We start from the raw sequence: 56035 nt of genomic DNA on the forward strand, positions 1-56035 counted from the left end.
GGCAAGTTTATCTTCATCAATTTGAGAACCTGTATTTAATACTTCTAATGCGTAACCGTTTGGCTTTTCATAAAGTTTTATATATACATGCTGATGGTCAATTGTATAATGAATTGCATTTGAAATAATGTTAAAAATAGCAGTTTGCATAAATTTAGGATCAGCTAAAATTTGTGCATCTTGTTTAATGTTAGATTGAACATTTAATTGTTTTACAGATACAAAATAATCTACTTTCTTTATAACGTCCTCAATAATATTAGTTAATGAGATAACTTTTAAATTTGGTTTAAATTGAGGGTTTTGTATTTTGGATAATTCTGACACTTTTTCCGTTAATATGTTAATATCTTGCATCATCTCATATGAACGTTTTAAATATTTATCTCTATCTTTATAAGCGCCAATTCCGTGAATCATGCCATCGAGTTGTCCCATAACGGCTGCGATTGGTGTTTTTAATTCATGGGATATCATAGACATAAATTCTTTACGAGATTGTTCTAACTGTTGTTCCTTCTTGAGTTCATTTCTTAAATCTTGATTGCTTTCATGTAAATTTTTCACAATAGTAGGTACTTGTGAGGCAGCTACTTGCAAATTAAAATCTGTTTGATCTGTATTTTTGTTAAGTAGCTTTTTATCTGAGAAATCAAGATTCATAATATCTTTTAAAGCATCGCTCATATATCGGAAAGGTTTGGCGATTATTTTTGCGTAGATTAAAGATCCAAGCAGAGATAATGCTAGCATTGTCGCCCCAATATGTGGAGCTAACTGCTGCAACACATCTGTTAACTTTGGATTATCATGTGTATCATTTGCTTTACTTGCTGCATTTTGTGTATGTAAGGCATCATTGTTAGTAACTTGCTTTTCCGCTTCTGTAAGTGAAGACGTTGTGTTACTTTTCCCCGGAATATTTTGTGCATGTTCTTTTGCTTTTGCAGTTTGGCTAGGCTGCAAAAGATGATTGATGGCTGTAGAGAGTGCTTTCATGTCTATTTGAGAAGATTGAAAATTAGAGATGCTACTCTCTGACACAGCTTTATTTTGCTTTGTTTTACTTTGGTCGTTTTGTTTGTCTGATTCCGCTTGTTCCGCAGTTTGCGTTCCAGAAGCTTTCAAACGATCTTTATCGTAATTCGAGGCTAGAAAATAAATAATTTGATAAAGACAAAGTGATAACAGAATACAAAATAATAAGGTTTTGATGAATATATTTTTGGTGATGTTGTCTTTGCTACGATTCGATTTTGTAGCCAATGCCTTTCACCGTTTTAATATAAGGAATTTCTAATTTTTTTCGTAAGTTTTTAATATGTGTATCTATAACCCTCACATCACCATAATGTTCATAGCCCCATACCTTATTCAACAAATCACTTCTTGATAGTACTTTTCCCCGATTTTGCAGTAAAGTATATATAATTTCAAATTCTTTTGTAGTCAATTCAATTTGATTACCATGAACATAAGCGGCATATGCTGTAGAATTTAACATCAATTCATGGAATTGTAGTATAGTTGCAGCTTCTGCTTCCTTTGTTGCTGCCCTTCTTAATACAGCTTCTACACGTTTTATAAATACGGTGTAATGGAACGGTTTTGTAATATAGTCATCAATACCTAACTCAAATCCTTTAATTTCACTTTCTTCATTATGTAAGCCTGTTAACATAATGATTGGTACATCAGATTGTCCTCTCATAATTTTACAAATACTATAGCCATCTATATCTGGTAACATTACATCGAGGAGGACAAGATCGTATGAATTTTTTTGGAAAAGAAGAATGCCTTCTGTTCCAGCACCAACTACATCAACAGTAAAGTTTTGTGCCATTAGAAATTCACGAATAAGTTCTTGTATATCTGGGTTGTCTTCAATCACCAGTATATGCGTCATAGTAACACCTCCTAAATAACGCTTTTTACTGCAATATTCGAATTCATCATTTTTTGGATGACTCAGATTGTTTATACATATAATAAGCCCCCGCTATAAAATAGTAATGAAAGTAGCAAGGGGGATTGTTTAGTGTCACTGAATAGTTCAGAATTACAGTAGTTCTATTATAGTATGTATTGTAAAATTTATAAAATATTATAACTGTATAATTTTAATATCTATGTTTATCAATGTTACGATGATGTTGAATGCAATCTATTTTTATTATATATGTAAATACAGTTGTTTTGCTACTGTAAATGAATAAATAAAATAAGCCAAGACATAAAATTCTTGGCTACACATAAATCTTGTTCTTAGGCTAATTTACAGTGACAGTAGCTTGTTGCTGAACGCGCTCAAATAACCAGTGAATATCATTGTTAAACATACGAATACAACCAAGTGTTGTTGCTTTCCCGATTGCTTGATTATTGTTAGTTCCATGAATCGCATACGTTGTTCCGTAAGTTCCTGCCATATTTAATCCGAGCCAGCGGTCCCCAAGTGGATTACGTGGATCGCCGCCTTTAATTTTTCCTGTATAGTAAGGACGGTTTTTAATTTTATTTACGATTTGAAAAGTACCCTTAGGTGTTGGTGTTGCTGCTTTTCCAGTAGCGACAGTGAAACTTTTTATGAATTTTCCATCTTGATAATAATCCATTTTATTTATTTGTGTGTTTACGATAAGCTGATCTTTCGTCGTAGCTGCTTCTGCAGTAGTGAATGGAAGAGTTAAAAATCCTAATGATAATAGCGCACTTAATAATAGTTTTTTCATTATATTCTCCTTTTACTTATTGTAGTAGTCTTACATACAATGAATTTGTAATCCTCGTAATGCTTGATTGACATTTTCATCTAATGTTTCAAAGAAGGTAGTAATCTTTGTATTACATTTGTTGTTTTTATCAATAAGTAATCTTTCATTTAATAAAAGCTCACCATGTAGTCCAAAACTTTGAACTCGAATATTTAGTTCATCTTCAGTTTCAGAAATAATCGGTAAGAAATAGTGAAAAGCTTTCGTTGGAATGATGTAGCTTTTGCCAATCATACTTTCTTGATTTGAATTAACCCATTTTCTCGTGACGATCTTAATGTTCTTTTTTGAAACGATAAAAGACAGCGTTGTAGATTTTGTTAAACTTACGTCAAATTCATTTGTTTCACATATTTGTAAATTAAAAACGGTTTCATTTTGATGAGATTCAATATTCGTATTAATAAAATCGTGCATTTTATAAGCTTCCATTTCTTATTCACCCTTTTTTCAATTTCGAAAAGCGACTTATATTTATTCAGTTTAATGTTTAGTCATATATTAGCTAAATTTTTCAACAAATTCCGATATAATCTTACAATACGTATATGAAGCTAATATGAAGTTCATATGAGTTTGTGGTGGTTTTTTATAGAGAACAAAATAAGGTGGTTTTCGAGAGTTAAAAACTGGATGAAAAATGTATATTAATGGATTTCCTTCGCGTGATATATAGTTGTTAGCTTGTTTTTTAATGCTAATAGATATAAGTAAATAGAGAACAAAAAACTTTAGAATGAGCCTTACAAAAATGTAATAAAAATGTAAGCTATTGTGATAGTTATTTCGACAATTTTTTTATACAATAATAGTAACAAGTTGTACGTGAATGAAAGGGGAGATGACATGGAATGGGTTCATGAATTATTTCAGCAATATGGGTATTATGTAGTACTTGTAGGCCTGCTGTTAGAATATATTGCACTTCCGTTTCCGGGAGAGCCAACATTAGCATATGCGGGGTTTTTAGCACAGAAGGGTGATCTAAGTTTACCTATTTTAATTATCCTATCCTTTATTGGGACAAGTGTAGGAATGACGATTCAATACTTTTTAGGGAATAAGCTTGGTATGCCTTTTGTTCAAAAATACGGGAAGTACGTATTTTTAACACAAAGAAAAATTGATTTAACGAGAATGTGGTTCGATAAATACGGATATTTCCTTATCTTTATTGGCTTCTTCATTCCTGGTTTACGTCATTTTACAGGATACTTTGCAGGTATCATTAACTTACCGTTTCGCCGCTTTGCAATTACAATTTATTCAGGTGCTTTATTCTGGGTATCGTTCTTCTTAATTGGCGGCTACTGGTTAGGTGGTAACTTACATGATATTTTCGGATTACTGGGAGATCATATCGGCAAAATCATTTTCGGAGCGATTGTCATTGTAGCAATTACGTTAAGCATTCGTTTCCGCAAGCAACTAAAACGAGTATTTTTACAAAACGCAAGTTAATATGGAATCCATTCTATGTCAGATTTTAGGGAGGCAGTGCAAAAGCACTGCCTTTTTTATTGTATTTTCCAGTTTGCTTTTATTTTTCCATCGATACCGTAACCGGTGGCTGGTATATAATACGTTTCTATTTTTTTTCCGTATGTGATTATTAAAATCTATTATCTAAGTTATATATTTAGGAGAATATAGATTTATTTTTGACATGTATCTACGTCAAAATGACAATTATAATTGACAAAGATAAGGATATTATTTACAATTTTAATTAAATAAATGAAAAAGAGGGAAGACATGAAGCTTCAAAATCGAGTGAGGGAATTTCGAGCAAAGCATCGTTTATCACAAGGGGATTTAGGAAAAGCGATTGGCTCATCACGGCAAACCATTAGTTTAATTGAGCGCGGGGATTATGCACCATCTATTGTGTTATCGCTAAAAATCGCACAAATTTTTGGAGCGCCGGTGGAGGAGATATTTATGTTGGTGGAGGGGGAAGAGGACGATGAAGATGAAGAGTAAACGAAGAAAACAATTTGATTTTGTGGGGAAAATAGCATTAAGTATGATGGGTGGCTTTTTAACATCTTATATAGCTTTAAATTTACTCTCGAATGAACCGAGAAAATTATCATCTAATACATTTATAGGTGTATGTACTATTTTTGGAATCTTAATGATGTACTACACTTGGAAGAATACACGTATGTTAGCGGAGGCACGCGATGAAGAAGAGAGCGTACAAGGCAGAAAATTAGGCATTATAAGTATATATTTACGTGTAGGTGATATAGTTACGCAGGCATGGTTTGTATATGCAGTTATTACATGTAGACGTGCACTGTTACAGGATACAAATGTGTCATTTGCAGTGTGGAATTTAGTAGCTTCTATTGTCTGTTTAACTATTGTAGTGGTTATCGGGCTCATAACAAAAAATCGTTATAACAAGCTATATCCTGAACAAGGTGTAACATATATGGAATCTATGAAAATGTGGACGAAAAACGCAGATGAAGGATTAAAGCACATTGTGCATGAGGCTGGATATAAAGCATATGAATTTACGAATACAATATTGGCATATGTATGGTGGGCTGCCGTTATATATACAGCGGCTAGTGATATCGATTTTGTATTAATTGGCTTAATCTCATTTATTTGGATATTGCATCTCGGAAAATTCATGTACGAAATGCAGAGAAAAATGATTTATTAAGGGGAGAAAAAGGTGGATATTTTAAGAAGGCCAGCTGGTTCCATGACGGCGGCGCTAGTTCTGTCCATTTTATACGGAGTAATTCGAACTGGGAAATTAGAAGTAATGTTGAATATATGGGCAGTATTTGGAATTGTATTATTAGTGTTAGCCATTCATGAGCTAGGGCATGTAATATCCGGTTTGATGTGCGGTTTGAAATTTAAGTTTATGACAGTAGGACCTATTACTGTTCAAAAAGAAAAAGGGAAAATACGAATTCGAGAAAATAAAATATGGATGTATGTAGGTGGCGTTGCAATGTTAGTGCCGCCTTCCACACACACACCGAACCTTTCAAAAAAATGGGCGTGGATGACTTTAGGTGGACCGATTACAAGTGTACTATTCGGTATTACTTCAGGTTACATATACATGGTTAGTTATTATCAATATCTTTTATATTTTTCCGTTTTACACTTTACGATTTTTGCCGTTACAATCGTGCCGATAAAAGGAACATTCCTGAGCGATGGCATGCAATTTCTCATTTTAATTAAAGATGATGAAAGGGCTAGAGGGCATTTATATAATATTCAAGTATCGGGTGAATTATTAAGCTACAAACGGCCGAAAGATTGGGATGAGAGATTAGTAGAAATTAGTGAAGAAAAAATAAAAGAGGATAAAAGTATAAGAGAAATAATGAGCGGACTTATGCTCGTATTTTATGCCCAAGCTGATCAAGAGGGAATGGAAAAAGCGATAGTACATTTAGAGAAAATTGTGCAGTTACCTGTGACAAAAGAAAATAAATATTTTGTTGGTAGTTTTCATAGTTGGTATCTTTTATATAGAGTACTTTATCAGCAGGAAAATCTTTACTTGCAAGAAGCGAAGAATCATGCGAAGGCAATTACAATGCTGGACTTACATGGGTATTACCGTACGCAAGGAATTATCAAATATTTAGAGCAAGATATGGAAGCATGCCATATTTATATGAAGAAAGCGGATAAAGAATTGAAGAGCGCTGAGAAGAGTGAAATAGGATATTTACAATTGGATAGAGAGTGGTTCGAGCAGTTGAAGGAGAGGGTATCTTACGATGGGTGAGGTATCCTCTTTTCTATATGTAATCTTATGCCGTTCCATAAAAAGATCGGGGCGAGTAAAATGAGGTAAGAAGAGCAAAGTTTGGAGGAGTTATATATGGAAATTTTAGCGATTATTTTGCTAGTCTTACTCATTTATGTAATTTTTAAAGTGGCATATGTAGCAGTAAAAATACTCGCAGTCCTATTAATTATCTTTTTAATTGTAGAGTTCGGCAGTAAGTTACTTGGGGGATAGGCATGTTGTGCGTTTTGAGTGTCGAACCGTCGATATAATGAAAAAATCGCTGATATAAGTGGAGAGACGATCGATATATTTTAAAAATCGTTGATATATTTAATTGAATACTAAGTGGGGTATATGGGAAAGAAGTTGCCGCGGAGGTAACTTCTTTTTATTTTGGTGATGGGGTATGAACAGGAAAGAACAGTAAACAAAAAAGCTGGAAGAATATCTTCCAGCTTACGAGTTACTTTCAATTTGACGACCATTTTCTTCTTCAGTGTCCTGTAATAGATTGAATACGTCTGCTAGGCAGAATGCGATAAACCAAGTCCATAGACCGTGGAAGAAAGCTGAGCTTAATTGAAGTGGTAATGTATAGTTTGTCATTGAGTAGGAAATACATCCACCAACGATTCCGATCATTGTTAATAACATTGTTTTTTGAGCATTTTCTTCTGGATTGAAGAGGAAGAAAATGTATCCGCCTAAAATTGAAGCGCTTACAAGGGTTTCGATTCCATTAAAAATGATATTCTCTCCAAGCTCTGTGTTTGTCCAGAAACAGATCACGCCGCCGACGATGGCAAATAGGACAGCTAGTGTGTATCGTATATATTGATTCATATGTTCATCTCCTTATGTAATAAGATGATTTGGAAGTCAAAAAGGTAGGTATAGTATATTGAAGTGAATTTTAGTTGTACGTATCTTTTATAAAAAGATCAGTGAAGAATAACTAAGATGATCGGTTTTTTTTAAACCGTTACGTGTATGGTGTCTGAAATATACCCGACTGCTCGTTTCTTTTTGCTTATAAAAATAAGAGAAACTTCCAAGTCTATATACTCTTTTTTGTAAGTCTAGTTTTATTATAACATATTTAGTGATACAATAATAGAATTATCTGATTTTGTAATAAGTGTAAAAAATAAAAAACGCAAGGAATTGTAGTTCCTTGCGCTTTTTTATATACGTTTGAAACGGCCGACAATTTCAACTGTTTCAGTAATGTTCATAAATGCTTTATTATCCACTTGGCGGATAATACGTTTCATTTCGCCCAACTCGTAGCGAGTTACGACAGTGTAAATCATTTTTTTCTTATGGTTTGTATAGCCGCCGACAGCATCTACCATTGTTACGCCACGTATGCCGTGATGTAATAGTGAGCTTTTTATTTCCTCACCTTTTTCTGTAATTGTCATTATCGTCAATTTAATATGTTTTGTATGCACGGCATCAATTACTTTGCTGACTACAAACCGACTAATTAACGTATAAAGCGTAATATCCCATCCGAAAATAAATCCTGCTGCAACAAGTAAGATTAAGTTGAATCCAAAGATGATTGCTCCAATTGAAACATCGCGATGTTTCGCTACAATCAATCCAACAACATCAAAACCACCTGTTGAAGAAGCAAATCGGAATATGATTCCTGAGGCAGCACCGCAGATGACACCACCGAATACAGAAGACAGTAAAATATCATCTGAAACTTGGTGTACTGGGATAATGTTCATCGCTAAAGATGATACAGCCACAAAGTATGCCGTTAAAAAGGTTGTCTTCTTTCCTAAGTAAAAGTGACTTAAAATAAGAAGCGGAATGTTTAGTAAAAAGATAAGTGCTCCGATATTGTAGTGCATTAAATAACCGATAATCATCCCTACACCAGCGAATCCACCGCTAATCATATTATGCGGGATAAAAAACATATTCATAGAAATTGCATACAAAATAGAAGCTATAAAAATAACAACTAACTGTATGATAAATTCTAAATGAAATGTTTTAGCTGCTGGGAAGGATAAAAAGGCGGTGTCGGGAACGTAATCGGCGTCTCCTAGTTGACCCATAGTATGTTTCATCTCCATATTCATTTTTGATTACAAGAAGAGAATAAAGCTTTTTTCAAAAACTGGCAATAGTTTTATTATAATGCAAAAATTTTATAAATTTCTAACAAATTAAACCTATTCAAAGATACGTTTGAATATACTAAAGAAAGCGAATACATTGGTTTTCTAGCATAATTTTTTGAGAAAATATGCAAAAAAACTTTTGAGAACAAAAGGAAATAGAGAATGTTTGCTGAATATGCTAAAATGACTTTATTAAGGATGTGAAGCGATGGAATTTTTATTGCAGGATGCAATTCTATATATATCGTTTGTAACGACAGCGCTTTGTGTATTAGAAGTCTTTTTTCTTGCTAACGTTTCTCGCTTTGTGCGTCAGCAAGCATCGAGCGGTAGACAGAGAGCTTTTAAACTAGTAGATACGTGTGAAGAGGGTACAAGAAATGTACCGCTATTTTCTATTTTTTATAAATATGGAATGATTCGTTCTGTCCGCAGACAAGAATCGAGTGGAGAGAGTGACGAGGTAGGTCCGTATACACCAATGTTTCGCTAATTAATTACGAAACATTGGAGGAATGAACATGTTAAAATCATACCGAGCTAGGCTCATTAGTTTATCATTATTACTTGTTTTTGTTTTATCTGGCTGCAGCAATGCAGGTACAATTGATTCACATAGTACGGGAATTTGGAACCATTATTTCGTATATCCAATCTCATTTATGATTCAATTTGTTGCTCATCATATACCTGGAGCTAGCTTCGGGATTGCCATCATTATCATGACGCTCGTTATTCGTTCAGCAATGATTCCATTAGCTGTTTCGCAATATCGTAGCCAAGCGAAAATGAAAAAAATGCAACCTGAATTACAGAAGCTGAAACAGAAATACGGTGATGTGGGTAAAGATCTTGAAAAACAAAAGCAGTATCAAAAAGAAATGTCAGAACTAATGAAATCAGGCGGTTGGAATCCGTTAGCTGGGTGCTGGCCAATCTTTATACAAATGCCGATTTTCTCTGCTTTGTATTATGCGATTAGCCGAACTGAAGAGATTCGTACATCTTCATTTTTATGGGTGAACCTAGGACATGCAGATCCATATCATGTATTACCGATTATCGCAGCGTTAACAACATTTATTCAAATGAAGGTGTTCCAATCAAATGTAACGCCTGGGGAACAAGCTCAAATGCTGAAAATACAGCAAATTATGATGCCTGCAATGATTCTATTTATGGGATTTGCGGCGCCATCAGGACTGGTGCTGTATTGGATTACAGGTAACTTATTTACAATGACACAAACAATTGTATTAAGAAAAGTAATGGAACGTGAAGAATTACAATTACAAAAAGCTTAGAAAAACGCCGCTCGTGATGAGCGGTGTTTTTTATTTAAATCGTTAAGGAAATTTTAAGAAATCAACATTACTATTGGCATTGTATACGAAAGTGTACATGCTTTAGAAATATGAAGGAGGAAATTTCCTATGAAGAAGAAAACAGTTGGGTATTTAGTAATTGCAGGTGCTCTATCATTTGGAATTGTAGGAGGAGCTGGTATACCAGCGTTTGCGGCAACTAATACTCCAGCGGCTGAGCAAGTTACAAAAACTGCGAAGAAGGATTTAGATGAAGCGACAAAACAAAAAGTAAAAACGATTATGGATGACACAAAGAAACAGTTAGAGGGATTAGGTGTGAAATTCCCAGAGAAGGGTAAGCACAAGGAAATGTTTGCAGGACTAGATGATCAGGCGAAAGAAAAAGCGAAGTCGATTTTAGAACAAGAGAAATCTGGAAAATTAACACGTGAGCAAGCAAAAGAGGAATTAACAAAACTAGGTGTGAAATTCCCAGAGAAAGGGAAGCACAAAGATATATTCGCGAATTTAGATGAGGCGACAAAAGAAAAAGCGAAGTCCATTTTTGAGCAAGAAAAGTCCGGAGCATTAACGCATGAGCAAGTGAAAGAGAAATTGAAAGAATTAGGCGTAACGCTTCCAGAGAAAGGGAAGCATGGTGACATGTTCGCGGATTTAGATGAGGCGACAAAAGAAAAAGCGGAAGCAATTTTGAAGCAAGAAAAGTCTGGAACACTAACTCGTGAGCAAGCGAAAGCGAAGTTGAAAGAACTAGGTGTGAAATTCCCAGAGAAAGGGAAGCACGGTGATATGTTCGCGAATCTAGATGAGGTGACAAAAGAAAAAGCGAAGTCTATTTTTGAGCAAGAAAAGTCCGGGAAATTAACTCGCGAGCAAGCGAAAGAAGAATTGACAAAACTAGGTGTGAATCTTCCAGAGAAAGGGAAGCATGAAGATATCTTTGCAAACTTAGATGAGGTGACAAAAGAAAAAGCGAAAGCGATTCTAGAAAAGGAAAAGAAACAATTAGCAGATTTAAATGTGGATCTTCCAAATCATAAATTTTTTATGAAAAAAGATGATAAATAATTGAACTATGTAGTATCTTTCGTGTGGGCAACCGAAAGGTACATACGACAAATGCGAGGACCGATTTCTGTAAGCAGAAATCGGTCCCTTTTAATGATTCATCCCGCATTAACGGGCAGTAAGACACCCACCTCAAAATTGGATTAGAGCAAAGAAGTTAGGTGGGAGATCAACTGCCCGTAAACGCCCGATTGGTTCAACTAATAATCAGTGGGAGATGGATAAAACCCCCATTGATTAAAGTTTCACTTTATCGAAATTCTTTTCATTGTTAGTATGTATCCAAAGATGCAGTAGAAGATTGCAAAACCGATAAACACTTCAGTATATCGGTATTTACCTAATACGTAGAAGGAAGCAGCTGGTATAATAGCTACCGCTAAAATGCTATAACCAGGATACTTATATCGATACATGATAGCGAATATAAAAGAAAGAACCGTAGCGATGATACAAAAAATAGCAATCATTATTAGTACACCTCCTACATGGATTGTACCATTTTTAGGGAATTAGAGAAGTGTCGGAACTTCTGTTATAATATAAGAAGAGAAATGTTTCTTATGTTGTATAAAAAAATATATTGATTTTTTCTAACAATTCAATATAATGGGAAACAACTACAAAATTCGACATCAAGAAGTGATGATGAGGATATGATCAGTTTTTTACGATTATCAGAGAGGGAGGCCTTTGGCTGTGAGCTTCCTAATACGGGAAAATCGATTACCACCTCTGAACTGCAGCAGTGAACGGATATCTAGTAATTGCATGCCGGCAAAAACCGTTATTTAGACTTGAGAAATTGGTGAAGTGTGTCACTTTACTAATTGAAACAAGGGTGGAACCACGAATACAACACTCGTCCCTTTTTTAGGGAGGAGTGTTTTTTTATTTCATTTTTGCATCACACTAGAATTGGAAGGAGGATACGCAGCATGCATCATGATGAGAAAAACAAAATTGGTTTAACAGTAGCACTTTCTATCGTAGTAGGAACTATTATTGGGTCTGGTGTGTTTATGAAACCAGGGAGCGTATTAGATTACTCAGGGAGTTCTAATATGGCTATTCTTGCTTGGGTAATTGGTGGTCTGTTGACGTTAGCAAGTGGTTTAACAGTAGCCGAAATTGGAGCGCAAATTCCGAAAAATGGTGGGTTGTATACGTATTTAGAGGAGATTTACGGAAGTTTTTGGGGGTATTTATCTGGCTGGATGCAAACAATTGTTTATGGACCAGCTATTATTGGAACGTTAGGTTTGTATTTTAGTTCTTTAATGATCAATTTTTTCTATTTAGATAAAGTCTGGAATTTACCAATCGCAATTGGAACAGTTGTGTTCCTAGGCGTTATAAATAGTTTGGGAACAAAATATGGGGGCATCGTCCAAACGGTTACGACAGTTGGGAAGATGATTCCAATTATATTAATTGTTGTGCTAGGGTTTTGGAAAGGGAATAGTGATATCTTCAACGTAGTTGTACCGATATCAGAAAATCAAAGTATCGGGATGGCAATTTTAGCAACTTTATTTGCCTATGATGGCTGGATTTTACTCGCTTCTATTGGCGGAGAAATGAAGAACCCAACAAAGTTATTACCGAAGGCAATGACAGTTGGGATTTTAATTGTAACAGCTGCTTACGTGTTAATTAATTTAGCGTTATTAAATGTATTACCAGCAGCGAAAATTGTAGACCTTGGAGAAAATGCAACGGCGACAGCTGCGGGTATGTTACTTGGAGAATATGGCGGGAAAATTATTAGTATCGGTATTATCATTTCTATTTTCGGTTGTTTAAATGGAAAGATTTTAACGTTCCCACGTATTCCGATGTCGATGGCAGAGCGTGGACACCTTCCGTTTTCTAAGTTTATTGCAAAAGAAAATTCGAGATTTAAAACACCAGCAAATGCGATTACTGTTGAAATCATTTTAGGAATTATTTTAATGCTTATTAGTGATCCGAATAAGCTATCTGAGATTTCCGTATTCATTATTTATATTTTCTACGTAATGACGTTTATTGGTGTCTTCATTTTACGAAGACGTAACAAGGATAAAGAGCGTGCATATAGTGTACCGTTATTCCCGATTGTACCAATCGTTGCGATTTTAGGGTCATTGTTTGTACTTGGAAGTGCGATTATTAACGATCCGGTAAGTTGTTTCTTATCAATTGGAATGGTATTTACTGGACTTCCGGTGTATTGGTACTTAAATAAGAAGAAAGAAACTGGAGTTTAATGATTGAAGGGCAGGCGTATAATACGCCTGCTTTTTTCGCTGTAAAAAAATTGTACTTGCGTCCACTTTCTCTTTTGGTTACTATAATGGTAGTAACCAAAGGAGAAAGTGTGGGGGAAGACTTGAATTTTCGTGTATATATTTTAGCTATTGCGGCTTTCGTAGTCGGAACGGTTGAGCTAATTATAGGAGGAACGCTTGATTTAGTTGCCAATGATTTAGGTGTGTCGATTAGTGCAGCTGGTCAGCTTATTACAATATTTTCAGTAGTATTCGCTCTATCAGGTCCAGTTTTATTAGCATTAACAGGCAAGTTTGAAAGAAAGAAATTGTATGTTGTGGCATTATCAATTTTCTTAATTGGAAATATCATTTCGGCATTTAGTGTGAATTACGAGATGTTAATGTTCTCGAGAGTAATTTGTGCAGCGAGTGGATCGCTTATTATTGCACTATCGGTTACACTTGCTTCTAGTGTAGTAGAGCCGCATTTTCGTGCGCGTGCAATTGGAATCATTTTTATGGGTATTAGTGGATCACTCGTACTTGGAGTACCGCTCGGTCTTGTGCTCGGAAATGCATATGGATGGCGTGCACCATTTGTATTAATTTCAATATTAACGGTTATGGCGATTGCTTGTATTTCATTATTCTTAACGAAAGTACCCCCGGCATCGGTATTATCAATAAGAGAACAAATTGCTACGTTAAAGGATAAAAAAATTGTAAGCGCACAGTTAACATCATTTTTATTTTTAACAGGTCATTTAACGCTATACGCATATTTAACACCATTTTTAAAAGATGTGATGCATGTTGAAGCAAATTGGATTAGTGTGTTTTACTTCATTTTCGGAATTGCAGCGGTACTTGGAGGTGGCCTTGGCGGCTGGCTTGCTGATAAATGGGGATCGAAGAAAAGTATTATTTCCATCATTATCGTATTTGCATGTGCAATCTTTATGTTGCCGATGATGACATTCTCATTCCCGCTTTTCATTATTATGATGGGGCTTTGGAGTATGCTGAGCTGGGCAATTTCGCCAGCACAGCAAAACTATTTAATTGAAATTGCGCCAGAATCAGCTGGTATTCAGCAAGGTTTAAATAACTCTGCACTTCATTTAGGAATTGCACTTGGCTCAACAGTGGGCGGAGTTGTTATTGAGAAATCATCTGTTATATATAACGCTTGGGTAGGCGGCGTTTTCATTATATTGGCACTGCTTTGTGCGATTTTCTCTATTACGAGAGGACGCTCGAATCAGCTTACGAAAGAAGAATCTATCATTTGATAGGTTCTTTTTTGTGTAAAAAATTGCAGGGGTTAGTAGAGAAATGGAGAAGGGAGTATATAGCGAGGTGATAGTATATGGAGTCCAATTTTTCAATTATTGGTTTTCTAATTTCTTTAGTCCCATTATTTCTTATTATTTTTGTATTTAGATGGATTCGTTTCATCTATCAAAATTCTGAGAAACAAGTAGAGCAAAATGAGAAGATTATTGAGCTTTTGATGGAGATAAAGGAGCAAAAGAAGTCGTGAAATGAACGTTCTGTATTTACAAATCAAAACCATCCGAAAAACCAACTACATAAAATTGAATTAGCGAAAGCGTAAAAAAGAGCTGTACCAAATGAGTATGTAAAACTCCGTTTGGTACAGCTTTTTTTGTATAAAAAATTATATTATCTATTCAAATGGTAGAATCGATTTTGGGATTTGTTAATACCTCAACTTCATCAACAATTCCTTAATTTCCTCATCCTGCATAAAGAGATCATGGTGCTTCTCTGTAATCTTCGCAAGTGCAACGTCATGATAGAAGAACTCCGTAAAGAACTTCACGAAAGGTTGTGACATTGTTTTCATCGCTTGCCATGATTCTTGCTCTACACCAGCAAATAAAATTTCACTATCGTCAATGATGAGTAGTAAATAACGCTCTAATGCGTTAGGTTCTTGAGCTGGGATTAAAAAATGCATGTTTTCTAAGTCAGTTTCCACTTTTCCAACTATGAGGGACTCGACTTGGACGCCTTGTTTTTCTTTTTGTTCTAGTAAAGGAAGATATTCTAAAAGGGTATCGTTCCATGCGGAGATGCGTATGGATTCTTTCGCATCTTCTATAAGTTGCCTACTTTGTACTTTAATAGAAGACTGCATTTTTAAACTCCAAACGCGGTCATCTGTAAATGATTTTTTAGAAATATTATTTTCAAGTTCTTTAATATTAGATTGGAATTCTGTCGTTAACTTTTCAATTGCTAGCTTGAGTGGTAATGCTGTATACAATTTTTTCTTTTCAGAAACAGAATCCATTACCATCCCTTTATCAATGAGTCGTGCTAACACTTCGTATATTTTTGCTTTTGGAACACCTGAATGTTTAACGATAGTTGTTGCATCTAATGGGTCATTGCTTGATACGACAACTTCATAAGCTTGGCTTTCATATTGTGAGAAACCGAATTTTTGTAGCATAGTTCCCTCCGAACGAATGAGATTATATGTTAAGGATAATGAACTATTTGTTTTTACACAAGTGTTGAGATAACAAGTAAGTTGATTGAAATGAGAATAAATTTCAATTTTTTAAACTATATGGATTGAGCTTTCTGATTTATCTATTATACTTAATATAGTGATTAATACGATTGAATTTTACCGAGAAGGGGATGCTTGAGGGAATATGTTGAGAAGTTTACGTTTAAAAATTGCAGTAGTATTTTCGGTACTTATTTCTATGATGTTTGTAATATTAGGTACAGCTATGTATCAATTGCAAAAAGAGAAAGAAACGCACTCCTTAGACCAGTATTCTGAAAATACGATGGATCTTGTGTCAGAGCAGTTAACTGCATTTATACAGCGAATTGAAGAAGATATGGGTCATTATGGATCTCATGATGATATTCAAAACATGCTACAAGATGGGGTTACTCCAGAAGAGGAGAGTTTTATTTTAAAGGAATTTTCAAGGTTTGAAAAGAATCATCCTGATATTTTAGATGTCTACATTGGGACGAAAGATAAAAAAACGTTGAGTGCAAATCTTGCAGATGGTGGGACAGTTCCAGAAGGATATGATCCGACGAGTCGCCCTTGGTATAAAGCGTCAGAAGCAGCTACAGAATCGACTATTTGGGGAGAGCCACAATATGAAATCGCGACGGGTAAGTTAAGTATTGGAGTTTCAAAAGCCATTGTCGGACAAGATGGTTCTGTGTTAGGTGTTGTAGCAATGGATGTATCACTAGGAACGATTCAAAAGCTACTCCATAATATTCAATATAATAATGGCGGAGAAATGTTTGTTATAAATGATAAAAATATTGCCATTGTGTACCCGGAGAAAGTAGGAAAAGATGTTTCGAAAGAACCACTTGTTAAAAGTTTAAATAAAGATGAAACGAAATTTGCGGCGGCGACATTAGGTGGAAAAGATGTAGTAGCCTATAGTCAATTGTTTGATAAGATGAAATGGAAAATTGGGATTGTATATCCGAAAGAGTCAATTGATAACTTACTCGTAGAAACAAGAAATACAGTTATTATAATGGCATGTATAAGTTTATTAATTGGAATATTAGCTTCATATTTATTCTCAAGAAGATTAGCAAGACCATTACAACTATTAACAAATCACGTTCAAAAAGTAGCGGAAGGTGATTTAACGCTACAAATGAAGGTGACCAGTAAAGATGAGGTTGGTATGCTTACGACTCACTTTAATCATATGGTTGAGCAAATGAATGAAATGGTAAGTAAAATTAAAAATAGTGTATCGACAGTGCAACAATCGACTCACAATCTGCATTATTTAACGAATGAAACTGTAGCAGCTAGTAGAGAAGTTTCAGGTGCAATGGATGATGTGAGCGGAGGCGCGTCTACTCTTGCTAATAGTGTAGATGAAGTTTCAGCACAACTTGAAAATATGGCACAGTCGATGGAACAGATGAATAGTTCTGTTGGTGAAATAAAGGGAGTGACCGGCAAAGCAGAGGAAGCATCTAAACAAGGGTTAAATACGATGCGGAATTTAGTTCGTACGAGAGGACAATCATCTTCTATCATTGTTCATACAGAGGAAGCGTCTGGTAAGTTAGAGCAAAGAGTTGGATCGATTCAAAATGTAGTAGAGCTTATAAAAGGTATTTCGGATCAAACAAATTTACTTGCTTTAAATGCTTCGATTGAAGCAGCACGTGCAGGTGAACAAGGTAAGGGATTTGCGGTTGTTGCTGAAGAGGTTCGAAATTTAGCTGAACAATCAAAAGAGGCAACCGGAGAGATTGCAACGATGATTGGTGATGTACAATTAGAAGTAAAGCGAGTTGTAGAAGTTGTAAGTAAGTTCAAAGATATTGCGGATATACAAAATAAAGTTACGACAGAGGCGGAGACAGAATTCCGCACAATCATGTCAGTCGTAAGTACAATTAGTGCTTCAGTAGAGAAGATTGTAGCAGAAGTGCAGAATATAGGTCACGAGCAAGAAGAAATTACAGATGTTATGCAAACAATCGCTGGTACGAGTCAAGAAAGTGCAGCTGTTTCTGAAGAGGTAAATGCAGCGACTGAGTCACAGGTTAATCATCTAGAGAAAGTTGCTCACACGATGGAAAGTTTGACAGAGAATATGAGAGACTTAGAAAGATTGATTGAGCAGTTTAAAGTAGAAGAGTAATGTATTAGTAAAATGATGAGGATTTCGGTAAAATAGACAATGGATATATAAAAAGTAGTTATAGGAGGAAGATTATTATGGCAATTGTTGATGTATCGATTATTCCAGTAGGAACAGGTAATCCAAGTGTTAGTGAATATGTAGCAGAAGTACAAAAGGTACTAGAGAAAAATGCTGATCGCGTGAAGTATCAATTAACACCGATGAATACAGTAATTGAAGGAGATCTTCCTGTCATTTTAGAAGTCATTCAACAAATGCATGAAGTGCCATATACGAAAGGTGCACAGCGCGTTGCGACAACAATTCGTATCGATGATCGCCGTGATAAAGTAAGTACGATGGAGAAGAAATTAAACTCTGTTCAATCAAAATTATAAGAAAAAGCAGCGATCTTCGCTGCTTTTTTCATATAGGAGGAAAATAAGATGAGTGAAAAGTTTAATGAGCAATTTGATGGCTTGCTAGAGAAATACACGGAACTATTACTTGGAGAGAGCAACGAAGAGCGAAAAGAGCAGGTACAGAAATGGGCACTTTATTCTTATATGGCTAAGACGATGCCAGCTTTAGTGAAACATTGGAATGAGACGTATCCAGATGCAAAAGAAGAGATGGTACAGTTAATTACGAATATTAAAAAGCTGAATGATGAGAAGCGGAATGAGAAGGAAGAAGGCTTGAGATAATGTTACCTCAAGTTTTTGTTATTAATATCCTTATATAATTTACATGAAATATAAATGGTTTTGTGAGCATGTCGAATATTTTCGGCATGCTCATTTTTTCCCTAGTAAACCCGTTTTTTCTGAATGTCGAAAAATAGTTTCTTCATATTTACAAACGAGAATATAGAGTTTTAAATGTTTTGATAGTATTTTATAAATTATCTAAATAATTATTTGTATCAAATAATTTTAAACAGTGATATAATTTCGAAGAGGGGTAAAAAACAGATAAATTATAGTCGTAGGGGTGAATTACATGGAACAATTAATGCGAAATTCGTTTCTTTTCTTATCTAAAAATAAAGCGCTAACAAAACTGGCTAAAAAGTACGGTTTACGCTTTGGTGCAGGTCGCTTCGTCGCAGGGGAAACGATTGAATTAGCGACAGCTGCAATTAAAGCATTAAATAAGCAAGGTCTTTGTGTAACGATCGATTATTTAGGTGAATTCGTTGATAACGAAGCGGAAGCAAATGAAATGGCTAGCGAATCGATTGAAGCGATTCGTGCAATTGGAAGAGAAGGTCTTAATTCGCAGCTTTCTTTAAAGATGACTTCTATGGGATTAGATATCTCTGATGAAATCGTAATGAACAATATGCGCCGTATTTTAGAAGCTGGAAAAGAAAACGGTGTGTTTATTACAATTGATATGGAAGACTATACGCGCTGCGGAAAAACAATTGATATCTTTAAACAATTAAAATCTGAATACGATAATATTGGTACAGTTATTCAAGCTTACTTATATCGTACAGAAAAAGATATGGAAGAATTAAATGCTTATAGTCCTAATTTACGTCTTGTAAAAGGAGCTTATAAAGAACCTGAAGAGGTAGCGTTCCCGGATAAGAAAGATGTAGATGACAATTATAAAAAAATTATTAAAATGCACTTATTAAATGGAAATTACACTGCAATTGCTTCACATGACGAAGCGATTATTGAATATACGAAAAAACTTGCGGAAGAACACAACATTCCAAGGGATCAATTTGAATTCCAAATGTTATTTGGTATTCGTACAGAGCGTCAACTTGAGTTAGTAAAAGAAGGTTACAAAATGCGCGTTTACGTGCCTTATGGAAACGACTGGTATGGCTATTTCATGCGCCGTCTAGCAGAACGTCCAGCAAACGTTGCGTTCGTATTAAAAGGTATGATCAAAAAATAACCAAGGAGAAAATACTCCTTGGTTATTTTAATTGCTGAAATGCGTAGTGCGCCATTTTCTTCGTATCAGGATATAGCTGCGTACGAGTAGAAGATAACACGACGTTAATGACGCGTTTACCGTCTTTTTCATCAACTGTTACGACTGTGTATTTTCCGAGTGCTGATAAACCGCTTTTACTTCCAATCGCATATGAATCATCATATAGTTCTTCCCGTCCATAGTTTGCGATTTTCGGAGAACGCTCTGAAGTATGTAGTGTTGTATGTATTGAATTCATATATTCTAAAACGATCGGATACTTCAAGGCTTCTTTCGTAATAATAGCAATGTCATATGGTGATACTTTATTTCCAAGTGCATCAGCACCGCTTGCGTTTTTGAAAGTCGCATGTTTTGTCCCAAGTTCCTTCGCCCTAGCGTTCATCATTTTCACAAACTCATTTTTTGATCCTGCGATATGTTCTGCAATTGACTCAGCGATTGGGTCTGCACTAATAATAAGCATAAGTTTTAATGCCTCATCACGTTTTAATTTTTCACCCGCGCGAAGCTTAATCTTCTTACTTTGACTTTCCGTTTTAATCGCATTCTCTGTAACTGTAATTTCTTCATCTTCTTTCACATTTTCTAGTAAGAGTAAGGTGGTCATCATTTTCCCTATACTAGCCGGATAAGAGCGTTCATCTTCCCGTTTTCCATACAAAATTTCACCTGTGTCTGCATCGATTGTAATCCCGTATTGCCCAGTAATGTTAGGCTGATCTGCTCTTACAACTTGTTGCCTTTGTGCATAAGAGAAGAAAATCATCCCTGTAAATAGTGTGGCAATCATTACAATCATAATTATTGTTCGTTTCATCGTCGTTCCCTCTTTTGTTTTCCATATGTACAAATAAATTGGGCAGAAAAAGCAGCCATTAATCATTATGCCACGTTCTCTGCCCAAAAATATACCGTTATTTTTCGCCCATATTATGCTTCTTATATTGTTGGTTATTACTTTGACGCCCTTTTTCAACACCGTGATTATGCGGACCTGCATTTCCAGTTACACTTGCTGCGCTAATTCCAGCTTTTGAAGGGTTCTTCTTAAGTTTTGCCATATATATTCCTCCAGTTTCGTCAGATTATAAAAAGGAAAAGTGCATTTTGATGAAGAAAATACACATGTATAGCATAGCCAAATGAAAGAAATATATTTATTTCAGAAAATTTTATCAATAAATATATTGCGAAAATTCAAACTGTATCATATATTTATTAGTAGAGGCTCACTCATTGATTGCGACTTATGTCGAAAAATTGAATGAGCATTCATTCAAGAATAGGGGGAGAAATGGATGTTCCAAATTAAAAAGGCTGCTGTTCTAGGTTCAGGCGTAATGGGTTCAGGGATTGCGGCACACTTAGCTAATATTGGTATTCCGACATTATTGCTTGATATTGTACCACCGGCGCTTACGAAGGAAGAAGAGGCGAAGGGACTTACATTAGAACATAAAAGTGTGAGAAATCGTTTTAGTAATACGGCTGTGCAAAAACTATTAAAGCAAAAACCAGCTCCTCTGACAGTGAAAGGAAATTTAGCACTGATTGAAGCAGGTAACTTAGAAGATGATCTTGAGCGTCTAGCTGATGTAGATTGGATTATTGAAGTAGTAGTTGAAAACTTAGATATAAAGAAGAAACTATTTGAAAAAGTAGATGCTGTTCGTAAACCAGGCTCAATTGTGAGCTCAAATACATCAGGCATTTCCGTTGAAAAAATGGCAGAGGGTCGTTCAGACGACTTCCAGAAACACTTCTTAGGAACACACTTTTTTAACCCACCACGATATTTAAAACTTCTAGAGGTAATACCGACGAAAGAAACTGATCCACAAGTATTAAGCTTCATGAAACTATTTGGCGAAGACGTTCTTGGAAAAGGCGTTGTTATCGCAAAAGACACACCAAACTTTATTGGAAACCGCATCGGTACGTATGGCTTGCTTGTAACGCTTCAAGAAATGATTAAGCGTGGCTATAGCATTGGAGAAGTTGACTCTGTAACAGGTCCATTAATTGGTCGTCCGAAGAGCGCAACGTTCCGTACATTAGATGTTGTTGGTTTAGATACATTTGTACACGTTGCAAATAACGTATATGAAAATGTACAAGAAGAAGAGCGCGATGTATTTAAAGTACCTGCTTTCATGCATGACATGCTTGATAAAAAATGGCTTGGAAGCAAAACAGGTCAAGGCTTCTTCTTAAAACAAGGAAAAGAAATTTTAGAACTAAATCCTGAAACGATGGAATACGAAGCTCGCAAGAAATTAAAAGCTGCATCTATCGAGTTAAGTAAACAAGAAAAAGGTTTATCGAATAAATTGAAAGCGCTTGTATACGCGAAAGACCGCGCAGGAGAGTTGTTATGGAACATCATCACACCAACTCTTTTATACTCTGCAAAACTTCATAAAGAAATTGCTGACGATATCGTTGCAATTGACCAAGCGATGAAGTGGGGCTTCGGCTGGGAGCAAGGGCCATTTGAAGTTTGGGATGCAATCGGCGTTGAAAAGTCCGTTCAAAAGATGGAAGAAAACGGCGTAGTTGTTCCGACTTGGGTGAAAGAAATGTTAGAGAAAGGTTTCACTACTTTCTACAAACACGATAACGGAGATAGCTACTATTACGATAATGGCGAATATAAGCTAATCGAACGTAATAAAAAGGCAATTTCTCTTAAACAATTAAAAGCGAAAAATGGCGTATTAAAGAAAAATAGCGGAGCGAGCTTAATCGATTTAGGCGATGGTATCCTTTGCTTAGAATTCCATTCGAAGAGCAATGCAATCGGTATGGATATTACGCAAATGATTAACTACGCTGTTGATGAAGTAGAGAAAAATTATAAAGGTCTTGTTATCGGAAACCAATCGAAGAACTTCTGCGTTGGTGCGAACCTTGCAATGATCTTAATGGAAGCACAAGACGACAACTACTTTGAAATTGAGTGGGTTGTGAAAAACTTCCAAGATGCAATGACGAAAATTAAGTACTCTTCTAAGCCAGTTGTAGCGGCGCCATATGGTATGACGCTTGGCGGCGGTACAGAAGTTTGTTTACCAGCAGCGAGTATTCAAGCTTCTAGCGAAACATATATGGGCTTAGTAGAAGTAGGTGTTGGCTTAATCCCTGGCGGAGGCGGTAACAAAGAGTTATACATTAAACACTTAAACAAAATGGCAAACGGTGTAGAATTCGACTTACAAAAAGTTGCGAATAAAGTATTCGAATCTGTAGCGATGGCGAAAGTTTCTACATCAGCACAAGAAGCTATATCGAACAACTTCTTAGGCGATAAAGACGGTATTAGTGTGAATGGTGATCACTTACTATATGATGCGAAACAAAAAGCACTTTCTTTATATGAAGCAGGTTATAAAGCACCTATCCGCAAAAAGATACCAGTTGTTGGTGAGACAGGATATGCAGCGCTTGTACTTGGTGCAGAGGCAATGCATTTATCAGGTTACATTTCTGAACATGATCTGCACATTGCGAAGAAACTGGCATATGTCATTGCGGGCGGAAAAGTGCCGTACGGAACAGAAGTTGATGAGCAGTATTTATTAGATGTAGAACGTGAAGCATTTATTAGCTTAGTAAGTGAGATGAAATCACAAGCAAGAATGCAGCACATGCTTGTAAAAGGAAAACCATTACGTAACTAATAACGAGGGGAGATATCGTTCATGAGAGAAGCTGTCATTGTTGCGGGAGCAAGAACACCAATTGGAAAAGCAAAGAGGGGTTCATTAAAAACAGTTCGTCCTGACGATTTAGGGGCGTTAGTAGTAAAAGAAACGTTAAAGCGTGCGAATTATGAAGGACCAATCGATGATTTAATTTTCGGTTGTGCGATGCCAGAAGCAGAGCAAGGTTTAAATATGGCTCGTAATATCGGCGGGCTAGCAGGACTTTCTTACGATGTTCCAGCTATTACAATTAACCGTTACTGTTCTTCAGGTTTACAAAGTATCGCTTACGGAGCAGAGCGCATTATGCTTGGTCACTCTGAAGCTGTATTATCAGGCGGAGCGGAATCAATGAGTTTAGTTCCAATGATGGGACACGTTGTTCGTCCGAATAGTCGCCTTGTAGAAGCAGCACCAGAATATTATATGGGTATGGGGCATACAGCAGAGCAAGTTGCTGTGAAATATGGAATTTCTCGTGAAGAACAAGATGCATTTGCAGTAAGAAGTCATCAACGTGCTGCGAAAGCATTAGCTGCAGGGAACTTTGCGGATGAAACAGTATCTGTAGATGTGACGTTACGCTCGGTTGGATCAAACAACAAACTGCAAGAAGAAACAATCATTTTCGCACAAGACGAAGGTGTAAGAGCAGAGACGACGCTAGACATTTTAGGTAAATTACGTCCAGCATTTAACGTTCGCGGTTCTGTAACGGCTGGTAACTCTTCACAAATGAGTGACGGTGCAGCATCTGTACTATTAATGGATCGTGAAAAAGCAGTGAGCGATGGCATGAAGCCACTTGCAAAATTCCGTTCATTCGCAGTAGCTGGAGTACCACCAGAAGTAATGGGAATCGGCCCAATTGCTGCAATTCCGAAAGCGTTAAAATTAGCTGGTTTAGAGCTATCTGATATCGGTCTATTTGAACTAAATGAAGCATTTGCTTCTCAATCTATCCAAGTTATTCGTGAACTTGGTTTAGATGAAGAAAAAGTAAACGTAAACGGCGGTGCAATCGCACTTGGACATCCACTTGGCTGTACAGGAGCAAAACTAACACTATCTCTTATTCACGAAATGAAACGTCGCAACCAACAATTCGGTATCGTAACAATGTGTATCGGCGGCGGAATGGGAGCAGCGGGAGTGTTTGAATTACTATAAAAAAAGTGGAAGCGGCTCGCTCAGAATGTGAGGGGGATGGAGCTTCAGACGAAGAGGCGCTGTTTGCCTCGTAGGAAGAAGCGAAGCCATCGAACATTCTAGTCGCTGGAACTGGATTATAAAAAAAGTGCAGGTGGCTTGCTCAGAACAGGAGGGCGTTGGAAGCCCTGACGAAGAGGCGCTTTTTGCCTCACAGGAAGGGGGAAACGACCGACTGTTCTAGCCGCTGGAACTGGATTATAAAAAAAGCGTAGGCGGCTCGCTCAGAACAAGAGGACGCTAAAGCAAAGAATGGAAGCAACAAAGGTTTATAAAAAAAATGAGAGCCAGCTTCTTTCAAAATGAGAAAAGCGGCTTATGAAAATATGAAGGAGGAAATTTTCATGGAAAAAACAGTAGGAAATGCGGTTAAAGGCGGTAGCTTTTTAGTAGAGGAGATTACGATTGATCAAGTGTTTACGCCAGAGGATTTTTCATCTGAGCATAAAATGATTGCAAAAACGACAGAGGACTTTATCGTAAATGAAGTTCTTCCAGAGCTTGAATATTTAGAGCAACATGAGTTTGATCGTTCTGTTCGTCTTTTAAAAGAAGCTGGGGAACTTGGTTTATTAGGCGCTGACGTACCAGAAGAGTATGGCGGAATTGGTCTTGATAAAGTAAGCTCAGCGTTAATCGCAGAGAAATTCTCTCGCGCTGGTGGTTTTGCAATTACTCACGGTGCTCACGTAGGTATCGGATCATTACCAATCGTATTATTCGGTAACGAAGAGCAAAAGAAAAAGTATTTACCATTACTTGCAACTGGTGAAAAATTAGCTGCATACGCATTAACAGAGCCAGGTTCAGGATCTGACGCATTAGGTGCAAAAACAACGGCACGTTTAAATGCAGAAGGTACACATTACGTATTAAATGGTGAAAAGCAATGGATTACAAACTCTGCATTCGCTGACGTATTTATCGTATACGCAAAAATTGATGGAGAGCACTTCTCAGCATTTATCGTAGAGAAAGAATATGCTGGCGTATCTACAAGCCCAGAAGAAAAGAAAATGGGTATTAAATGTTCTTCAACTCGTACGTTAATTTTAGAAGATGCATTAGTACCGAAAGAAAACTTACTTGGTGAAATCGGTAAAGGTCATATTATCGCGTTCAACATTTTAAATATCGGTCGTTATAAATTAGGTGTTGGTACAGTTGGATCTGCGAAACGTGCAGTAGAAATTTCAGCACAATATGCAAATCAACGTCAACAATTCAAACAACCAATCGCTCGCTTCCCATTAATTCAAGAGAAACTTGCGAATATGGCAGCGAAAACATATGCAGCTGAAAGCTCTGTATATCGTACAGTAGGTTTATTCGAAAGCCGCATGAGCACATTATCTGAAGAAGAAGTAAAGGACGGTAAAGCAGTAGCAGCTTCTATCGCTGAATATGCAATCGAGTGCTCTTTAAATAAAGTATTCGGTTCTGAAGTGTTAGATTATACAGTAGATGAAGGTGTTCAAATTCACGGTGGTTACGGATTTATGGCAGAGTACGAGATTGAAAGAATGTACCGCGATTCTCGTATTAACCGTATTTTCGAAGGCACGAACGAAATTAACCGCCTAATCGTACCAGGTACGTTCTTACGTAAAGCGATGAAAGGTGAATTACCATTACTACAAAAAGCACAAAAATTACAAGAAGAGTTAATGATGATGATGCCAGAAGAAGTAGGCGATGAGCCATTAGCACTTCAAAAATATTTAGTAAAGAACGCGAAGAAAATCGGCTTAATGGTAGCTGGATTAGCTGCTCAAAAATACGGTAAAGCATTAGATAAAGAGCAAGAAATTCTTGTGAATATCGCTGACATCGTAAGCAATCTTTACGCAATGGAATCAGCTCTTCTTCGTACAGAAAAAGCAATTAAAACAACTGGTCTTGAAAAGAATAAACAAAAAGTGTTATACACTGAAGTATTCTGCCAAGAAGCATTCAACGAAATCGAAGCAGATGCGAAAGAAACACTTATCGCAGTTGAAAATGGCGACATGCTGCGCATGATGTTATCATCATTACGCAAATTAACTCGCCACACACCACTTAATGTAATTCCGAAGAAACGTGAAATTGCTGCGAAAATTTTAGAAGATGAGCGTTATACAGTTTAATAGATAAGAGAGAACCAGTGGCCTGTTGGCTGCTGGTTTTTTTATCGATGGATTCTTGAGAAGGGCTGTTTTACATATGTATTTGTAAACGGATTTTTTTAATGGAGGTAAAGGAGATGAAGTTAATAAGAGTAGGAACAGTTCATCAGCTCGCATTTTTACCGCGTCTCTTTCCAATTAACTGTTACTTTGTCGAAGAAGAAACAGGATTAACTTTAATTGATGCTGCTTTACCATTTTGTGCAAAGAAGATTTTAGAAGCGGCTCGAAAAATAGGGAAACCGATTACGAATATCGTTATTACACATGCGCATGATGACCATATAGGAGCACTTGATGCGATAAAACAAGAGCTGCCGGATGTTACGGTTTATATTTCTAAAAGAGATGCTCATTTACTTGAAGGAGATATGGCACTGCAAAATGGAGAACGAAACACACCGATAAAAGTGGGTGTGTCCAAAAAGATAAAGACGATTCCAGATATTCTTCTTCAAGAGGGTGATCAGATTGGTTCTCTTTTAGCGATTGAGACTCCAGGTCATACACCAGGTTCAATGGCGTTTTTAGATACGAGGAACGATGCACTAATTGTTGGAGATGCATTTCAAACGAGGGGCGGGATAGCGGTAGCGGGGCAATTGAAGTGGCTTTTTCCGTTTCCTATGTTTGGTACTTGGGATGCAGAAGTTTCATTAACAAGCGCTCAGAAATTGCTGGAGTATAAGCCGTCTATATTGGCGACGGGGCATGGGAAGATGATTAAAGATCCGTTAGTGCAAATGCAGAAAGCGATTGAAGAAGCGGAAAGGAATTTAATGAGAAAGAGCCTCAAAAAATTTTGAGGCTCTTTTTTGCTAGATGATATTATTTTGTAGGCTTTAGAAATGTATATATCGCTAATACGAAGTTGAAAAACATAAATACGAAAGGGTCTTGGCTTGGATTCGGATCATAATTTTTTTGAGTGTTTATAAGACATTCTAGTGGTATTTCTAGATGTCTTTTTTTTATGAATATGATTTAAAAAGAATCAAATAATAAATGGTGAATGAACAAAGAAAGGTAGGAGTATTTTATGCAAAACTTAACAGAGCTTGAAGTTGAAAACTTACGTCATTTAATTGGTGGTCATGCGACGATTATTAACAAATTGGACCAGTATGCACAGGCTTGTACAGACCCACAGCTAAAGCAAATGCTACAAAAGGATGCACAAGATGCACGAAATACGAAACAGCAATTAATGACTTTTTTAGGATAGGGGGAAAAGAGAAATGAATGAAAAAGATATGGTAAATGATTATTTAGCAGGGTTAAATTCAAGTTTAACAAGTTATGCAAATTATATTTCTCAGTCTGATAATGAACAGTTACATCAAACGTTAATTCAAATTCGTAATCAAGATGAATCCCGTCAACGTAATATGTATGAATATGCAAAGCAAAAAAGTTATTATAAGCCGGCAGCACCTGCTAATCCAATGATTGTGCAGCAATTGAAAAGTCAATTAAGTGCGGAATAGTGTGATGAAAAAAACGAGCGAATGGATTCGCTCGTTTTTTTGTTTGGTATATGTCAATAAATACATAAAAAATATTTTTCCGGTTGTAACAAATATGACGAAAATGTAATATGACAATTCACAAAAAGGACAAAAACTTTGCTCAACATTTCACAAAGTATCCATGGTTTCTATCGTGAGAACCTCTATAATTAGGGGTGTAAAGAACGAAAGAAATAGACTACATGATCAATTAGGAGAGATTGCTATGAATAGAAACACAAGAAAAATTGCAATTATCGGTACTGGATTAGTTGGATCAAGCTGTGCGTATTCCATTGTAAACCAAGGGATTTGCGAAGAGCTATTGTTAATTGATATAAATCATGAACGTGCAGTTGGAGAAGCGATGGACTTATCACATTGCATTAACTTTACAAATACAAGAACAAAAGTATATGCAGGAAGTTATGAAGACTGCAAAGATATGGACATTGTCATTATTACAGCAGGACCAGCGCCGAAGCCTGGACAAAGTCGTTTAGACACTTTAGGAGCCAGCGCTAAGATTATGGAGGGTGTTGTTGGCGGCGTAATGGAAAGTGGATTTGATGGCATTTTCTTACTCGCATCGAACCCAGTTGACATTATTACATATCAAGTGTGGAAGCTATCTGGATTACCTAGAAATCGTGTGATTGGTACAGGTACATCACTAGATTCTTCTCGCTTAAGAACAATTTTATCTGAAATGTTACATGTAGACCCTCGTAGTATTCATGGGTATTCATTAGGAGAACATGGTGATTCTCAAATGGTTGCCTGGTCTCACGTAACTGTTGGTGGAAAGCCGATTTTACAAATTTTAGAAGAGAAAAAAGACCAATTTGGTGAAATAGATTTAGATGAAATTGTTGAGAAGACTGCAAAAGCTGGATGGGAAATTTATAAGCGCAAAGGAACTACTTATTACGGAATCGGAAATTCTTTAGCTTATATTGCGCGCTCAATTTTCAATGATGATCACCGTGTTATCGCTGTTTCAGCCATTTTAGATGGTGAATATGGCGAATACGATATTTGTACAGGAGTACCAGCAATTATTACTAGAGATGGTATAAGAGAAGTGGTAGAACTAAACTTATCAGAAGATGAAGAAAGTCGCTTTGCAAAATCAAACGATGTTTTACGCGATTATATGAAAACAATTGGTTACTAAATTATAGGAGAAGGTGAAACAAATGAAGGAATATATAATGTCTCGTGTGTTTAAAGCTTCTGCCGGAATCGCACAGGGTATTTTCGTATCCCTTGGAATTGGTTTACTGATCGAAAATATAGGAAGAATTGTTGATATACCATTACTTATTACAATCGGAGTTGTTGCAAAATCACTTATGGCACCAGCAATTGGAGCCGGGATTGCCTTTATGCTCGGTGCAAACGGACTCGTAATTTTCTCAGCGATGGTAGCTGGAGCAATTGGAGCTGGTTCAATTTCAATTACTGAAGCTGGTCTCATCATTAAAACAGGTGAACCAATCGGTGCATTATTAACAGCGACTTTAGCAGTTTATATTGGTAAACGATTAAGTGGAAAAACTGCTTTAGATATGATGCTCGTTCCATTTGCAGCAATATTAGGTTCTGGTTTAGTCGGTATTTGGTTAGCTCAAAATATTAGCCCAGTTTTAAATACAGTTGGAGCATTCATTAAAGATAGTTCAGCTGGTAGCCCGTTTATCGCTTCTATCGTGATTGCTGTAGTTTGGGGATTGTTACTTATCTCTCCAGCTTCATCAGCTGCGTTAGCGATAGCACTTAGCTTAGACGGCGTTGCAGGCGGTGCAGCACTTGCAGGATGTGTTGCTCAGTTTATCGGATTCTCTGTTATTTCAGCGAAAGAGAATAATTTAGGTGGCATATTAGCTCAGGCACTTTGTACTCCAAAAGTACAGTTGCCGAACATTACTAAAAATCCAATGATTCTCATCCCAACTGTCGTCGCCAGTGCTATAGTGGGTCCAGTATCAGCATTAATTTTCCAACTGGAAGCAGGAAAAGAAATTGCAGGTCTTGGATTAAGCTCTCTTATCGCACCAATTAATTTAATTTCCAGCCAAGGGTGGGAAGTTGTCCCAGCGATGGTAATCACTTATATCATCATTCCAGTAGCTGTTTCTTATATACTGTACATTGCTCTTAAAAAAGCAGGTCGTATTCATTCTGGTGATATGACTGTACCGCAATCTTAATTTGAAAATCTCCTTAATAATAGATAAAAGCAGACTGAGAAGACACAGTCTGCTTTTTTACATTTTATGATTTTGTTTTACTGGAACTGTTACTGTTTCTTTTGCTAATAAGAGCTGGACACCGAAGTATAGTACGCTTGCGAGCGTCATTCCAGAAATGGCGTCTACAAATGCATGCTGCTTCGTAAATAATGTTGATAAAATAATAAGCGTACCGAAGAAAGTAAGGATGTAATATTCCAAAGTATGCTGTTCCTTGCGCTTAAAGGCAGCTAACATAATTACAAATGTCGTAAGGACATGAATGCTTGGGAAACAGTTTACTGGATGATCAATACTATAAATATAGCGGACTAGTTCGGAAAATACGTCTGTTCCAACGACGGTTGGGCGTGGTACAGTTGTCTGCCAAAAAAAATAAATCGAAAAACAAGCAAGTTTTCCAAGAATTACACTACTTAAAGTGACATAATATTGCTTTCGATCAGCAAAACAGTAATAAATAAGTGCACCGTATAAGTATGGAAACCAAAGTAAGTAAGGAATAATAAATGCTTTCACAAATGGAATCCAATCATCTACTACAGTTGTTACATCTACTGCGTGAACAGTAGATTTATTTAATACATCGTAAAGGGGACTTACGAGTACGAGTAGAAGTATATAACTTAACGGAAGAAGAGATGAAAGTTTAAATTTCTTCATGATAATCTCCTATGTTTTAGTAATGTAAATAAATTCAATTGATTATAATATAGAAAATCCAATTGGGCTATCGATTTTACTTACATTTTCTTGAATTTACCTTACATTTTTGTCACTTGACTAAAAAGAGGGGGAGGGTGCTATATGAAGCGTTCATTTTATTTCTTAGTTTTTATATTGTTATGCCTAGTGAGTACTGGGTGTGCAAAGGATAAAGAAGGAGAGAAATTAGAATACAACGGGAGAGCACTCGTAATTGGAGTTGTTGGTGAAAAGCCGAAAGATACGTTTAGAAATATAAAGTTTGAAAACGTTAAGTTAGAGGAGATGCAGGAGAAATCAGCAAAGGTTGATGGTTTTCTCGTCATGAAAGAATATTTTCAAGAAGCATCAAAGGAACAGTATACGGACTTATTTTTATCATTAAAGAAACCAGTGTTTTTTATCGGTTTAAAGGATAGACCATATTTGATTTTTACTGAAAAAGATTTAGATTATGACAATGCGCCAAGAGATAGAGCGATGATATATACGCAAGGGTTTGTAAACATGGGAAGCCCTGAAGGACAGTATTGGGGTATGGGGTTATATAATGATACTGTTTCCGATCAAAGTATTCATAATATGTATATCATAGTATTTCAAACAATTTCGGACTATTTAAGTCGATGATGAAGGAGCCTGTAAAAGGGCTCTTTTTATTTTTAAATAAACGTTTGTTTAAGAGGTATGTTCGGTATGGAAGAATTCATGTATTCCAAAGGTTGGGGTAGAAAAACATGAAATTAATCAAAAGTTTGTTTAAGGTATATGTTCGGTATAAAAGAATCTACGTATTCCAAAGGTTGAGGTAGAAAAATATGAAATTAATCAAACGTTTGTTTAAGATATATGTTCGGCGTGGGATGAGAAAAAATTTTAAAAAAATTATATATTTATTTTTTCTTAATAAATGGCGGAAAAATAAGAAAAATTAGCAGGATTATTAAAAATTATCACGAAATAAGTAAAAGTTTAGCGAATAATCGTTTGAAATAATAAAATGTTTTCTATATGATAAAGGTAAAGGTTAGTAAAAAAGTAGGTGAATTTATGACAGTAACATTTTATTCATATCCAAAATGTGGCACATGTCAAAAAGCAAAGAAATGGTTTGAGGCAAACGATGTAGCATATGAGATGATTCATATTGTTGAAAATCCACCGTCAAAAGAAGATTTACGTAATTTACATGAGAAAAGTGAATTACCATTAAAAAAATTCTTTAATACAAGTGGAATGCGTTACCGCGAACTTGGTTTAAAAGATAAGTTAAAGGATGCAAGCGAAGACGAAATGTATGAGCTTTTAGCATCTGATGGCATGTTAATTAAACGTCCAATTGTAACAGATGGAACGAGTGTAACACTTGGTTTTAACGAAGAGCAGTTTGAAAGTGTGTGGAAAAAGTACCAATAAGGTATTTTTACATAATTAATACATTCACTGGAGGTACAGTCATGAGCATTCCAAATAATTTACGTTACTCTGAAGAACACGAATGGGTAAAAACAGAAGGTAATGCGGTTGTTATCGGTATTACTCATTTTGCGCAAGGTGAGTTAGGCGATATCGTATTCGTTGAACTTCCTGAAGTAGGTGCAACAATCCAAGCTGACGAGCCATTCGGAAGTGTAGAATCTGTTAAAACAGTTTCTGAGTTATACGCCCCTGTAAGTGGTAAAGTTGTAGCAGTAAACGAAGAATTAAGTGACCAACCAGAACTAGTTAACGAATCTCCATACGAGGGTGCATGGATGGTTAAAGTTGAACTTTCTGATGCAAGCCAAGTTCAGAAGTTATTAACTGCAGAAAAATATGCAGAAATGACAAACCAAGACTAATTATAGTCGAAGAAAAAGGACAGCCTTTGTGCTGTCCTTTTTTATGTTGTGTACATAATGAATTTAAAAACATATATATTAATTATTATGTAGGAGAACGTTTTTGAAAAACTTTTTTCATGGAGGCTTCATGCTGAGCGAGCCGCTTGCGGTTTTCATTGTCTAGCTCCAGCGGGCTAGATTGTTCGGTGGCTTCGCGTCTTCCTGTGAGGCAAAAGGCGCCTCTACGTCAGAAGCTCCATCCCCCTCACAATCTGAACGAGCGGCTTGCGCTTTTCTTTGTCTAGCTCCAGCGGCTAGAACAGTCGGTCATTTCACTCCTTCACTTGAGGCAAAGGGCGCCTCTAGTTCAGGAGTTCCAATGCCCTCTTGTTCTGAGCGAGCCGCTTGCGCTTTTCTTTTGCAAAAATAAACAGGAAACAACATGAAAATAACGAATATACTATATACTAAGTTAAAGGTTGTATAGTATATGGTGATCGGGTGATGACATATGATTTATGTGGAAAAAGTCATTATTGTAGAAGGTAAATCGGATAGAAGAAAGATTGAATCTATTATTCGTGAACCAGTGGAAATTGTTTGTACAAATGGTACAATTGGTTTGTCGAAAATGGATGAGCTCATTGATCAATTTTTTGATAAGGACGTATATGTGCTAGTGGATGCTGATGATGCAGGAGAAAAGTTAAGGAAACAATTCCGAAAAGAATTTCCGCAAGCAGAGCATATTTATATTGATCGCTCGTATCGCGAGGTGGCGACTGCACCTTCTTCACATTTAGCAAATGTATTATGGGGAGCAGACATTGACGTTTATACAGAATATTTACGGTAAGGAATGATAGAAGTGATTGATTGGACAGGTGCCGAAGCTACAGCCCTAATAGGAAATGAAGAAAAAACAGTGTTATATGTGTATACACCAATGTGTGGAACATGCCAATTGGCAAAGAAGATGTTAACGGTCGTTGAGATGACGATTGAAGATTTGAAAATTGGAATGTTAGATTTAAATTATGCCCCGCATTTAGCGAAAGAGTATGGGATAGAAAGTGTACCGTGTTTACTTATTTTTGAAAATGGGACACTGATGAAGAAAATATATGCATTTCATTCGGTTGAATATTTATATACGGAATTAAAGTAGGCGGCAAAGTTTTTGCCGCCTCGACATATTTCTTGGGAAATATGTCGACATGCGTGATAGATACAGTATTTGTCGAGCGAAAATAACAGGATTGCCCTTTAATAAGAGGGAATGGTATGTAATAGAAAGTGATATGAGGGATGTGGTTTAGGATGAAATTATATTCTTTGCTTCAATCATTTGTAAATTACGCTAATGGTCAATATCATTTAGAACCGCTTTTAAGGCAAGGAGAAAGAACTGTTAATTTTCGTTTTGGAGATGAATGCTGTTCGTTACAAATTTCAAGAGATTATATAGAACTTTTGAAAGAGGCGAGAGGAACGGAACAAATCGTTTGTTTAGAGGAAGAGGATGTACAAAAATTAGTGACTGGAAATATGAGGTTGCAAAAGTTAATGAGTGATGGACGGGTACAATATTCTGGAACGTATCGAACGATGTTATTAGTTGAATCGATGTTTCATATATGTAAACCGATGTCAGTCGGAGCTTAAAATTCTGAAGTTTCTTTTTTTACGAAAATTTCTGTTGACAGAGCGTGTGGATATTGATACAATTCAATTCATAAAATATAGACAATTTCATAAATTTTAAATCAGACGAAAATTTAATCTGATTTCTCTTATTAAGAGAGGTGGAGGGACTGTGCCCTGTGAAGCCCGGCAACCGTCAACTTATGTTGAAATGGTGCCAATTCCTGCAAAGCAAATGCTTTGAGAGATGAGAGAGAGGGATAATGTTGTTATATACGCATATAAACCTTTCTGCTTCTCTAGAAGCGGAAAGGTTTTTTGTTGTTTGAATGCGGAGGAAATTCAAATAATAAGAGGAGCTATAACGATGGACTACACGCATGAAAAATAAAAAAATGCGGAGTCTATCCAAAGTTTTATGAAATCTAGCTCCAGCGGCTAGAACAGTCGGTCGTTTCATCCCTTCCTATGAGGCAAAAAGCGCCTCTACGTCTGGGATTCCAACGCCCTCTTGTTCTAAGCGAGCCGCTTGCGCTTTTTATTTAAAAAAGGGGTGAACATCATGATTTTATTAGAAAATGTAAAGAAAATATATAAGGCAAAAAGCGGTGATGTCACTGCTGTAGATAACGCCAACTTACAAATAGAGAAAGGCGAAATATTTGGTGTTATTGGATATAGTGGCGCTGGGAAAAGTTCGTTAATCAGATTGTTTAATCAGTTAGAGAAACCAACTTCTGGCCAAATTACAATTGCGAATCGTGTGATTTCAGCGATTACTGGAAATGAACTTCGTAAGGCAAGACAAGAAATCGGAATGATTTTTCAGCATTTCAACTTACTTTGGTCACGAACTGTGCGTGAAAATATCGCATTCCCACTTGAAATTGCAGGTGTCGATAAGGCGGAGAGAAGAAAACGTGTCGATGAGTTAATTCATCTTGTTGGATTAGAAGGAAGAGGAGACGCGTACCCATCTCAGCTAAGTGGTGGACAAAAGCAGCGCGTCGGGATTGCAAGAGCGTTAGCAAATAATCCACAAGTACTTTTATGTGATGAAGCAACGTCAGCTCTTGATCCGGAAACGACAGATCAAATTTTAGATTTATTGTTAGATATTAATAAGCGTCTCGGCTTAACAATTGTATTGATTACGCATGAGATGCACGTTATTCGCAAAATTTGTAATCGAGTTGCTGTAATGGAGAAAGGGAAGATCGTAGAAACGGGTCCAGTACTTGACGTATTCCGTAATCCAAAGCAAGACATTACAAAACGATTTGTACAGCAGTTAACTGATTCTGAAGATACGAATGAAACGATTGAAAGTTTAATAGAAAAGTATCCAGATGGAAAAGTAATTCGTTTGCAGTTTGTCGGTGAAGCGGTAGAAAGACCGGTACTTCAAAGGTTAATGCAGCGCGGTGATATAGAAGTTAGCATTTTGCAAGGAAATATCGCGCAAACGAATAACGGCTCTTACGGAAGTTTAGTCGTTCATTTAAATGGTGAAGAAACAGCGATCCAGCAAGCAATAGAAGGGATTCATCAAGATCAAGTAGAGCTGGAGGTGATTGCACATGGATAAGTTAATCGCAAATATTGATTGGAATCAAATGTTAGAAGCAACTGGTGAAACGTTATATATGACGGCAATCGCAGCGCTTGCCACATTTGTTTTAGGACTTATTTTAGGACTATTACTCTTTATGACAGCGAAAGATAATTTATGGGAAAATAAAGCGATTAATACGGTGATTGGAGCGTTCGTAAACATTTTCCGTTCTATACCGTTCATCATTTTAATTATTTTATTAATCCCGTTCACAAAGATTCTTCTTGGAACAATACTCGGAGCGAGTGCAGCGCTGCCAGCTTTAATTATTGGAGCGGCACCGTTTTACGCGAGAATGGTTGAAATCGCACTTCGTGAAATTGATAAAGGTGTAATTGAAGCTTCAAAAGCGATGGGAGCAAAAACAAGCACAATTATTTTGAAGGTGTTAATTCCAGAATCGTTACCAGCGTTAGTATCTGGTATTACGGTTACGACTATTGCTTTAGTAGGCTATACAGCAATGGCAGGTGTTGTTGGTGCTGGTGGTCTTGGAACACTTGCTTACTTAGAGGGATTCCAGCGTGGAAATAACGATGTAACAATCGTTGCGACAATTTGTGTATTACTCGTTGTATTTTTAATTCAGTGGATTGGTGATAGTTTAACGACTCGAATAGATAAAAGATAATGAAAACAGGGGGATATTTCAAATGAAAAAATTATTACTTACAGCACTTATTTCAACTTCAATTTTTGGGTTAGCTGCTTGTGGCGGGAAAGATAAAGATGAAAAGAAACTTGTTGTTGGTGCTTCTAACGTACCGCACGCTGAAATTTTAGAAAAGGCAAAACCGTTACTTGAGAAAAAAGGAATTGAGTTAGAAATTAAAAAATTCCAAGACTACGTATTACCAAATAAATCGTTAGCAGATAAAGAATTAGATGCAAACTACTTTCAGCACATTCCGTATTTAGAAAAAGAGATCAAAGATAAGAAATATGATTTTGAAATAGCAGGAAAAATCCATTTAGAACCGATTGGTGTGTATTCTCAAAAATATAAGAGCTTAAAAGAACTTCCAAACGGGGCGACAATTATTATGAGTAATTCTGTTACTGATCATGGTCGTGGTTTAGCAATTTTACAAAAAGAAGGCATTTTAAAAATTAAAGACGGAGTAGAGCCAGTTAAAGCAACTCCAAAAGATATTGCGGATAATCCGAAAAACTTAAAGTTCAAAACAGATATCGAGCCTGGTTTATTGCCACAAGTGTATAACAATAAAGAAGGCGATGCGGTTCTAATTAATTCTAACTATGCAATTGATGCGAAATTAAACCCAGAAAAAGACGCGATTGCAATTGAAGGAAATGATTCTCCATACGCAAACGTAGTAGCAGTTCGTAAAGGCGATAAAGATAAAAAAGAGATTAAAGCTCTTATAGAAGTACTGCATTCTAAAGAAATTGAAGACTTTATTACTAAAGAATATAAAGGGGCAGTTGTTCCTGTAAAAGAATAATTGCGGAAAAAGGGCTGGTGTATGCCGGTCCTTTTTTTACTACATAACTATAGGGGAGAAGGGGACATCATATGAAAAAGATTTTATTGTCAGTTGTTACAGCACTGTCTGTATTTACATTAGCTGCTTGCGGGGGGAAAGATGAGAATAAGCTTGTCGTTGGCGCTTCTAATATACCGCACGCTGTTATTTTAGAAAAGGCACAGCCAATATTAGAGAAAAAGGGCATTAAGTTAGAGATAAAAAAATTCCAGGATTATGTTTTACCAAATAAGGCATTAGCTGATAAAGAAATCGATGCAAATTATTTTCAACATATCCCTTATTTAGATAAAGAGATTCAAGAAAAAGGATACAAAATTGTAAATGCAGGAAAAATTCATTTAGAGCCAATGGGCATTTATTCTAAGAAATATAAAAGCTTAAAAGAACTTCCAGATGGCGGAACAGTTATTATGAGTAATAACGTAGCGGAGCGTGGCCGTATGCTCGCATTGTTACAAAAAGGCGGCGTTATTAAATTAAAAGACGGTGTAGATGTTGTTAAAGCAACAGTAAAAGATGTTGTAGAAAATCCGAAAAATTTAAAGTTTAAAACAGATGTAGAACCTGGACTTTCACCGAAGCTGTACGAAAACAATGAAGGTGATGCTTTATTTATTAATTCAAATTACGCAATTGATGCGAAATTAAATCCAACAAAGGATGCAATTGCAATTGAAGGATCAGACTCTCCTTACGCAAATATTATCGCAGTTCGTAAAGGTGACGAGAAGAAAAAAGAAATTAAAGAGCTAGTAGAAGTGCTACATTCAAAAGAAATTCAAGATTTTATTAACAAAGAATATAAAGGTGCTGTACTTCCTGTGAACGAATAGGTGCTGGAAAGGGCTGGGAATAACCCAGTCCTTTTTTCTTTATATATATAAGAAGAAAGGTGTATCATAAGAGGATGTAAAGGAAATACTTATATACATTTGTGAAAAAATTGTTACATTTTCTTAGTGTTTGCGATATCATTTTATTTGCTATAAGATTAGAATGAGAATAAAATGAGAATATGAACGTTTTAGTAATTTTTAAAATGTATATAGAGGATTAATGGAGGTATTGAGATGGCTGGTTCTACATTAACGGTTAAAGACTTACACGTATCAATCGATGGCAAAGAAATTTTAAAAGGTGTAAACCTTGAAGTAAAAGGTGGAGAAATCCACGCAATTATGGGACCTAACGGAACAGGTAAATCAACTTTATCTTCTGCGATTATGGGTCACCCAAAGTATGAAGTAACAGAAGGTAGCATCATCATCGACGGTGAAGATGTATTAGAAATGGAAGTAGATGAGCGTGCGCTAGCAGGTCTATTCTTAGCAATGCAATATCCAAGTGAAATTAGCGGAGTAACAAACGCGGACTTCTTACGTTCTGCAATTAATGCACGTCGTGAAGAAGGCGATGAAATTTCTCTTATGAAATTTATCCGTACTTTAGATAAAAACATGGAATTCCTAGAAATGGATCCAGAAATGGCACAACGTTACTTAAACGAAGGTTTCTCTGGTGGAGAGAAAAAACGTAACGAAATTCTTCAATTAATGATGATTGAGCCAAAAATCGCAATCTTAGATGAAATCGACTCAGGTCTTGATATCGATGCATTAAAAGTTGTATCTAAAGGTATCAACCAAATGCGCGGCGAAGAGTTCGGTTGCCTAATGATTACGCATTACCAACGTTTATTAAACTACATCACTCCAGACTTCGTTCACGTTATGATGAACGGTCGTATCGTTAAATCTGGTGGCCCTGAGCTTGCACAACGTCTAGAAGCTGAAGGTTACGACTGGATTAAAAAAGAATTAGGTATTGAAGACGAAACAGCAGAGCAAGAAGCGTAAGAGAGGAGCATAAACATGACAATCGGTACATTACCTTTCGATCAAGAAACAATCCGTCAGCGCGCAAGCGAAGTAAACGAAGCTGCTTGGTTGACTGAGTTCCGCTTACAAGCTCTTGCACAAGCAACTGAACTTCCAATGCCAACGCCTGATAAAACGAAAATTGAAAAATGGGACTTTATCGGAAAAGGCGACGCTGCTAAGCAAGAGCCTGTAAGTTCTTTAACAGAGCTTCCAGAAGCAGTGAAAAACTTAATCGATGAAAATAACAGCGTATTAGTACAACGTACTGGTACAACTGCTTTCGTTTCTTTAGCAGACGAAGCAAAAGAAAAAGGTGTTATTTTTACAGACATCGTAACAGCTGCAACAGAGCATGCTGAATTAGTACAAAAGTACTTAATGAAAGACGGCGTGAAAGTAGACGAGCATCGTCTAACTGCACTTCATGCTGCATTAATCAACGGCGGTGCATTCGTATATGTTCCGAAAAACGTTGTTCTTGAAACTCCACTTCAAGCTGTATTCTTAGTAGACGGCGAAGAAGCTAACGTATATAACCACGTATTATTCGTAGCTGATGCGAACAGTACTGCAACATATGTAGAAAACTACGTTGCAAATGAAAATGCTAAAGGTATTGCAAATATCGTAGCAGAAGTAATCGTGGAACAAGGCGCACAAGTGAAATTCGGTGCGGTTGATCTATTAGCAAAAGACGTAACAACTTACGTTAACCGCCGCGGAATTGTTGGACGCGACGGCCGCATTGATTGGGCTCTAGGCCTTATGAATGACGGAAACACAATTTCAGAGAACGTTACGAATCTAATGGGCGACGGATCATATGCTGATACAAAAACAGTAACAATTGGTCGTGGTAACCAAACACAAAACTTTACAACTAAAGTTGTTCACTTCGGTAAACACTCTGAAGGTTGGATTTTAAAACACGGTGTACAAAAAGATAGTGCAACATCTATCTTTAACGGAATTGGTAAGATTGAACACGGTGCATCTAAATCAAATGCACAACAATCTTCTCGCGTTCTTATGTTAGATGAAAAAGCTCGCGGTGATGCAAACCCAATTCTTTTAATCGACGAAGATGATGTAATGGCAGGTCACGCAGCTTCAGTAGGTCGCGTAGATCCGTACCAATTATACTACTTGATGAGCCGTGGTATTCCAAAACGCGAAGCAGAACGTTTAGTCATCCATGGATTCTTAGCACCTGTAGTAAATGAGCTTCCAATTGAAGGAGTAAAGGCACAGCTTGTTGAGGTAATTGAAAGGAAAGTTCGCTAATGAATATTCATGAAATACGCAAACAGTTTCCAATTCTTGATCAAAAAGTGAACGGCAAACAACTTGTATATTTCGATAGTGCAGCAACTTCTCAAAAACCAATTCAAGTCATTGAAACGTTAGAACGTTACTATAAAGAATATAATTCTAACGTGCATCGCGGTGTTCATACGCTCGGTACGAAAGCTACCGACGCGTATGAAGGTGCACGTGAGAAAGTTCGCAAGTTTATTAATGCGAAATCAATGGAAGAGATTATTTTCACGCGCGGAACGACAACTGCATTAAATACAGTAGCAGCTAGTTATGGTCTTGATAATGTAAAAGAAGGCGATGAAATCGTCATCTCTTACATGGAGCACCATAGTAACATCATTCCGTGGCAACAAGTTGCGAAGAAAACTGGTGCAACTTTAAAATACCTTCCGCTTCAACTAGACGGTACAATTTCTTTAGAAGATGTTCGTCAAACAGTTACACCGAATACAAAAATCGTTTCTATCATGCACGTTTCTAACGTACTTGGAACGATTAACCCTGTAAAAGAAATCGGAGCAATCGCACATGAAAACGGTGCAATCATGATCGTTGATGGAGCACAAAGTGCACCTCATATGAAAGTGGATGTACAAGATTTAAACTGTGATTTCTACGCATTATCTGCTCATAAGATGTGCGGACCAACAGGTGTCGGCGTATTATATGGTAAGAAAGAATTGCTAAACAATATGGAACCAATTGAATTTGGTGGTGAAATGATTGATTTCGTAGACTTACAAGAGTCTACTTGGAAAGAGCTTCCGTGGAAGTTCGAAGCAGGTACACCGATTATCGGTAATGCAATCGGACTTGGTGCGGCAATTGATTTCCTAGAAGAAATCGGTCTTCATAATATTGAAAGGCATGAACATGAATTAGCGCAATACGCTTTAGAGAGACTATCAGAAGTAGATGGCGTTACAATTTATGGTCCAAAGCATCGCGCTGGTCTAGTTACATTTAATATTGAAGACGTACATCCTCACGATGTAGCAACTGTATTAGATGTAGAAGGCATTGCGGTTCGCGCAGGACATCACTGTGCACAACCGCTTATGAAGTGGCTAAAAGCTTCTTCTACAGCACGTGCGAGCTTCTATTTATATAATACAAAAGAAGAAATTGATACATTTGTTGAATCACTAATCAAGACAAAGGAGTATTTCACAAATGTCATTTAATAATTTAGATACGTTATATCGTCAAGTTATTATGGATCATTATAAAAATCCTCGTAACCATGGCGTGTTAGAAGATAGTGTTACCGTTAACTTGAACAATCCAACTTGCGGCGATCGTATTCAACTTACGATGAAAGTAGAAGAGGGTATTGTACAAGAAGCGAAGTTTGAAGGCGAAGGATGTTCAATTTCAATGTCTTCAGCTTCAATGATGACACAAGCAGTAAAAGGAAAGAAAATTGAAGAGGCTCTTAAGCTTTCTAAAATTTTCTCTGACATGATGCTAGGAAAAGAGTATGATGACAGCATTGATTTAGGAGATATTGAAGCATTACAAGGCGTATGCAAGTTCCCGGCACGTATTAAATGTGCAACATTAGCGTGGAAAGCGTTAGAAAAGGGCTTAAACGAAGATAAGTAATGTTAAAGGTTCCTAAAAACGAGGTTATATAAGGAGGGACACACCAACATGGCGAAGCAACTGCCAGATATCGGCGATTATAAATATGGTTTCAAGGATAAAGACGTTTCGATTTTCCGTGCTGGACGCGGTTTAACAAAAGAGATCGTTGAAGAGATTTCACGTATGAAAGAAGAACCACAGTGGATGTTAGACTTCCGTTTAAAATCACTGGATAAGTTCTATGAAATGCCAATGCCACAATGGGGCGGCGACTTAAACGACTTAGATTTCGATGAAATTACGTACTACGTAAAACCATCTGAGAAATCTGAGAAGTCTTGGGATGAAGTACCTGAGGAAATTAAAGCGACATTTGATAAATTAGGTATTCCTGAAGCTGAGCAAAAATATTTAGCTGGTGTATCTGCACAGTACGAATCTGAAGTTGTATACCACAACATGAAAGAAGACCTAGAAGATCTAGGAGTCGTCTTCAAAGATACAGATAGCGCATTAAAAGAGAACGAAGATATTTTCCGTGAGCATTTCGGAAAAGTAATCCCACCAACAGACAACAAATTCTCTGCATTAAACTCTGCAGTTTGGTCTGGTGGATCATTCATCTACGTTCCAAAAGGTATTAAAGTTGATACACCACTTCAAGCGTATTTCCGTATTAACTCTGAAAATATGGGACAATTCGAGCGTACGCTTATCATCGTAGACGAAGGCGCACACGTACACTACGTAGAAGGTTGTACAGCACCTGTTTACACGACTAACTCACTTCATAGTGCGGTAGTAGAAATCATCATTAAGAAAGATGCATATTGCCGTTATACAACAATCCAAAACTGGGCGAATAACGTATACAACCTAGTTACAAAACGTGCGGTTTGTGAAGAAAACGCAACGATGGAATGGATTGACGGTAACATCGGATCTAAATTAACGATGAAATACCCAGCAGTTATCTTAAAAGGCGAAGGCGCTCGTGGTTTAACATTATCTATCGCGATTGCTGGTAAAGGCCAACACCAAGATGCTGGTGCGAAAATGATTCACTTAGCACCAAACACGTCTTCAACAATCGTTTCTAAATCGATTGCGAAGCATGGTGGTAAAGTAACTTACCGTGGTATCGTACAATTCGGACCAAAAGCGAAAAACTCTCGCTCTAACATCGAGTGTGACACGTTAATCATGGATAACCAATCTACATCTGATACAATTCCTTACAACGAAATCAAAAACGATTACGTTTCACTTGAGCACGAAGCGAAAGTATCTAAAGTATCAGAAGAACAATTATTCTACCTAATGAGCCGCGGTATTTCTGAGCAAGAAGCTACAGAAATGATCGTAATGGGCTTCATCGAGCCATTCACTCGCGAACTTCCAATGGAATACGCAGTTGAAATGAACCGTCTAATCAAGTTTGAGATGGAAGGTTCTATCGGTTAAATAGAAATGCGGAGCCGACTGTTCAGACCCGTTGGCTAAGGTTCTTTCGCACAGAAGATGCTTTTTATCTTCTGGTGCGGAAGGTTCTTAGACATGAGGGCCTAGGAGACGAAGCTGGACATATTTAAAGTGGAAGCGGCTCGTTCAGAATGTGAGGGGGATGGAGCTTCTGACGTAGAGGCGCTTTTTGCCTCATAGGAAGAAGTGAGGCCACCGAACAGTCTAGCCGCTGGAACTGGATAATATATGTATGAAGAAAGCGCCCTGCTGTGCAGGGCGCTTTTTTATGTTGTATATTCGGGTTCGGCTGTAAGATAACCGGGTAGGTGTTTAATGAAATATATCGACCACAACTCGGAATATATCGGCGATTATTTCAATATATCAGCGGTTGGACAAGGAATATCGATTTGTCGACAAAGTAAGACAAAGGAAATCCCTCATATCCCCCTCAACATTTAAATACGAGAGGAGCACCTATATGGAAGTAAGACAAAGATACTGACAAATCTCCTCCCCCCACCAACTAGAATCATTTCACAAAAATTCCCCCTCAAACTAATCAACAGACTAGAAAAAGTAATATAAAGTTCTCCATATTAAAAGGGCAATCTTTGGCTTTTTCTTATAATGCGAGTACAATGTAGAATAGCAAGAAAAGACGAAAAGTATTTACAGGATTATTGCGTACGTATAGCGTAAATGGCAGTAAGGAACTGAGAGGAGGTTTTTTCTCTGAATATAAATAAAGAAACAATCATCCACCTTTATCATACAAACGATATACATAGTCATTTTGAAAATTGGCCGCAAATTTCTCGGTTTGTACAAGGGGAGAAAAGGCGAAGACAGGAAGCGGGAGAGACTGTCTTAACTGTGGATATTGGCGATCATGTGGATCGTTTTCATAGTATTTCGGAAGCGACAAATGGACTTGGGAATACAAAATTATTAAATGAGGCGCTATATGATTATGTAACGATCGGAAATAATGAAGGAATTACATTGGCGAAAGAGCATTTGAATCGTCTATATGATGATGCTGGTTTTGAGGTGCTTGTAGCGAATTTATTTGAAAAAGAAGGTTTACGTCCAGCGTGGGCGCAGCCTTATAAATTACATACAACGACAGATGGGATTACGATTGCCTTTATTGGATTAACGGTAGCTTATCCAGAGTTTTATCATATGCTAGACTGGCATATTGAAGATCCGATCATCCATTTAGAGTCTATTTTAGAAGAAGTTAAGGATACAGCTCATATTACTGTTGTGCTTTCTCATCTTGGAAAAAGTATGGATGAGTATATGGCGGAGCATTATGATATAGATGTTATTTTAGGGGCACATACGCATCATTTATTTGAGCGCGGTGTTCTTGTGGATAATACTTTGCTTTGCTGTTGTGAAAAGTGGGGACATTACGTTGGTCACGTTCAGCTTACTGTGGATAAAGAGACGAAGAGATTGTTGAAAAAAGACGGTAGAGCGATTAAGACAGAACGGTTAGGTGCTTATAGCGAGCCGTTATCCACAATTGAAATGCTAAAGGAAGAAAGTAAACAGATAATGGCTGAGCCTGTCGTTCATTTAAAAGAATCATTGCCGGTTGATTGGTTTAAGGAGACGACGTTTTCTCATATGTTGGCAAGTGCACTTAAAGAGTGGTGTAATGCCGATGTTGGGATGGTGAATGCTGGTGTACTTCTTGAGGGATTAAATGAAGGTATTGTGACGCGCGGAGATATTCATCGGATTTGTCCACATCCAATTAATCCATGTCTATTAAAAGTACCAGGGAAAACGTTAAGAGAAGTTATTTTGAAAGCGCGCCGCCCGAATATGGAGAATCTTGAGGTAAAAGGATTCGGATTTCGTGGAAAAGTAATGGGGAAAATGATTTACGATGGTTTGGAAGTGATTCCAGATACGATTCCAGGGAATAAAATTTTACTAGAAGATGTATTGATTAACGGCGAATCGCTGGAATTAGACCGGATATATACGGTAGGAACGATTGATATGTTTACATTCGGATACTTATACCCAGAGCTATCCACACTTTCTGACAAACAATATTATATGCCGGAATTGCTTAGAGATGTACTAACAGACATGTTGATAACTTATACATCTTCAGTCAAACTATAGGCTAGTTAACTTGTAACACTCATTTTTCTCTTGTCATAAAGATAAGAAAGAGAGGAGTGTGAACTATGGTTAATGTAGAGCCAATTATAATTGATAACTATACGTTCATTGCTGTTAGCGTAAAACTTCCAAAGACAAATTTGCTAGCTGTAATGAGCGATAAAGGATATATTATGTGCGGTGCTTTAGATGTAGGTCTTCTAAATGAGAAGTTAGGTGATCGAGGAATTATTGCTGGCCGTGCGGTTGGTGTAAGAACGATTGAACAACTTCTTGAAGCACCGCTGGAATCAGTAACGACTGGAGCCGAAGCTTTAGGTATTCCGGTAGGCACAATCGGAAAAGATGCACTATTAAAAATGAGATAAGCATATATCGTCCCTCTTTCTTGCATAGAAATAATATAAGAAGGAGGGTTTTCTTATGGGCATATTTCGTTCGAAAAATTCGCGGTTTCGAAGGGGACCGATTTCCTTTCGGTATATACTGCTTATTTCATTTATTCTTTTTATCGTAATGGTAGTTCAAGGTTTATGGATTGTAAATAAAAGTATTCAGCCAACGTTAATTAAATATGGGGAAACAGAGACTCATAAAATGGCAACAGCAGTTATGACGAAAGCGGTAAAAGACCGAATTAATGAAGGGTTTGATGTAGATTCATTAATGAAAGTGCAAACGGATAGGAACGGGAAAGTATCTACAATTGATTTAAATACAAAACAAGTAAATGAAATATTAACATCGACTACTGCATACATAGAAAAATATTTACAACAAGTAGAAAAAGGGGATACGAAAGCACTTGGTATTTTTGAAGAGAATGGGGTATCTATGTCAGTTCCTTTTGGGCGCATAACTGATAATGCGCTTCTTGGTAATATAGGACCGGATATTCCGATTAATTTTACGCCAATTGGTCATGTGAATACGGATATTAAACAATTAGTTGAGCCGCAAGGAATTAATAATACGGCGATCAAAATTATTATGGAAGTGGAAGTGACGTTACAAGTTATGATTCCGTTACGCACGAAAGAAATTAAGGTGAAGCAAAACATTCCGATTGCGACGCGCATCGTTCAAGGTGAAGTGCCTACTTATTACGGAAGCGGGGGAGTTGTTGTACCAGATAAAAAGAAAACGGATAATTAGTCAGTAGTGTTCTATTGATTTATATTTATAAAAATAACCGTAGCAATTCGCTACGGTTATCGTTTTGTATTTGCTCGTTCTTTTCGTTCCCAAAGGCTTAAATGCATGTATGGATCGAAAGCCCATTCTGTATAGCCATTGTCTTTATACATGCCGAAATGTAAGTGGGGCGGGAATTTTCCAGCTGTACCAGGAGGACCGTAGCCGGTACTACCGACAAATCCGATTACTTTTCCTGGTTCGACAATTTGTCCGAGCTGTATTTCTTTAGAGAACCCGCCTAAATGAGCGTAATAGTGGTAATTATTATGAAGGTCACGAATACCAATGCGCCATCCACCAAGACGATTCCATCCTTTTGTTTCAATAACGCCATAGCAAGTTGATCGTACTGGTACGCCATATCCAGCGAAAATATCGGTTCCTTCATGAATCCTCCTGCCGCCAAAGCTTCTACCAGCACCGAAAGTACTACGATAGCTATGGTCACTGCGAATCGGGAGAGGGAAAGCATTGCCTTCTAAATTAATGCGTCCATAATGTTTATAAATTCGGGCGTATTCTGTAATTAATTCAACTGTTTTTGCACGTCTATAATATTCCCAAAGCATAATGTTAATACGGTCTTCCGACGTTCCTTGTTTCTTTAAAATGGTTGCTGCTGTCTGCAGAAGATCACGGTCGTTATTTGCATTTGCAAATCCATCTTTGTCACCATCTAAACCCATTCCGCCAAATAGAGAAATTGTATGGGGGAGAGTATCATTACTATTAACAGGTCCAGCCCATATTTCAGGTTTGAAATAAAGGGAAATGATGGCATCTGGTTTTTTCGGAATATCTTTTCTTACGCTCCGTATGTTTCTTTCGTATTGATCCATTGCGGCTAAGTAATACCACGGAATACCGGAAGATTGCTCAGTTTCTTTATATAGTGCCATGCGCTTTTCATATATGCTTTGCTGATTATCTTCACCGTAAGCGATGTTTTGGTGGAGAAGAAAGCAAATCGAAAGCAAAAGAGAAATTTTTCGAAGCATGAAATAGACTCCTTTCACAACATCACTCTTTTTAGTGTGGGATATACGGAGTATTTCATTATAGGGAACGATTGGAAAAAATCTTAGAATCTTCATTTGAGCAAATCGCTTTCATACGTTAGAATAGATATGTTACATTGAAAGAAGCGAACACGGTAAACTATTTCATATTGTGCGGAGTTGATAACCATGACAAAACAAACAGAGTATAAGCGCAAGCCCGAATGGTTGAAAATTAAGTTAAACACGAATGAAAACTATACAGGCTTAAAGAAAATGATGCGTTCTAAGAATCTTCATACAGTTTGTGAAGAGGCGAAATGTCCGAATATTCATGAATGCTGGGCTGTAAGGAAAACAGCAACATTTATGATCTTAGGTGCGGTTTGTACACGTGCTTGTCGTTTTTGTGCGGTTAAAACAGGCTTACCAACTGAGCTTGATTTACAAGAGCCAGAACGCGTAGCAGATTCTGTAGTACAAATGGGCTTAAAGCACGTTGTTATAACAGCGGTTGCACGTGATGATTTAAAGGACGGCGGAGCAGCTGTTTTTGCTGAAACAGTACGCGCTGTACGTCGTGAAAATCCATTCACGTCTATCGAAGTATTACCATCTGATATGGGTGGGGTAGAAGAAAACTTAAAAATGTTAATGGATGCAAAACCAGATATTTTGAACCATAACATTGAAACAGTACGTCGATTATCTAACCGAGTTCGCGCTAGAGCAAAATATGACCGTTCATTAGAGTTTTTACGTCGAGCAAAAGAAATGCAGCCTGATATTCCAACTAAATCGAGCATTATGCTGGGCTTAGGTGAAACGAGAGAAGATTTAATTGAAGCAATGGATGACTTACGTGCAAACAATGTGGATATTTTAACTCTTGGACAATACCTACAACCATCTAAGAAGCATTTACCAGTTATTAAATATTACCCACCAGCAGAATTTGCAGAGCTAAAAGAAATTGCACTTAGCAAAGGATTTAGCCACTGTGAAGCTGGCCCACTTGTACGTTCTTCTTATCATGCGGACGAGCAAGTACGTTCTGCAAAAGAAAAAGTAGCAGAAGCGAAATAATGAAAAAAGAGAGCTAATCATTAGCTCTCTTTTTTCTTATACTCTAAAACTTTATTTTGACATGTGGATAAAATCTTTTTTAATTCCTCTGTGGATAATTCAATTGTAAATTCAGGTACACCAGGTGTAATTAAAATTTTATCGTAAGTATAAATTGAACTGTCCACAATAATCGTTACATCTTGTGAATAACCGAAAGGAGCTACACATCCAGGAGTGCAACCAGTCTCTTCTCTTAGCTCATTAGGAGAACAGAGAGATAAGCTCTCTCCTGTTATTTCCTTCATCTCTCCTCGGTTGAGGCGAGTGCCTTCTAACGTAAAGAATACGTAATGCTCCCCGGATTTTGATTTTAAAAATAAGCTTTTACTTGGAGTGCCTTGCAAACCAAGTCTTTCACGAACGATACGATCTGTTTCATAGTCAAGTACTGGTTCGTGTTCAAATTTTTCATAAGAAGCATTTGTTTTATGTAGTAAAGAAAGTACGTCTTCGTACATATTGAATGATACCCCTCTCTATGTTTACTGCAGTTCTACCATATCTCCTCGCGGTGTCAACTGAATGTATTGGAAAGGGATATTACTTGGATGGCGCTTCCCATAATCGTTTTATGATAGATTGTTCATCAAGTGTAATTTCATAAATATCAGGATTCGTTAAAGTTTTCCATTCATGAAAGCCGATCGTACGATCAAAGTGCTTTAAAATGAGCGTAAGTAAGTTTCCATGTGTAACGAGTAGTGTTGTAGTATGGTTTGACTTTAAAACGTCTTGGATAAGCGATATAGCACGGTCCGTTGCTTGTTTTGTTGACTCTCCGCCTAAAAAGGCAATATCTATGTTTGTAAAAGTAGATTCTAGTTTTTGCATCCAATCATCCATCGGAACGTTGCTTAATATACGTTCAGCTAATCGTTCATCCTCTTCGATAGATAGGTTAGCTTGAATCGCATAGGGCCGAATGGAATCGATAGCTCGGACAAATGGGCTCGAAATAATATAATCTATTTGTAGCTGATTTTCTAAGAGGAATGTAGCAAGGGTGTTAGCTTGATCTTTTCCGGCAAACGTTAATTCGGCATCACGTTTTTGTCCAGTTGCGGAACAATGTCGTATTACAATAATTTTCTTCATAATTCATCCCCATCTTTCAAGTTGACGCTATATACTTCGACAAATGTGGAAAAAATTCCTTTTTATTGGAAACGGAATAGTGATCTAATTATGTGGAAAAGTAATGTGGATAAATGAACATTTGAGGTGTAATGATGAAAAAAATGATATGTATTATATTCGGTCTTTGTTTTTTTATACACTTGTCCACAACATATGCAGAATCGAATACAAAATTAAACTATCCAAGCAATCGAAATAAATCATTTGTGAGTGAGGATGTGTTTTATGAACAGTTAGATAAGAAAATTTATAAAGAATATGAAAATGCAGCGTATAGCGTTCGTAAAAAAGTTTCATTTAAAGAAGTGGCTGATGAGGAATTTATTTTTAGGCAAAAAACAAATGCCGACTGTCACAGTAAAATGACGATGGACGATTCTTTCGTTCACCCTGATCGCCAAGTGTACTTTTTTGCTTCTTTTACTCAAAATGAGGTAGAAGAGTTTCATAAGTACATCGTCATAGATGCGGAAACAAAGAGGGAACTACAAGGGGGAAAAAGCTATCATCATTATGACAATCCATATAAAAAATAACCCACCAACTGGTGGGTTATTTTTTACTCTGGCACACTTACTAATTTCTCTTTCATTTTACGAATAAGAATGAAACCACCAATCGCGAAGAGAAGAGTAATTCCTTCTGCTACAAAGATGTTAATCATTTTTGTTTGGTAAAGTGCTGCGAAAAAGTCTACAAGTGCGTGGAATAGTATAGCGTATACGAGGAAGATGTATTTCTTTTGTTTTACCGCGTATACGACAAGCATTGTGAAGGCAATTTGCAGAACGAGTGCCATAATTCTTTCTAAGCTACCAAGTAAGTATAAATAAGCAGGTTGTTCTATTAACATATCCTTTACAAGATTTAATTGTGGTAGTTTTTCTGCCATTTGAGCGAAGCTACCATTGTTAATAGCATTAGCGAATATAAGTGTCTGCAATGCAGAGAATCCGCCAACTAAAATGGATTCAATCCCGCCATGACCAATTCCATAAGCGAAGCCATCTTTATATTCTAGATATTTTTTTAGTAGGAAGAAGAAGGCAATGAAGCGTCCTAATTCTTCAAAAATACCAGCAGTTAGTCCGCCATAAATTGCAAAGACATACGGATTTTCTAAAAATGGAGCGATTGCTGGATTACCACGTATAAATAGGTGGAACGGTGTTTCGAGAATTTGGGTAAATCCAATAAAGATAAGAACACCAACGCCGACCACTTTCCAATTAATATTATATTTTTTACGGAAATAAACGAGTACAATAATTGGGACCAGAACCGAAACAACGAGTTGAAATATGATGCTGGCAATTACAGTATTTGAAACCATACTTTCACCGCTTTCTAATATATGTACATATCTATTATGCATGAAATATGGGAGAGATGAAACTTTTAGAGATAAATGAATTTACTTATTGACTCTAACGTTGCGTCATACTTTATCGTATGTATTAAGGGGGAGATACGCATGACAATGAGGGTAAAAGAAGTAGCTAATCTAGTTGGGATTAGTGTGCGCACACTGCATCATTACGATGAAATTGGGTTGTTAACCCCAGATGAGACGACAGAGTCTGGATATCGTCTGTATTCCAATGAAAATTTAGAGACACTGCAGCAAATTTTATTTTTTAAAGAGCTAGGCTTCCCTTTGAAGAAGATTAAAGAAATTATCATGAGTCCATCATTTGATCATGAAGAAGCGCTACAGCTTCATAAGAAAATGCTTCTTGAAAAGCGTGCCAGGTTAGATAAGGTGATAGCGACGATTAATAAAACAATTCAGCATACAAAAGGAGAGATTGAAATGACGAATAAAGAGAAATTTGAAGGCTTCGATTTCAGCCATAATCCGTACGAAGAAGAAGCACGTGAACGATGGGGAGATGAGGCTGTAGATAAAGCGAATAAAACAGCGAAGGGGATGTCTAAAGAGAAACAGGAGGAGTTTAATAATATTTACAGAAATCTAGCAACAATTCGAAATGGAGCACCTGATTCTAAAGAGGCGCAATCCGCAATCGAGGTATGGTACGATTACTTGCAAAACTTCGGTGAATATTCATTAGAGGCCTTTAAGGGACTCGGTCAAATGTATGTTGCTGATGAGCGTTTTACGAAAAATATTGATAAGTTTGGTGAAGGTTTAGCGCAGTTTATGTGTGATGCGATGGAGGTTTATGCGGATCGTAAGAAATAGTAAAAAGGTGGAGGTTTTCTCCACCTTTTTATTTTTTAATCATATCATTCAAAGTTTGATCCCCCGTATTGTTCAAATGAGGATTATCGCTCATTTCACGTTTTAACATATCAAGACTTTGTTCATATTCTTTATCGTTTAAGCTACCAGATTGAAGACCTTGAATTTGAGAAATCAACTTTTGGTTTGTTGATACATATGCTTTATAATAGCGAGGAACGATGGACAAAGCAGTTTTATATACTTGATCTGTTACGAGTTTTGGATCCGTTGTGTTTGCACGGTATACAACGAACACTTCGTCGTCGGTAACGAGTGTAGCGGCATTGGTGACGTCAGGAAGTTTGACTGTCATGCTTGTAATCATTTCAGCGACTTTCTCACGGTTAATGGCGCCTACTTGTTTGTTAGATACTTCATGTTTTTGTTTAGATGAATAGCCCACCCTTGTGAGCCGTGTATTTGTATTTTCCGTATGATACATGTCGTTTTTGTTGGAAACAAGAACACGACTTCCTTCTTCACGCTCCATTTCGGCTTTATTAGTTGATTGGCAGCCTGCAAATAAGGAAAGAGTGAGAAGAGAGAGTATAATTTGTTTTTTCACGATGTAGCACCTCCTTCTCCATAGCATGCACTAATTTTCAATTTTTTGTATTTGAAATTGTTGGTTGTTATGCTTTGTGATACGATAAAAAGAAGAATGCTTAGAGAGGAAGTTCATAATGGAGCAAAAGCAAGAGATTCATACTACGGTGAGCGTTAATAATGTTCAGTACGAAGTAATTAAAAACTTTCGTGACGGTTTTAGTGAAGAAGCACTTAAAGAGCGCTATGCAGAAATTTTAAATAAATATGATTATATCGTTGGAGACTGGGGTTATGAGCAACTTAGATTGCGCGGATTCTTTGATGATAGTAATCAACGTTCGACATATGATACGAAAATTAGTACTTTATCAGAGTATTTATACGAGTACTGTAACTTCGGTTGTGCACACTTTGTATTACGAAAAGTGAAGAAATGAAAAAATCCTCTTACGATTGTAAGAGGATTTTTTTTATATTCGCTCACAAACAAATCGAAATATGATCGCCTTCAGAAAGTATTGCGTTTGGTTTCATTTGTTGTCCGTTCAATTGGATATGCCCATTTTTAATTTTATCCACAATGATAGTGCGGCTCCAATCTGAAATATATGTGGATAACACTTTATCAATCCTGTGGGAACCGAAAACTATGTCTAATACGATCGTTATTTCGGCTATGCCGTTTTCTTTATGTTGCGTAATGGAAATGGTAGTAGTTGTTTCTGTTTGATCCTGCTTGGTCATATCGACTGTTTCAACGTGATCAGTAAATGCTTTATAAATACGAAGTTTTTGATTCCACGTATGATCTTTCGGACATTTATAAATGGCAAAGCGGTATATATTTTTTCCGTTGGCGTTATGCCTACGAATATTCGTGTCAGTAAATAGGGTAGTGCGTCTGCAATTTTTACAATACTTTTCGATTGTGTTTTGCTCATTTTCATATAAACTCCAAGAAAGTTGTGCTTTTTGCATTTTCCTTCACCTCTTATAGTAGTGGTAAAAGGAACGTAATACAGTTATTTGGATGTCTTGCAGTATGAAGACATGATAAAAAGACAAAAATAAAAGGAGCTTCCCTTAGGAAGCTCCGTAAACATCATACTACAGATGCGTTACGCTCCTTTGTAATGGGAATGGGCAGACTACTCCCTTGAAAAAGCGTGGTGCTTTTTTGAGAGTAATGCTATCCAATTGCTGGTCCACTACAAAGTAAATGTTGGCATACGTAGATAACGTCCTTTCCATCCAAATAGATTTGTTCATAAGTATAACACGTAAGATTGAAAATTCAAAATATAAATTGTAAAAAAACACCAGCTAACATAGCTGGTGCACCAGATAAATTATATAAGTTCAAATAAAAATGAGCGTAATTCTTCTGCATTTTCTTCAGACATCGAAAATGCATGCTCTAAGTAGCCTTGTTCGTTTAAATCGTCAGGACCAATGATAGCAAATTTGTTGCTTTGCATATCAAGGACTATCGTTTTACCGTAATGACGATCGGAGTATAAAAGCGCTAAATCATGACGCTCATTTTCCCCCAAAAAGCTAACGAAACGAGTTCTTGTAGCGACTGTATCGTCGTACAGAAAGAAACGTTCTTCCATACACATGGCTCCTTTATTAAATATCTAAGTTTAAGTGTGGTTTATGATCTAAATGGTGATGCGTTTTAATGAAACGTACTGTTCTTGTTTTGTAACGCATTACGATAGAATATGTTTCAGCTAAATCTCCGCCAAGGAATTTCACGCCGTCTAATAATTCACCAGCAGATACACCTGTTGCTGAGAAGATTGCATCATCACCAGATACTAAGTCATCTAACATAAGAAGTTGACGAGGATCTTCTAATCCCATTTCACGACAACGAGCTTCTTCTTCTTCGTTCATTGGAACTAAGCGCGCTTGCATTTCACCTTCAAGGCATTTTAATGCTGCTGCAGAAATAACGCCTTCTGGAGCTCCGCCAACACCTACGAATAAGTCGATACCTGTTCCAGGTAAAGCTGTAGCGATTGATGCACCAACATCTCCATCACCAAATAGTTTTACGCGTGCACCTTTTGCACGAACACGGTCAATAATATCTTGATGACGTTCACGTTCTTGGATGATAACCGTTAGGTCACGAATTTTTTTATTGTTTGCTTCTGCTACAATATCAATTGTTTTTTCAATTGGATCATCTAAGCTAATTTTACCAGCTGCTTTTGGACCAACCGCGATTTTTT

Annotated in this window: 64 protein-coding genes, 1 riboswitch and 1 other annotated feature (2 of these 66 running past the window's edge); of the genes, 45 read left to right on the forward strand and 19 right to left on the reverse strand. The window is 36.9% G+C overall.

Going from position 1 to position 56035, the window contains the following annotated elements; translation table 11 throughout:
- From MR066_RS16090 to MR066_RS16105, 4 genes are all read right to left on the reverse strand, one after another.
- Positions 1–1266, reverse strand: partial view of a sensor histidine kinase gene (locus MR066_RS16090; protein WP_012261947.1) — the 5' portion only. Its footprint begins 174 nt before the window's first position; only the first 1266 of its 1440 coding nucleotides appear in the window; the start codon lies at positions 1264–1266; its stop codon lies off the left edge, out of view.
- Positions 1244–1909: a response regulator transcription factor gene (locus MR066_RS16095; protein WP_000148832.1), complete on the reverse strand. Its 666-nt coding sequence runs from the start codon at positions 1907–1909 to the stop codon at positions 1244–1246. The genes MR066_RS16090 and MR066_RS16095 overlap by 23 nt, the downstream gene beginning before the upstream one ends.
- Positions 1910–2273: 364 nt before the next feature.
- The gene (locus tag MR066_RS16100) at positions 2274–2735 is read right to left on the reverse strand and encodes a L,D-transpeptidase (protein WP_012261946.1); all 462 of its coding nucleotides are present in this window, start codon (positions 2733–2735) and stop codon (positions 2274–2276) included.
- A 30-nt stretch (positions 2736–2765) separates the two neighbouring features.
- The gene (locus MR066_RS16105; RefSeq protein WP_012261945.1) at positions 2766–3209 is read right to left on the reverse strand and encodes a DUF3978 family protein; all 444 of its coding nucleotides are present in this window, start codon (positions 3207–3209) and stop codon (positions 2766–2768) included.
- A gap of 414 nt (positions 3210–3623) precedes the next feature.
- On the opposite strand from MR066_RS16105, the gene MR066_RS16110 reads away from it, so the two are divergent.
- The 5 genes from MR066_RS16110 (at position 3624) to MR066_RS16130 (ending at position 6789) form a co-directional block, all read left to right on the forward strand.
- Positions 3624–4238: a DedA family protein gene (locus tag MR066_RS16110; protein WP_242247718.1), complete on the forward strand. Its 615-nt coding sequence runs from the start codon at positions 3624–3626 to the stop codon at positions 4236–4238.
- 276 nt (positions 4239–4514) lie between these two features.
- A complete protein-coding gene (locus tag MR066_RS16115; protein WP_002067963.1) occupies positions 4515–4760 on the forward strand; it encodes a helix-turn-helix transcriptional regulator in 246 nt (81 codons plus the stop codon).
- On the forward strand, positions 4750–5457 hold the full coding sequence (locus MR066_RS16120; protein ID WP_061673864.1) for a DUF3169 family protein: 708 nt from the start codon (positions 4750–4752) through the stop codon (positions 5455–5457). Before MR066_RS16115 ends, MR066_RS16120 begins: the two co-directional genes overlap by 11 nt.
- 42 nt (positions 5458–5499) lie before the next feature.
- Entirely contained in the window at positions 5500–6552 is a 1053-nt protein-coding gene (locus MR066_RS16125) for a M50 family metallopeptidase (RefSeq protein ID WP_242247794.1), read from the forward strand.
- Positions 6553–6648: 96 nt separating this feature from the next.
- The gene (locus tag MR066_RS16130) at positions 6649–6789 is read left to right on the forward strand and encodes a DUF3985 family protein (protein WP_002034639.1); all 141 of its coding nucleotides are present in this window, start codon (positions 6649–6651) and stop codon (positions 6787–6789) included.
- A gap of 225 nt (positions 6790–7014) precedes the next feature.
- Here MR066_RS16130 and MR066_RS16135 read toward each other — a convergent pair whose 3' ends face one another.
- Positions 7015–7401, reverse strand: coding sequence for a DUF3938 domain-containing protein (locus MR066_RS16135; RefSeq protein ID WP_002034640.1), 387 nt, complete (start codon positions 7399–7401; stop codon positions 7015–7017).
- 341 nt (positions 7402–7742) lie between these two features.
- A complete protein-coding gene (locus MR066_RS16140; protein ID WP_000530031.1) occupies positions 7743–8636 on the reverse strand; it encodes a YitT family protein in 894 nt (297 codons plus the stop codon).
- 274 nt (positions 8637–8910) lie between these two features.
- Here MR066_RS16140 and MR066_RS16145 point away from each other — a divergent pair, with 274 nt between their 5' ends.
- From MR066_RS16145 to MR066_RS16155, 3 genes are all read left to right on the forward strand, one after another.
- Positions 8911–9195 carry a hypothetical protein gene (locus MR066_RS16145; RefSeq protein WP_002015967.1) on the forward strand — a complete coding sequence of 95 codons (285 nt, stop codon included), beginning with the start codon at positions 8911–8913 and terminating at the stop codon, positions 9193–9195.
- 28 nt (positions 9196–9223) lie between these two features.
- Complete coding sequence (locus MR066_RS16150) at positions 9224–10006, forward strand: membrane protein insertase YidC (protein ID WP_242247720.1); 783 nt, start codon at positions 9224–9226, stop codon at positions 10004–10006.
- Positions 10007–10135: 129 nt separating this feature from the next.
- A complete protein-coding gene (locus MR066_RS16155; RefSeq protein ID WP_242247722.1) occupies positions 10136–11098 on the forward strand; it encodes a hypothetical protein in 963 nt (320 codons plus the stop codon).
- Positions 11099–11343: 245 nt separating this feature from the next.
- Here MR066_RS16155 and MR066_RS16160 read toward each other — a convergent pair whose 3' ends face one another.
- Positions 11344–11568, reverse strand: coding sequence for a hypothetical protein (locus MR066_RS16160; protein WP_215587035.1), 225 nt, complete (start codon positions 11566–11568; stop codon positions 11344–11346).
- Positions 11569–11734: 166 nt separating this feature from the next.
- Positions 11735–11971: a binding site (T-box leader), on the forward strand.
- Positions 11972–12036: 65 nt separating this feature from the next.
- On the opposite strand from MR066_RS16160, the gene MR066_RS16165 reads away from it, so the two are divergent.
- The 3 genes from MR066_RS16165 (at position 12037) to MR066_RS16175 (ending at position 14896) form a co-directional block, all read left to right on the forward strand.
- Positions 12037–13350, forward strand: a complete 1314-nt coding sequence (locus MR066_RS16165; RefSeq protein WP_002143658.1) for an APC family permease — start codon at positions 12037–12039, stop codon at positions 13348–13350.
- The gene (locus MR066_RS16170) at positions 13350–14645 is read left to right on the forward strand and encodes an MFS transporter (RefSeq protein ID WP_242247724.1); all 1296 of its coding nucleotides are present in this window, start codon (positions 13350–13352) and stop codon (positions 14643–14645) included. The genes MR066_RS16165 and MR066_RS16170 overlap by 1 nt, the downstream gene beginning before the upstream one ends.
- Before the next feature lie 77 nt (positions 14646–14722).
- Positions 14723–14896, forward strand: coding sequence for a hypothetical protein (locus tag MR066_RS16175; RefSeq protein WP_002034605.1), 174 nt, complete (start codon positions 14723–14725; stop codon positions 14894–14896).
- A gap of 180 nt (positions 14897–15076) precedes the next feature.
- Here the strand turns inward: MR066_RS16175 and MR066_RS16180 are convergent, their stop codons facing one another.
- Complete coding sequence (locus tag MR066_RS16180; RefSeq protein ID WP_113938650.1) at positions 15077–15835, reverse strand: TrmB family transcriptional regulator; 759 nt, start codon at positions 15833–15835, stop codon at positions 15077–15079.
- A 208-nt stretch (positions 15836–16043) separates the two neighbouring features.
- On the opposite strand from MR066_RS16180, the gene MR066_RS27485 reads away from it, so the two are divergent.
- The 4 genes from MR066_RS27485 to MR066_RS16200 all read left to right on the forward strand — a co-directional run bounded on the left by MR066_RS27485 (position 16044) and on the right by MR066_RS16200 (position 19946).
- Positions 16044–18044, forward strand: coding sequence for a methyl-accepting chemotaxis protein (locus MR066_RS27485; RefSeq protein WP_242247726.1), 2001 nt, complete (start codon positions 16044–16046; stop codon positions 18042–18044).
- Positions 18045–18121: 77 nt separating this feature from the next.
- Positions 18122–18424 (forward strand): MTH1187 family thiamine-binding protein, encoded by a 303-nt coding sequence (locus MR066_RS16190; protein WP_002089423.1) that lies wholly within the window; start codon positions 18122–18124, stop codon positions 18422–18424.
- A gap of 48 nt (positions 18425–18472) precedes the next feature.
- Positions 18473–18733: a YusU family protein gene (locus MR066_RS16195; protein ID WP_242247733.1), complete on the forward strand. Its 261-nt coding sequence runs from the start codon at positions 18473–18475 to the stop codon at positions 18731–18733.
- Positions 18734–19028: 295 nt separating this feature from the next.
- Entirely contained in the window at positions 19029–19946 is a 918-nt protein-coding gene (locus tag MR066_RS16200) for a proline dehydrogenase family protein (RefSeq protein WP_002034609.1), read from the forward strand.
- Between the two features lie 22 nt (positions 19947–19968).
- Here MR066_RS16200 and MR066_RS16205 read toward each other — a convergent pair whose 3' ends face one another.
- Positions 19969–20808, reverse strand: coding sequence for a D-alanyl-D-alanine carboxypeptidase family protein (locus MR066_RS16205; protein WP_002143652.1), 840 nt, complete (start codon positions 20806–20808; stop codon positions 19969–19971).
- A gap of 97 nt (positions 20809–20905) precedes the next feature.
- The gene (locus MR066_RS16210; protein ID WP_002034611.1) at positions 20906–21052 is read right to left on the reverse strand and encodes a YuzL family protein; all 147 of its coding nucleotides are present in this window, start codon (positions 21050–21052) and stop codon (positions 20906–20908) included.
- Positions 21053–21289: 237 nt separating this feature from the next.
- On the opposite strand from MR066_RS16210, the gene MR066_RS16215 reads away from it, so the two are divergent.
- The 8 genes from MR066_RS16215 to MR066_RS16250 all read left to right on the forward strand — a co-directional run bounded on the left by MR066_RS16215 (position 21290) and on the right by MR066_RS16250 (position 30793).
- Entirely contained in the window at positions 21290–23671 is a 2382-nt protein-coding gene (locus MR066_RS16215) for a 3-hydroxyacyl-CoA dehydrogenase/enoyl-CoA hydratase family protein (protein WP_242247734.1), read from the forward strand.
- A 21-nt stretch (positions 23672–23692) separates the two neighbouring features.
- Positions 23693–24865 carry an acetyl-CoA C-acetyltransferase gene (locus MR066_RS16220; protein ID WP_001206332.1) on the forward strand — a complete coding sequence of 391 codons (1173 nt, stop codon included), beginning with the start codon at positions 23693–23695 and terminating at the stop codon, positions 24863–24865.
- Positions 24866–25248: 383 nt separating this feature from the next.
- The gene (locus MR066_RS16225) at positions 25249–27033 is read left to right on the forward strand and encodes an acyl-CoA dehydrogenase family protein (RefSeq protein WP_002145035.1); all 1785 of its coding nucleotides are present in this window, start codon (positions 25249–25251) and stop codon (positions 27031–27033) included.
- Between the two features lie 116 nt (positions 27034–27149).
- Positions 27150–27878: an MBL fold metallo-hydrolase gene (locus MR066_RS16230; RefSeq protein ID WP_242247735.1), complete on the forward strand. Its 729-nt coding sequence runs from the start codon at positions 27150–27152 to the stop codon at positions 27876–27878.
- 233 nt (positions 27879–28111) lie between these two features.
- Positions 28112–28297, forward strand: coding sequence for a hypothetical protein (locus MR066_RS16235; protein WP_001180550.1), 186 nt, complete (start codon positions 28112–28114; stop codon positions 28295–28297).
- Between the two features lie 13 nt (positions 28298–28310).
- The gene (locus MR066_RS16240) at positions 28311–28559 is read left to right on the forward strand and encodes a spore coat protein (protein WP_002034620.1); all 249 of its coding nucleotides are present in this window, start codon (positions 28311–28313) and stop codon (positions 28557–28559) included.
- Positions 28560–28806: 247 nt separating this feature from the next.
- A complete protein-coding gene (locus tag MR066_RS16245) occupies positions 28807–29757 on the forward strand; it encodes an L-lactate dehydrogenase (protein ID WP_033713146.1) in 951 nt (316 codons plus the stop codon).
- Positions 29758–29779: 22 nt separating this feature from the next.
- Complete coding sequence (locus MR066_RS16250) at positions 29780–30793, forward strand: PTS sugar transporter subunit IIC (RefSeq protein ID WP_002143642.1); 1014 nt, start codon at positions 29780–29782, stop codon at positions 30791–30793.
- 57 nt (positions 30794–30850) lie between these two features.
- Here the strand turns inward: MR066_RS16250 and MR066_RS16255 are convergent, their stop codons facing one another.
- Entirely contained in the window at positions 30851–31498 is a 648-nt protein-coding gene (locus MR066_RS16255; RefSeq protein WP_016102225.1) for a phosphatase PAP2 family protein, read from the reverse strand.
- Positions 31499–31642: 144 nt separating this feature from the next.
- Between MR066_RS16255 and MR066_RS16260 the strand changes: the two genes are divergently transcribed.
- The 18 genes from MR066_RS16260 to yunB all read left to right on the forward strand — a co-directional run bounded on the left by MR066_RS16260 (position 31643) and on the right by yunB (position 47690).
- Entirely contained in the window at positions 31643–32170 is a 528-nt protein-coding gene (locus MR066_RS16260) for a hypothetical protein (RefSeq protein WP_242247736.1), read from the forward strand.
- Positions 32171–32590: 420 nt separating this feature from the next.
- A complete protein-coding gene (locus tag MR066_RS16265) occupies positions 32591–32956 on the forward strand; it encodes an arsenate reductase family protein (RefSeq protein ID WP_002129756.1) in 366 nt (121 codons plus the stop codon).
- Positions 32957–32997: 41 nt separating this feature from the next.
- Positions 32998–33381: a glycine cleavage system protein GcvH gene (gene gcvH, locus MR066_RS16270; protein WP_242247739.1), complete on the forward strand. Its 384-nt coding sequence runs from the start codon at positions 32998–33000 to the stop codon at positions 33379–33381.
- A 493-nt stretch (positions 33382–33874) separates the two neighbouring features.
- Complete coding sequence (locus tag MR066_RS16275) at positions 33875–34219, forward strand: toprim domain-containing protein (RefSeq protein ID WP_000640865.1); 345 nt, start codon at positions 33875–33877, stop codon at positions 34217–34219.
- 3 nt (positions 34220–34222) lie between these two features.
- The gene (locus MR066_RS16280; RefSeq protein ID WP_002015940.1) at positions 34223–34531 is read left to right on the forward strand and encodes a thioredoxin family protein; all 309 of its coding nucleotides are present in this window, start codon (positions 34223–34225) and stop codon (positions 34529–34531) included.
- Positions 34532–34683: 152 nt separating this feature from the next.
- A complete protein-coding gene (locus tag MR066_RS16285; protein ID WP_002015939.1) occupies positions 34684–35028 on the forward strand; it encodes a hypothetical protein in 345 nt (114 codons plus the stop codon).
- Positions 35029–35153: 125 nt separating this feature from the next.
- Positions 35154–35261: riboswitch (SAM riboswitch) on the forward strand.
- Between the two features lie 308 nt (positions 35262–35569).
- Positions 35570–36595, forward strand: a complete 1026-nt coding sequence (locus MR066_RS16290) for a methionine ABC transporter ATP-binding protein (protein WP_098786210.1) — start codon at positions 35570–35572, stop codon at positions 36593–36595.
- The gene (locus MR066_RS16295; RefSeq protein ID WP_002129754.1) at positions 36588–37253 is read left to right on the forward strand and encodes a methionine ABC transporter permease; all 666 of its coding nucleotides are present in this window, start codon (positions 36588–36590) and stop codon (positions 37251–37253) included. Before MR066_RS16290 ends, MR066_RS16295 begins: the two co-directional genes overlap by 8 nt.
- A 22-nt stretch (positions 37254–37275) precedes the next feature.
- Positions 37276–38088, forward strand: coding sequence for a methionine ABC transporter substrate-binding lipoprotein MetQ (metQ, locus tag MR066_RS16300; RefSeq protein ID WP_002015935.1), 813 nt, complete (start codon positions 37276–37278; stop codon positions 38086–38088).
- A gap of 71 nt (positions 38089–38159) precedes the next feature.
- Entirely contained in the window at positions 38160–38966 is an 807-nt protein-coding gene (gene metQ, locus MR066_RS16305) for a methionine ABC transporter substrate-binding lipoprotein MetQ (protein ID WP_002089377.1), read from the forward strand.
- A gap of 237 nt (positions 38967–39203) precedes the next feature.
- Complete coding sequence (sufC, locus tag MR066_RS16310; protein WP_002034576.1) at positions 39204–39989, forward strand: Fe-S cluster assembly ATPase SufC; 786 nt, start codon at positions 39204–39206, stop codon at positions 39987–39989.
- A gap of 15 nt (positions 39990–40004) precedes the next feature.
- A complete protein-coding gene (gene sufD / locus MR066_RS16315; RefSeq protein WP_002089372.1) occupies positions 40005–41297 on the forward strand; it encodes a Fe-S cluster assembly protein SufD in 1293 nt (430 codons plus the stop codon).
- On the forward strand, positions 41297–42517 hold the full coding sequence (gene sufS, locus MR066_RS16320) for a cysteine desulfurase SufS (protein ID WP_242247741.1): 1221 nt from the start codon (positions 41297–41299) through the stop codon (positions 42515–42517). The genes sufD and sufS overlap by 1 nt, the downstream gene beginning before the upstream one ends.
- A complete protein-coding gene (gene sufU, locus MR066_RS16325; protein WP_002089369.1) occupies positions 42507–42938 on the forward strand; it encodes a Fe-S cluster assembly sulfur transfer protein SufU in 432 nt (143 codons plus the stop codon). The genes sufS and sufU overlap by 11 nt, the downstream gene beginning before the upstream one ends.
- A gap of 48 nt (positions 42939–42986) precedes the next feature.
- Entirely contained in the window at positions 42987–44384 is a 1398-nt protein-coding gene (sufB, locus tag MR066_RS16330; RefSeq protein ID WP_002015928.1) for a Fe-S cluster assembly protein SufB, read from the forward strand.
- Between the two features lie 759 nt (positions 44385–45143).
- On the forward strand, positions 45144–46535 hold the full coding sequence (locus tag MR066_RS16335; RefSeq protein ID WP_313954333.1) for a bifunctional metallophosphatase/5'-nucleotidase: 1392 nt from the start codon (positions 45144–45146) through the stop codon (positions 46533–46535).
- Positions 46536–46600: 65 nt separating this feature from the next.
- Positions 46601–46903, forward strand: a complete 303-nt coding sequence (locus tag MR066_RS16340) for a YunC family protein (protein WP_002015926.1) — start codon at positions 46601–46603, stop codon at positions 46901–46903.
- Between the two features lie 55 nt (positions 46904–46958).
- Complete coding sequence (yunB, locus tag MR066_RS16345; protein ID WP_088040371.1) at positions 46959–47690, forward strand: sporulation protein YunB; 732 nt, start codon at positions 46959–46961, stop codon at positions 47688–47690.
- A 56-nt stretch (positions 47691–47746) separates the two neighbouring features.
- On the opposite strand, the gene MR066_RS16350 is transcribed toward yunB, so the two are convergent.
- Positions 47747–48730: a M23 family metallopeptidase gene (locus MR066_RS16350; RefSeq protein ID WP_088040370.1), complete on the reverse strand. Its 984-nt coding sequence runs from the start codon at positions 48728–48730 to the stop codon at positions 47747–47749.
- A gap of 189 nt (positions 48731–48919) precedes the next feature.
- On the opposite strand from MR066_RS16350, the gene lipA reads away from it, so the two are divergent.
- Positions 48920–49816, forward strand: coding sequence for a lipoyl synthase (gene lipA / locus MR066_RS16355; protein WP_002015922.1), 897 nt, complete (start codon positions 48920–48922; stop codon positions 49814–49816).
- 20 nt (positions 49817–49836) lie between these two features.
- Here the strand turns inward: lipA and MR066_RS16360 are convergent, their stop codons facing one another.
- Both MR066_RS16360 and MR066_RS16365 read right to left on the reverse strand, forming a co-directional pair.
- On the reverse strand, positions 49837–50316 hold the full coding sequence (locus MR066_RS16360; protein ID WP_002034581.1) for a YbaK/EbsC family protein: 480 nt from the start codon (positions 50314–50316) through the stop codon (positions 49837–49839).
- Positions 50317–50398: 82 nt separating this feature from the next.
- Complete coding sequence (locus MR066_RS16365; protein WP_242247742.1) at positions 50399–50953, reverse strand: histidine phosphatase family protein; 555 nt, start codon at positions 50951–50953, stop codon at positions 50399–50401.
- Between the two features lie 134 nt (positions 50954–51087).
- On the opposite strand from MR066_RS16365, the gene MR066_RS16370 reads away from it, so the two are divergent.
- Complete coding sequence (locus tag MR066_RS16370; protein WP_242247746.1) at positions 51088–51531, forward strand: hypothetical protein; 444 nt, start codon at positions 51088–51090, stop codon at positions 51529–51531.
- 23 nt (positions 51532–51554) lie between these two features.
- On the opposite strand, the gene MR066_RS16375 is transcribed toward MR066_RS16370, so the two are convergent.
- Positions 51555–52370: a YhfC family intramembrane metalloprotease gene (locus MR066_RS16375; RefSeq protein WP_242247747.1), complete on the reverse strand. Its 816-nt coding sequence runs from the start codon at positions 52368–52370 to the stop codon at positions 51555–51557.
- Positions 52371–52469: 99 nt separating this feature from the next.
- Between MR066_RS16375 and MR066_RS16380 the strand changes: the two genes are divergently transcribed.
- A complete protein-coding gene (locus tag MR066_RS16380; RefSeq protein WP_061673664.1) occupies positions 52470–53201 on the forward strand; it encodes a MerR family transcriptional regulator in 732 nt (243 codons plus the stop codon).
- A gap of 28 nt (positions 53202–53229) precedes the next feature.
- Here MR066_RS16380 and MR066_RS16385 read toward each other — a convergent pair whose 3' ends face one another.
- Positions 53230–53808, reverse strand: a complete 579-nt coding sequence (locus tag MR066_RS16385) for a YhcN/YlaJ family sporulation lipoprotein (RefSeq protein WP_002015915.1) — start codon at positions 53806–53808, stop codon at positions 53230–53232.
- 118 nt (positions 53809–53926) lie between these two features.
- Between MR066_RS16385 and MR066_RS16390 the strand changes: the two genes are divergently transcribed.
- Entirely contained in the window at positions 53927–54229 is a 303-nt protein-coding gene (locus tag MR066_RS16390; RefSeq protein ID WP_002015914.1) for a YutD family protein, read from the forward strand.
- Positions 54230–54272: 43 nt separating this feature from the next.
- On the opposite strand, the gene MR066_RS16395 is transcribed toward MR066_RS16390, so the two are convergent.
- From MR066_RS16395 to glpX, 3 genes are all read right to left on the reverse strand, one after another.
- Positions 54273–54770 (reverse strand): cytoplasmic protein, encoded by a 498-nt coding sequence (locus tag MR066_RS16395; RefSeq protein ID WP_242247748.1) that lies wholly within the window; start codon positions 54768–54770, stop codon positions 54273–54275.
- 371 nt (positions 54771–55141) lie between these two features.
- Entirely contained in the window at positions 55142–55408 is a 267-nt protein-coding gene (locus tag MR066_RS16400) for a DUF3055 domain-containing protein (protein WP_002015912.1), read from the reverse strand.
- Positions 55409–55424: 16 nt separating this feature from the next.
- A protein-coding gene (glpX, locus tag MR066_RS16405; protein WP_002015911.1) for a class II fructose-bisphosphatase crosses the window boundary here: on the reverse strand, positions 55425–56035 show its 3' portion. It continues 361 nt past the right edge of the window; only the last 611 of its 972 coding nucleotides appear in the window; its start codon lies off the right edge, out of view; it ends in the stop codon at positions 55425–55427.

This window comes from Bacillus cereus group sp. BfR-BA-01523 (assembly GCF_022662615.1).
Lineage (GTDB): Bacteria > Bacillota > Bacilli > Bacillales > Bacillaceae_G > Bacillus_A > Bacillus_A mycoides.

What these genes read in the sequence shown, in the direction of transcription:
- MR066_RS16360 (WP_002034581.1), bottom strand. Translation starts at nt 50,316, where the DNA reads ATGTACGAAGACGTACTTTCTTTACTACATAAAACAAATGCTTCTTAT.
- MR066_RS16380 (WP_061673664.1), top strand. Translation starts at nt 52,470, where the DNA reads ATGACAATGAGGGTAAAAGAAGTAGCTAATCTAGTTGGGATTAGTGTG.
- MR066_RS16225 (WP_002145035.1), top strand. Translation starts at nt 25,249, where the DNA reads ATGGAAAAAACAGTAGGAAATGCGGTTAAAGGCGGTAGCTTTTTAGTA.
- sufC (WP_002034576.1), top strand. Translation starts at nt 39,204, where the DNA reads ATGGCTGGTTCTACATTAACGGTTAAAGACTTACACGTATCAATCGAT.
- MR066_RS16235 (WP_001180550.1), top strand. Translation starts at nt 28,112, where the DNA reads ATGCAAAACTTAACAGAGCTTGAAGTTGAAAACTTACGTCATTTAATT.
- MR066_RS16295 (WP_002129754.1), top strand. Translation starts at nt 36,588, where the DNA reads ATGGATAAGTTAATCGCAAATATTGATTGGAATCAAATGTTAGAAGCA.
- MR066_RS16395 (WP_242247748.1), bottom strand. Translation starts at nt 54,770, where the DNA reads ATGCAAAAAGCACAACTTTCTTGGAGTTTATATGAAAATGAGCAAAAC.
- MR066_RS16215 (WP_242247734.1), top strand. Translation starts at nt 21,290, where the DNA reads ATGTTCCAAATTAAAAAGGCTGCTGTTCTAGGTTCAGGCGTAATGGGT.
- MR066_RS16140 (WP_000530031.1), bottom strand. Translation starts at nt 8,636, where the DNA reads ATGGGTCAACTAGGAGACGCCGATTACGTTCCCGACACCGCCTTTTTA.
- yunB (WP_088040371.1), top strand. Translation starts at nt 46,959, where the DNA reads ATGGGCATATTTCGTTCGAAAAATTCGCGGTTTCGAAGGGGACCGATT.
- MR066_RS16400 (WP_002015912.1), bottom strand. Translation starts at nt 55,408, where the DNA reads ATGGAAGAACGTTTCTTTCTGTACGACGATACAGTCGCTACAAGAACT.
- metQ (WP_002089377.1), top strand. Translation starts at nt 38,160, where the DNA reads ATGAAAAAGATTTTATTGTCAGTTGTTACAGCACTGTCTGTATTTACA.
- MR066_RS16365 (WP_242247742.1), bottom strand. Translation starts at nt 50,953, where the DNA reads ATGAAGAAAATTATTGTAATACGACATTGTTCCGCAACTGGACAAAAA.
- MR066_RS16115 (WP_002067963.1), top strand. Translation starts at nt 4,515, where the DNA reads ATGAAAAAGAGGGAAGACATGAAGCTTCAAAATCGAGTGAGGGAATTT.
- MR066_RS16290 (WP_098786210.1), top strand. Translation starts at nt 35,570, where the DNA reads ATGATTTTATTAGAAAATGTAAAGAAAATATATAAGGCAAAAAGCGGT.
- MR066_RS16120 (WP_061673864.1), top strand. Translation starts at nt 4,750, where the DNA reads ATGAAGAGTAAACGAAGAAAACAATTTGATTTTGTGGGGAAAATAGCA.
- MR066_RS16285 (WP_002015939.1), top strand. Translation starts at nt 34,684, where the DNA reads ATGAAATTATATTCTTTGCTTCAATCATTTGTAAATTACGCTAATGGT.
- MR066_RS16160 (WP_215587035.1), bottom strand. Translation starts at nt 11,568, where the DNA reads ATGATTGCTATTTTTTGTATCATCGCTACGGTTCTTTCTTTTATATTC.
- MR066_RS16245 (WP_033713146.1), top strand. Translation starts at nt 28,807, where the DNA reads ATGAATAGAAACACAAGAAAAATTGCAATTATCGGTACTGGATTAGTT.
- sufU (WP_002089369.1), top strand. Translation starts at nt 42,507, where the DNA reads ATGTCATTTAATAATTTAGATACGTTATATCGTCAAGTTATTATGGAT.
- MR066_RS16350 (WP_088040370.1), bottom strand. Translation starts at nt 48,730, where the DNA reads ATGCTTCGAAAAATTTCTCTTTTGCTTTCGATTTGCTTTCTTCTCCAC.
- MR066_RS16130 (WP_002034639.1), top strand. Translation starts at nt 6,649, where the DNA reads ATGGAAATTTTAGCGATTATTTTGCTAGTCTTACTCATTTATGTAATT.
- MR066_RS16280 (WP_002015940.1), top strand. Translation starts at nt 34,223, where the DNA reads ATGATAGAAGTGATTGATTGGACAGGTGCCGAAGCTACAGCCCTAATA.
- MR066_RS16220 (WP_001206332.1), top strand. Translation starts at nt 23,693, where the DNA reads ATGAGAGAAGCTGTCATTGTTGCGGGAGCAAGAACACCAATTGGAAAA.
- MR066_RS16200 (WP_002034609.1), top strand. Translation starts at nt 19,029, where the DNA reads ATGGAACAATTAATGCGAAATTCGTTTCTTTTCTTATCTAAAAATAAA.
- MR066_RS16110 (WP_242247718.1), top strand. Translation starts at nt 3,624, where the DNA reads ATGGAATGGGTTCATGAATTATTTCAGCAATATGGGTATTATGTAGTA.
- sufB (WP_002015928.1), top strand. Translation starts at nt 42,987, where the DNA reads ATGGCGAAGCAACTGCCAGATATCGGCGATTATAAATATGGTTTCAAG.
- MR066_RS16170 (WP_242247724.1), top strand. Translation starts at nt 13,350, where the DNA reads ATGATTGAAGGGCAGGCGTATAATACGCCTGCTTTTTTCGCTGTAAAA.
- MR066_RS16105 (WP_012261945.1), bottom strand. Translation starts at nt 3,209, where the DNA reads ATGGAAGCTTATAAAATGCACGATTTTATTAATACGAATATTGAATCT.
- MR066_RS16390 (WP_002015914.1), top strand. Translation starts at nt 53,927, where the DNA reads ATGGAGCAAAAGCAAGAGATTCATACTACGGTGAGCGTTAATAATGTT.
- MR066_RS16155 (WP_242247722.1), top strand. Translation starts at nt 10,136, where the DNA reads ATGAAGAAGAAAACAGTTGGGTATTTAGTAATTGCAGGTGCTCTATCA.
- MR066_RS16205 (WP_002143652.1), bottom strand. Translation starts at nt 20,808, where the DNA reads ATGAAACGAACAATAATTATGATTGTAATGATTGCCACACTATTTACA.
- MR066_RS16250 (WP_002143642.1), top strand. Translation starts at nt 29,780, where the DNA reads ATGAAGGAATATATAATGTCTCGTGTGTTTAAAGCTTCTGCCGGAATC.
- MR066_RS16370 (WP_242247746.1), top strand. Translation starts at nt 51,088, where the DNA reads ATGAAAAAAATGATATGTATTATATTCGGTCTTTGTTTTTTTATACAC.
- MR066_RS16100 (WP_012261946.1), bottom strand. Translation starts at nt 2,735, where the DNA reads ATGAAAAAACTATTATTAAGTGCGCTATTATCATTAGGATTTTTAACT.
- MR066_RS16265 (WP_002129756.1), top strand. Translation starts at nt 32,591, where the DNA reads ATGACAGTAACATTTTATTCATATCCAAAATGTGGCACATGTCAAAAA.
- MR066_RS27485 (WP_242247726.1), top strand. Translation starts at nt 16,044, where the DNA reads ATGTTGAGAAGTTTACGTTTAAAAATTGCAGTAGTATTTTCGGTACTT.
- MR066_RS16195 (WP_242247733.1), top strand. Translation starts at nt 18,473, where the DNA reads ATGAGTGAAAAGTTTAATGAGCAATTTGATGGCTTGCTAGAGAAATAC.
- MR066_RS16190 (WP_002089423.1), top strand. Translation starts at nt 18,122, where the DNA reads ATGGCAATTGTTGATGTATCGATTATTCCAGTAGGAACAGGTAATCCA.
- MR066_RS16125 (WP_242247794.1), top strand. Translation starts at nt 5,500, where the DNA reads ATGACGGCGGCGCTAGTTCTGTCCATTTTATACGGAGTAATTCGAACT.
- MR066_RS16095 (WP_000148832.1), bottom strand. Translation starts at nt 1,909, where the DNA reads ATGACGCATATACTGGTGATTGAAGACAACCCAGATATACAAGAACTT.
- MR066_RS16210 (WP_002034611.1), bottom strand. Translation starts at nt 21,052, where the DNA reads ATGGCAAAACTTAAGAAGAACCCTTCAAAAGCTGGAATTAGCGCAGCA.
- MR066_RS16135 (WP_002034640.1), bottom strand. Translation starts at nt 7,401, where the DNA reads ATGAATCAATATATACGATACACACTAGCTGTCCTATTTGCCATCGTC.
- MR066_RS16230 (WP_242247735.1), top strand. Translation starts at nt 27,150, where the DNA reads ATGAAGTTAATAAGAGTAGGAACAGTTCATCAGCTCGCATTTTTACCG.
- MR066_RS16240 (WP_002034620.1), top strand. Translation starts at nt 28,311, where the DNA reads ATGAATGAAAAAGATATGGTAAATGATTATTTAGCAGGGTTAAATTCA.
- MR066_RS16175 (WP_002034605.1), top strand. Translation starts at nt 14,723, where the DNA reads ATGGAGTCCAATTTTTCAATTATTGGTTTTCTAATTTCTTTAGTCCCA.
- MR066_RS16165 (WP_002143658.1), top strand. Translation starts at nt 12,037, where the DNA reads ATGCATCATGATGAGAAAAACAAAATTGGTTTAACAGTAGCACTTTCT.
- MR066_RS16275 (WP_000640865.1), top strand. Translation starts at nt 33,875, where the DNA reads ATGATTTATGTGGAAAAAGTCATTATTGTAGAAGGTAAATCGGATAGA.
- MR066_RS16145 (WP_002015967.1), top strand. Translation starts at nt 8,911, where the DNA reads ATGGAATTTTTATTGCAGGATGCAATTCTATATATATCGTTTGTAACG.
- sufS (WP_242247741.1), top strand. Translation starts at nt 41,297, where the DNA reads ATGAATATTCATGAAATACGCAAACAGTTTCCAATTCTTGATCAAAAA.
- MR066_RS16375 (WP_242247747.1), bottom strand. Translation starts at nt 52,370, where the DNA reads ATGCATAATAGATATGTACATATATTAGAAAGCGGTGAAAGTATGGTT.
- lipA (WP_002015922.1), top strand. Translation starts at nt 48,920, where the DNA reads ATGACAAAACAAACAGAGTATAAGCGCAAGCCCGAATGGTTGAAAATT.
- gcvH (WP_242247739.1), top strand. Translation starts at nt 32,998, where the DNA reads ATGAGCATTCCAAATAATTTACGTTACTCTGAAGAACACGAATGGGTA.
- MR066_RS16340 (WP_002015926.1), top strand. Translation starts at nt 46,601, where the DNA reads ATGGTTAATGTAGAGCCAATTATAATTGATAACTATACGTTCATTGCT.
- MR066_RS16255 (WP_016102225.1), bottom strand. Translation starts at nt 31,498, where the DNA reads ATGAAGAAATTTAAACTTTCATCTCTTCTTCCGTTAAGTTATATACTT.
- MR066_RS16150 (WP_242247720.1), top strand. Translation starts at nt 9,224, where the DNA reads ATGTTAAAATCATACCGAGCTAGGCTCATTAGTTTATCATTATTACTT.
- metQ (WP_002015935.1), top strand. Translation starts at nt 37,276, where the DNA reads ATGAAAAAATTATTACTTACAGCACTTATTTCAACTTCAATTTTTGGG.
- sufD (WP_002089372.1), top strand. Translation starts at nt 40,005, where the DNA reads ATGACAATCGGTACATTACCTTTCGATCAAGAAACAATCCGTCAGCGC.
- MR066_RS16180 (WP_113938650.1), bottom strand. Translation starts at nt 15,835, where the DNA reads ATGCTACAAAAATTCGGTTTCTCACAATATGAAAGCCAAGCTTATGAA.
- MR066_RS16260 (WP_242247736.1), top strand. Translation starts at nt 31,643, where the DNA reads ATGAAGCGTTCATTTTATTTCTTAGTTTTTATATTGTTATGCCTAGTG.